54 protein-coding genes and 1 pseudogene (2 of these 55 cut by a window edge) are annotated in these 57,671 nt (G+C 37.8%); 43 read left to right on the forward strand and 12 right to left on the reverse strand.

Features of this window, described 5'->3' with window-relative positions:
- The 10 genes from L1999_RS07370 to L1999_RS07415 form a co-directional block, all read left to right on the forward strand.
- Nucleotides 1-1,164: the final stretch of a family 78 glycoside hydrolase catalytic domain gene (locus tag L1999_RS07370; RefSeq protein WP_235742958.1), read on the forward strand. Its footprint begins 1,671 nt before the window's first position; the window shows 1,164 of its 2,835 coding nt (coding positions 1,672-2,835); the start codon falls outside the window, past its left edge; it ends in the stop codon at nucleotides 1,162-1,164.
- Between the two features lie 249 nt (nucleotides 1,165-1,413).
- Nucleotides 1,414-2,247: a rhamnulose-1-phosphate aldolase gene (rhaD, locus tag L1999_RS07375; RefSeq protein WP_235742959.1), complete on the forward strand. Its 834-nt coding sequence runs from the start codon at nucleotides 1,414-1,416 to the stop codon at nucleotides 2,245-2,247.
- Nucleotides 2,248-2,332: 85 nt separating this feature from the next.
- A complete protein-coding gene (locus L1999_RS07380; RefSeq protein ID WP_275677434.1) occupies nucleotides 2,333-3,478 on the forward strand; it encodes an iron-containing alcohol dehydrogenase in 1,146 nt (381 codons plus the stop codon).
- 241 nt (nucleotides 3,479-3,719) lie between these two features.
- Nucleotides 3,720-4,649, forward strand: a complete 930-nt coding sequence (locus L1999_RS07385) for an autoinducer 2 ABC transporter substrate-binding protein (RefSeq protein ID WP_235742960.1) — start codon at nucleotides 3,720-3,722, stop codon at nucleotides 4,647-4,649.
- Complete coding sequence (locus tag L1999_RS07390; protein ID WP_235742961.1) at nucleotides 4,639-6,480, forward strand: cache domain-containing sensor histidine kinase; 1,842 nt, start codon at nucleotides 4,639-4,641, stop codon at nucleotides 6,478-6,480. Before L1999_RS07385 ends, L1999_RS07390 begins: the two co-directional genes overlap by 11 nt.
- A complete protein-coding gene (locus tag L1999_RS07395; protein WP_235742962.1) occupies nucleotides 6,477-8,126 on the forward strand; it encodes a response regulator transcription factor in 1,650 nt (549 codons plus the stop codon). Before L1999_RS07390 ends, L1999_RS07395 begins: the two co-directional genes overlap by 4 nt.
- Nucleotides 8,127-8,350: 224 nt before the next feature.
- Entirely contained in the window at nucleotides 8,351-8,665 is a 315-nt protein-coding gene (gene rhaM, locus L1999_RS07400; protein WP_235742963.1) for an L-rhamnose mutarotase, read from the forward strand.
- Nucleotides 8,666-8,754: 89 nt separating this feature from the next.
- Entirely contained in the window at nucleotides 8,755-10,056 is a 1,302-nt protein-coding gene (locus tag L1999_RS07405; RefSeq protein WP_235742964.1) for an MFS transporter, read from the forward strand.
- A 152-nt stretch (nucleotides 10,057-10,208) separates the two neighbouring features.
- Nucleotides 10,209-11,183, forward strand: a complete 975-nt coding sequence (locus L1999_RS07410) for an AraC family transcriptional regulator (protein WP_235742965.1) — start codon at nucleotides 10,209-10,211, stop codon at nucleotides 11,181-11,183.
- An 83-nt stretch (nucleotides 11,184-11,266) separates the two neighbouring features.
- Complete coding sequence (locus L1999_RS07415; protein WP_235742966.1) at nucleotides 11,267-12,187, forward strand: aldo/keto reductase; 921 nt, start codon at nucleotides 11,267-11,269, stop codon at nucleotides 12,185-12,187.
- Nucleotides 12,188-12,248: 61 nt separating this feature from the next.
- Here L1999_RS07415 and L1999_RS07420 read toward each other — a convergent pair whose 3' ends face one another.
- Nucleotides 12,249-13,580, reverse strand: a complete 1,332-nt coding sequence (locus tag L1999_RS07420; protein ID WP_235742967.1) for a hemolysin family protein — start codon at nucleotides 13,578-13,580, stop codon at nucleotides 12,249-12,251.
- Between the two features lie 616 nt (nucleotides 13,581-14,196).
- Here L1999_RS07420 and L1999_RS07425 point away from each other — a divergent pair.
- Genes L1999_RS07425 through L1999_RS07450 form a run of 6 tightly spaced genes read left to right on the forward strand, consistent with a single transcriptional unit; the run spans nucleotide 14,197 to nucleotide 19,408 of the window.
- Nucleotides 14,197-15,822, forward strand: a complete 1,626-nt coding sequence (locus L1999_RS07425; protein WP_235742968.1) for a long-chain-fatty-acid--CoA ligase — start codon at nucleotides 14,197-14,199, stop codon at nucleotides 15,820-15,822.
- 24 nt (nucleotides 15,823-15,846) lie between these two features.
- The gene (locus tag L1999_RS07430; RefSeq protein WP_235742969.1) at nucleotides 15,847-16,626 is read left to right on the forward strand and encodes an SDR family oxidoreductase; all 780 of its coding nucleotides are present in this window, start codon (nucleotides 15,847-15,849) and stop codon (nucleotides 16,624-16,626) included.
- Nucleotides 16,627-16,660: 34 nt separating this feature from the next.
- A complete protein-coding gene (locus L1999_RS07435; protein ID WP_235742970.1) occupies nucleotides 16,661-17,110 on the forward strand; it encodes a hypothetical protein in 450 nt (149 codons plus the stop codon).
- A 14-nt stretch (nucleotides 17,111-17,124) separates the two neighbouring features.
- Complete coding sequence (locus L1999_RS07440) at nucleotides 17,125-17,721, forward strand: hypothetical protein (protein WP_235742971.1); 597 nt, start codon at nucleotides 17,125-17,127, stop codon at nucleotides 17,719-17,721.
- 34 nt (nucleotides 17,722-17,755) lie between these two features.
- The gene (locus L1999_RS07445; protein WP_235742972.1) at nucleotides 17,756-18,319 is read left to right on the forward strand and encodes a polyhydroxyalkanoate biosynthesis repressor PhaR; all 564 of its coding nucleotides are present in this window, start codon (nucleotides 17,756-17,758) and stop codon (nucleotides 18,317-18,319) included.
- A 21-nt stretch (nucleotides 18,320-18,340) separates the two neighbouring features.
- Entirely contained in the window at nucleotides 18,341-19,408 is a 1,068-nt protein-coding gene (locus L1999_RS07450) for an alpha/beta fold hydrolase (RefSeq protein WP_235742973.1), read from the forward strand.
- Between the two features lie 77 nt (nucleotides 19,409-19,485).
- Here L1999_RS07450 and L1999_RS07455 read toward each other — a convergent pair whose 3' ends face one another.
- On the reverse strand, nucleotides 19,486-20,265 hold the full coding sequence (locus L1999_RS07455; RefSeq protein WP_235742974.1) for an alpha/beta fold hydrolase: 780 nt from the start codon (nucleotides 20,263-20,265) through the stop codon (nucleotides 19,486-19,488).
- A 254-nt stretch (nucleotides 20,266-20,519) separates the two neighbouring features.
- Here L1999_RS07455 and L1999_RS07460 point away from each other — a divergent pair, with 254 nt between their 5' ends.
- Both L1999_RS07460 and L1999_RS07465 read left to right on the forward strand, forming a co-directional pair.
- Nucleotides 20,520-21,656 (forward strand): sensor histidine kinase, encoded by a 1,137-nt coding sequence (locus tag L1999_RS07460; protein WP_235742975.1) that lies wholly within the window; start codon nucleotides 20,520-20,522, stop codon nucleotides 21,654-21,656.
- Nucleotides 21,653-22,252, forward strand: coding sequence for a response regulator transcription factor (locus L1999_RS07465; RefSeq protein ID WP_235742976.1), 600 nt, complete (start codon nucleotides 21,653-21,655; stop codon nucleotides 22,250-22,252). The genes L1999_RS07460 and L1999_RS07465 overlap by 4 nt, the downstream gene beginning before the upstream one ends.
- A gap of 44 nt (nucleotides 22,253-22,296) precedes the next feature.
- Here L1999_RS07465 and L1999_RS07470 read toward each other — a convergent pair whose 3' ends face one another.
- Nucleotides 22,297-23,142 (reverse strand): alpha/beta fold hydrolase, encoded by an 846-nt coding sequence (locus L1999_RS07470; protein ID WP_235742977.1) that lies wholly within the window; start codon nucleotides 23,140-23,142, stop codon nucleotides 22,297-22,299.
- Between the two features lie 258 nt (nucleotides 23,143-23,400).
- Here L1999_RS07470 and L1999_RS07475 point away from each other — a divergent pair, with 258 nt between their 5' ends.
- The 3 genes from L1999_RS07475 (at nucleotide 23,401) to L1999_RS07485 (ending at nucleotide 25,249) form a co-directional block, all read left to right on the forward strand.
- Nucleotides 23,401-23,595, forward strand: a complete 195-nt coding sequence (locus L1999_RS07475) for an IDEAL domain-containing protein (RefSeq protein ID WP_235742978.1) — start codon at nucleotides 23,401-23,403, stop codon at nucleotides 23,593-23,595.
- Nucleotides 23,596-23,779: 184 nt separating this feature from the next.
- The gene (locus L1999_RS07480) at nucleotides 23,780-24,433 is read left to right on the forward strand and encodes a histidine phosphatase family protein (RefSeq protein WP_235742979.1); all 654 of its coding nucleotides are present in this window, start codon (nucleotides 23,780-23,782) and stop codon (nucleotides 24,431-24,433) included.
- 45 nt (nucleotides 24,434-24,478) lie between these two features.
- A complete protein-coding gene (locus L1999_RS07485; RefSeq protein ID WP_235742980.1) occupies nucleotides 24,479-25,249 on the forward strand; it encodes a nucleotidyltransferase domain-containing protein in 771 nt (256 codons plus the stop codon).
- A gap of 36 nt (nucleotides 25,250-25,285) precedes the next feature.
- Here L1999_RS07485 and L1999_RS07490 read toward each other — a convergent pair whose 3' ends face one another.
- Nucleotides 25,286-25,942 carry a YczE/YyaS/YitT family protein gene (locus L1999_RS07490; RefSeq protein ID WP_235742981.1) on the reverse strand — a complete coding sequence of 219 codons (657 nt, stop codon included), beginning with the start codon at nucleotides 25,940-25,942 and terminating at the stop codon, nucleotides 25,286-25,288.
- Between the two features lie 185 nt (nucleotides 25,943-26,127).
- Here L1999_RS07490 and L1999_RS07495 point away from each other — a divergent pair, with 185 nt between their 5' ends.
- The 8 genes from L1999_RS07495 to L1999_RS07530 all read left to right on the forward strand — a co-directional run bounded on the left by L1999_RS07495 (nucleotide 26,128) and on the right by L1999_RS07530 (nucleotide 37,533).
- Nucleotides 26,128-27,309: an LL-diaminopimelate aminotransferase gene (locus tag L1999_RS07495; protein WP_235742982.1), complete on the forward strand. Its 1,182-nt coding sequence runs from the start codon at nucleotides 26,128-26,130 to the stop codon at nucleotides 27,307-27,309.
- Between the two features lie 125 nt (nucleotides 27,310-27,434).
- Nucleotides 27,435-27,884, forward strand: coding sequence for an SRPBCC family protein (locus tag L1999_RS07500; protein WP_235742983.1), 450 nt, complete (start codon nucleotides 27,435-27,437; stop codon nucleotides 27,882-27,884).
- 180 nt (nucleotides 27,885-28,064) lie between these two features.
- Nucleotides 28,065-29,276, forward strand: a complete 1,212-nt coding sequence (locus L1999_RS07505) for a cadherin-like beta sandwich domain-containing protein (RefSeq protein WP_235742984.1) — start codon at nucleotides 28,065-28,067, stop codon at nucleotides 29,274-29,276.
- A 171-nt stretch (nucleotides 29,277-29,447) separates the two neighbouring features.
- Nucleotides 29,448-32,207: a phosphoenolpyruvate carboxylase gene (ppc, locus tag L1999_RS07510; RefSeq protein WP_235742985.1), complete on the forward strand. Its 2,760-nt coding sequence runs from the start codon at nucleotides 29,448-29,450 to the stop codon at nucleotides 32,205-32,207.
- Between the two features lie 248 nt (nucleotides 32,208-32,455).
- On the forward strand, nucleotides 32,456-35,059 hold the full coding sequence (adhE, locus tag L1999_RS07515; protein WP_235742986.1) for a bifunctional acetaldehyde-CoA/alcohol dehydrogenase: 2,604 nt from the start codon (nucleotides 32,456-32,458) through the stop codon (nucleotides 35,057-35,059).
- A 110-nt stretch (nucleotides 35,060-35,169) separates the two neighbouring features.
- Nucleotides 35,170-35,844: a hypothetical protein gene (locus L1999_RS07520; RefSeq protein ID WP_235742987.1), complete on the forward strand. Its 675-nt coding sequence runs from the start codon at nucleotides 35,170-35,172 to the stop codon at nucleotides 35,842-35,844.
- A gap of 21 nt (nucleotides 35,845-35,865) precedes the next feature.
- Complete coding sequence (locus L1999_RS07525; RefSeq protein WP_235742988.1) at nucleotides 35,866-36,435, forward strand: polyhydroxyalkanoate biosynthesis repressor PhaR; 570 nt, start codon at nucleotides 35,866-35,868, stop codon at nucleotides 36,433-36,435.
- A gap of 18 nt (nucleotides 36,436-36,453) precedes the next feature.
- Nucleotides 36,454-37,533 (forward strand): alpha/beta fold hydrolase, encoded by a 1,080-nt coding sequence (locus L1999_RS07530; RefSeq protein ID WP_235742989.1) that lies wholly within the window; start codon nucleotides 36,454-36,456, stop codon nucleotides 37,531-37,533.
- A gap of 63 nt (nucleotides 37,534-37,596) precedes the next feature.
- Here the strand turns inward: L1999_RS07530 and L1999_RS07535 are convergent, their stop codons facing one another.
- A complete protein-coding gene (locus L1999_RS07535; protein ID WP_235742990.1) occupies nucleotides 37,597-38,379 on the reverse strand; it encodes an alpha/beta fold hydrolase in 783 nt (260 codons plus the stop codon).
- Nucleotides 38,380-38,525: 146 nt separating this feature from the next.
- On the opposite strand from L1999_RS07535, the gene phaQ reads away from it, so the two are divergent.
- The 3 genes from phaQ (at nucleotide 38,526) to L1999_RS07550 (ending at nucleotide 41,285) form a co-directional block, all read left to right on the forward strand.
- Entirely contained in the window at nucleotides 38,526-38,960 is a 435-nt protein-coding gene (gene phaQ / locus L1999_RS07540) for a poly-beta-hydroxybutyrate-responsive repressor (protein ID WP_235742991.1), read from the forward strand.
- Nucleotides 38,941-39,516: a hypothetical protein gene (locus tag L1999_RS07545; RefSeq protein WP_235742992.1), complete on the forward strand. Its 576-nt coding sequence runs from the start codon at nucleotides 38,941-38,943 to the stop codon at nucleotides 39,514-39,516. Before phaQ ends, L1999_RS07545 begins: the two co-directional genes overlap by 20 nt.
- Before the next feature lie 575 nt (nucleotides 39,517-40,091).
- Nucleotides 40,092-41,285 (forward strand): coiled-coil domain-containing protein, encoded by a 1,194-nt coding sequence (locus L1999_RS07550; protein WP_235742993.1) that lies wholly within the window; start codon nucleotides 40,092-40,094, stop codon nucleotides 41,283-41,285.
- Between the two features lie 307 nt (nucleotides 41,286-41,592).
- Here the strand turns inward: L1999_RS07550 and L1999_RS07555 are convergent, their stop codons facing one another.
- Nucleotides 41,593-42,408, reverse strand: a complete 816-nt coding sequence (locus L1999_RS07555) for a glycerophosphodiester phosphodiesterase (protein ID WP_235742994.1) — start codon at nucleotides 42,406-42,408, stop codon at nucleotides 41,593-41,595.
- A gap of 244 nt (nucleotides 42,409-42,652) precedes the next feature.
- Between L1999_RS07555 and L1999_RS07560 the strand changes: the two genes are divergently transcribed.
- Both L1999_RS07560 and L1999_RS29830 read left to right on the forward strand, forming a co-directional pair.
- Nucleotides 42,653-42,757: a YjcZ family sporulation protein gene (locus L1999_RS07560; protein ID WP_144562660.1), complete on the forward strand. Its 105-nt coding sequence runs from the start codon at nucleotides 42,653-42,655 to the stop codon at nucleotides 42,755-42,757.
- Nucleotides 42,758-42,831: 74 nt separating this feature from the next.
- A pseudogene (locus L1999_RS29830) lies at nucleotides 42,832-42,921 on the forward strand (YjcZ family sporulation protein); the annotation flags it as partial.
- A 51-nt stretch (nucleotides 42,922-42,972) separates the two neighbouring features.
- On the opposite strand, the gene L1999_RS07570 reads toward L1999_RS29830, so the two are convergent.
- The 3 genes from L1999_RS07570 to L1999_RS07580 all read right to left on the reverse strand — a co-directional run bounded on the left by L1999_RS07570 (nucleotide 42,973) and on the right by L1999_RS07580 (nucleotide 45,645).
- On the reverse strand, nucleotides 42,973-43,395 hold the full coding sequence (locus tag L1999_RS07570) for a YkvA family protein (protein ID WP_235742995.1): 423 nt from the start codon (nucleotides 43,393-43,395) through the stop codon (nucleotides 42,973-42,975).
- Nucleotides 43,396-43,512: 117 nt separating this feature from the next.
- Nucleotides 43,513-45,240, reverse strand: coding sequence for an AAA family ATPase (locus L1999_RS07575; RefSeq protein ID WP_235742996.1), 1,728 nt, complete (start codon nucleotides 45,238-45,240; stop codon nucleotides 43,513-43,515).
- Between the two features lie 144 nt (nucleotides 45,241-45,384).
- Nucleotides 45,385-45,645, reverse strand: a complete 261-nt coding sequence (locus L1999_RS07580; protein ID WP_235742997.1) for a hypothetical protein — start codon at nucleotides 45,643-45,645, stop codon at nucleotides 45,385-45,387.
- Nucleotides 45,646-45,910: 265 nt separating this feature from the next.
- Between L1999_RS07580 and L1999_RS07585 the strand changes: the two genes are divergently transcribed.
- From L1999_RS07585 to L1999_RS07600, 4 genes are all read left to right on the forward strand, one after another.
- Nucleotides 45,911-47,491, forward strand: a complete 1,581-nt coding sequence (locus L1999_RS07585) for a peptide chain release factor 3 (protein ID WP_215040570.1) — start codon at nucleotides 45,911-45,913, stop codon at nucleotides 47,489-47,491.
- A gap of 180 nt (nucleotides 47,492-47,671) precedes the next feature.
- Nucleotides 47,672-48,160, forward strand: a complete 489-nt coding sequence (locus tag L1999_RS07590) for a hypothetical protein (protein ID WP_235742998.1) — start codon at nucleotides 47,672-47,674, stop codon at nucleotides 48,158-48,160.
- Nucleotides 48,161-48,524: 364 nt separating this feature from the next.
- The gene (gene sigI, locus L1999_RS07595; RefSeq protein WP_235742999.1) at nucleotides 48,525-49,271 is read left to right on the forward strand and encodes an RNA polymerase sigma factor SigI; all 747 of its coding nucleotides are present in this window, start codon (nucleotides 48,525-48,527) and stop codon (nucleotides 49,269-49,271) included.
- The gene (locus L1999_RS07600) at nucleotides 49,268-50,350 is read left to right on the forward strand and encodes an anti-sigma factor domain-containing protein (protein WP_235743000.1); all 1,083 of its coding nucleotides are present in this window, start codon (nucleotides 49,268-49,270) and stop codon (nucleotides 50,348-50,350) included. The genes sigI and L1999_RS07600 overlap by 4 nt, the downstream gene beginning before the upstream one ends.
- Before the next feature lie 41 nt (nucleotides 50,351-50,391).
- Here the strand turns inward: L1999_RS07600 and L1999_RS07605 are convergent, their stop codons facing one another.
- Nucleotides 50,392-50,595, reverse strand: a complete 204-nt coding sequence (locus tag L1999_RS07605; RefSeq protein WP_215040574.1) for an alpha/beta-type small acid-soluble spore protein — start codon at nucleotides 50,593-50,595, stop codon at nucleotides 50,392-50,394.
- Nucleotides 50,596-50,784: 189 nt separating this feature from the next.
- On the reverse strand, nucleotides 50,785-51,138 hold the full coding sequence (locus tag L1999_RS07610; protein ID WP_215040575.1) for a DUF3905 domain-containing protein: 354 nt from the start codon (nucleotides 51,136-51,138) through the stop codon (nucleotides 50,785-50,787).
- A 132-nt stretch (nucleotides 51,139-51,270) separates the two neighbouring features.
- Between L1999_RS07610 and L1999_RS07615 the strand changes: the two genes are divergently transcribed.
- Nucleotides 51,271-51,432, forward strand: a complete 162-nt coding sequence (locus tag L1999_RS07615) for a hypothetical protein (protein ID WP_215040576.1) — start codon at nucleotides 51,271-51,273, stop codon at nucleotides 51,430-51,432.
- Nucleotides 51,432-51,560, forward strand: coding sequence for a hypothetical protein (locus L1999_RS29545; protein WP_275677438.1), 129 nt, complete (start codon nucleotides 51,432-51,434; stop codon nucleotides 51,558-51,560). The genes L1999_RS07615 and L1999_RS29545 overlap by 1 nt, the downstream gene beginning before the upstream one ends.
- Nucleotides 51,561-51,588: 28 nt before the next feature.
- Here L1999_RS29545 and L1999_RS07620 read toward each other — a convergent pair whose 3' ends face one another.
- Nucleotides 51,589-53,325, reverse strand: a complete 1,737-nt coding sequence (locus L1999_RS07620) for a B12-binding domain-containing radical SAM protein (RefSeq protein ID WP_235743001.1) — start codon at nucleotides 53,323-53,325, stop codon at nucleotides 51,589-51,591.
- Nucleotides 53,326-53,672: 347 nt separating this feature from the next.
- Here L1999_RS07620 and L1999_RS07625 point away from each other — a divergent pair, with 347 nt between their 5' ends.
- From L1999_RS07625 to L1999_RS07635, 3 genes are all read left to right on the forward strand, one after another.
- Entirely contained in the window at nucleotides 53,673-54,686 is a 1,014-nt protein-coding gene (locus L1999_RS07625) for a 2-oxoacid:acceptor oxidoreductase family protein (RefSeq protein WP_235743002.1), read from the forward strand.
- Entirely contained in the window at nucleotides 54,686-56,980 is a 2,295-nt protein-coding gene (locus L1999_RS07630) for a thiamine pyrophosphate-dependent enzyme (protein ID WP_235743003.1), read from the forward strand. Before L1999_RS07625 ends, L1999_RS07630 begins: the two co-directional genes overlap by 1 nt.
- Before the next feature lie 177 nt (nucleotides 56,981-57,157).
- Nucleotides 57,158-57,671: the 5' portion of a PAS domain-containing sensor histidine kinase gene (locus L1999_RS07635; RefSeq protein WP_235743004.1), read on the forward strand. It continues 614 nt past the right edge of the window; 514 of the gene's 1,128 nt are visible here — the first part of the coding sequence; it begins with the start codon at nucleotides 57,158-57,160; the stop codon falls past the right edge of the window.

Below are 57,671 nucleotides of genomic sequence, written 5' to 3' on the forward strand. Positions count from 1 at the left end.
TGTGCACAAGACACCATCATCGATTGTCCTGCCTACGAACAGGCCCTTTGGACGGGAGATTCGTATAATATTTCCTTAATGAATTATTATACATTTGGAAACTATGACTTAGTAAAACGATGTTTAAGGTTAATTTCTAAATCAGTTTATCGCTCGCCGCTGCCAGAATCCCATGTGCCTAGTGGATGGCAGAATGTCCTAACGGCTTGGTCAATTTTATGGATGAAGGCATGCCGAGAATATTATCGATTTACGGGTGATGTTGAATTTATAAAAGAAGTTTATCCTGAACTAAAGCTTACCGTTCAACGTTTTCAAGAATTTATCAATCAAGATGGATTATTAGAAATTTCTGCTTGGAATATGTTAGATTGGGCACCGATGGATACAGCGCATAATATTGTCACGCATCAAAATGCACTCCTCGTTGATGCACTAAGGCAAACCGCTTATTTAGCGTCCATTATTGGGGAGAATGATGATGAAGTTACCTTCTTAACTTTATCAGATCAATTGAAACGAGCAATTAACAAATACTTATGGGATGAAGAAGAAAAAGTATTTATTGATAGTATTCATGAGGACGGGACACGGTCAAAAATTCATAGTGTTCAAACAAACTTAATTGCCTATCTTACAAATTGTGTGGAAGGGAACCGCAGAAATATTATTGAACAATATATAGTAAATCCGACAGAGGAGTTTGTCCAAATAAAAAGTCCCTTTGTTCTATTTTTCTATTATCAAACATTAATGGAATTAGGGAAAAATGATCTAGTACTCGATAATATTAAAAATGTATATGGTTATATGTTGGAAAATGATGCAACAACATGTTGGGAAGGCTGGGAATTAATTGAGGGAGACTTTAGCCGCAGCCATTGCCATGCCTGGTCAGCAGCACCTACCTATGTGTTTGGAGTTCTCTTCTTTGGCGTAAAACCATTGGAACCTGGTTTTACAAGAGTATCAATTGCACCAAATTTAAATGGACTTAAGTGGATAAAAGGCTCCGTTCCCATTCCACAAGGGAGAATTGATATCTATTGTAAAGATTTAGGTGATTATATTGATATGCAAATCACTCTCCCTGAAGATGTTAAAGCAGAAATATCATCCTCTAAGAATACAAGATTGCTAGTAAATGGTAAGAAAATATCATAAACAAAACAAGCGAAGATTATGATTGATTTTAAATTTGAGCATAAAACCAAAAGAAAACAGACCTTAAAGGTCTGTTTTCTTTTGGTTAATAAGATGATCTGTGACAATAATGTTAATAAAACAAAAATAAACAAAAATATTTTCTTTATTTATGTTGATTTGTGTTTGAATTGGGGTTACTATAAACACATAAAGAAGATAACTAAAGTAATCAAACATAAATCATTATTTTAAAGGGAGAGATTGTACATGAGTTTGAATGTGAGAAATTTAATATATAGAGCACCATTTATCCAGGAAATGATGGAAGCCACCTCTAATTTGTATCGGTTGGGTTGGGATGAACGTAATGGAGGAAATATTAGTTATTTACTAAATGAATTTGAGGTATTACCTTATCTGGATATAGATAGTGTAGTTAGAACAGTACCTATGAATTTTGATGCTTCAGCACTTGCAGGTAGATACTTTGCCGTTACGGGCTCTGGCAAATACTTTAAAAATGTAAAAGACGATCCATCCTCTAACCTGGGAGTTATCCGTATTGGTGAAGATGGAAAAAGCTACGAGATTCTTTGGGGCCTTGAAGATGGCGGAGTGGCAACTAGTGAACTTCCCACACATCTAATGAATCATATGAAACGGTTAGAAGCAGACAAAAACCACCGTGTGATTATGCATTGCCACGCAACTAATTTGATTGCGATGACATTTTCACATAGCTTGAAGGAAGAAGACTTTACCAAAACCCTCTGGGAAATGTGTACGGAATGTATTGTTGTTTTCCCTGATGGTGTAGGTGTCATTCCTTGGATTATTCCAGGAACAAATGAAATTGGCGAAGCAACTGCAGAAAAAATGGAACATACACGCCTTGTCATCTGGCCGCACCATGGTATCTTCGGAGCAGGAACAACAATGGATGAAACTTTTGGCCTAATTGAAACAGCTGAAAAAGCAGCCCAGGTTTATACCTTTGTATGTGCTCAAGGCGGAAAAAAACAAACGATTACGGACCAACAGCTTCAAGACCTTGCTGACGCATTCCATGTTGTACCTAGAACAGGAATCTTAAATTTATAAAATGGATTTACGATTAGGGGGCATAACGTCCCTTAATTTTAAAAATAAATATGTGAAATAGTGAACATAAAAAGGAGGAAGAATTGTGAGTGTTTATTACGTACCTAGTACAAACCTAATGGGCAGAGGATGTTTAAAGGAGTTAGCGCCGCTTGTAATAGATCTTGGATTTAAAAAGGCAATGGTTGTTACGGATAAATTTTTAAATCAAAGCGGAGTGGCTGGTAAAGTTCTAGCAGAATTAGAATCAATTAATCTTGAATATATAGTATATGATGAAGTAAAGCCAAACCCAACCATTGAAAACGTCTATACTGGTGTAGATGTGTTTAAAACAAGCGAATGTGATGTACTCATTTCCGTGGGCGGCGGTTCCCCACAAGATACAGCAAAAGCGGTCGGTCTTTACGTAACCAATGGTGGAGACATCCGAGATTATGAGGGAGTAAACAAAACAAAAAATAAATCTATCCCAATCATTGCCGTCAATACGACTGCAGGTACATCAAGCGAATTTACAATCAACTATGTGATTACCGATAAAGAACGTGAAGTTAAAATGGTTATGGTTGATAAAAACAGCCTGGTGACCATATCTGTTAATGACCCTGAATTAATGCTCGATAAGCCAGCAGCCTTAACAGCCGCAACTGGTATGGATGCTCTAACACATGCAATCGAGGCAATTGTTACTCCAGGTGCATATGCAGTAACGGATGCGACTGCTCTTGCAGCGGTTGAAATTATCTTTAATTATTTACCTCGTGCTGTTAAGAACGGTCATGATATTGAAGCCCGTGAACAGATGACGTACGTTATGTTCCTAGGCGGAATTGCTTTCAATAATGCCGGTCTTGGTTTTGTGCATGCGATGGCCCACCAGCTTGGCGGCGTTTATGATTTACCGCATGGTGTTTGTAACGCAATGCTTCTTCCTATCGTGGAAAGAGAAAATGCTAAACGAGACCCAAGGAAATTCCGTGTGATTGCAAAGGCCGCCGGGCTTGAAGTAGCTGGTAAAACGGATGTGCAATGTGCAGAAGAGGTAATTGCAGCGATCAAGGCTCTATCAAAAGAAGTTGGAATTCCAAGTAAGCTAGCAGAACTAGGTGTGGATGAAGTGGATTTAGACAAACTTGCTGTTAACTCTTTAAAAGATGCTTGTGCACCAGGAAATCCATTTCAGCCTACAAAAGATGAAGTCATTGCCATGTTTGAGGAAATACTATAGTTTAGAGGTATAATCAGAGATAAGAACTATAGTAATATATGATATAATGTTAAGAGGCCAAGCTAATTATAATGGCCTCTTCTTTCTATTTCTTATTTGTTTTATATGTGAGGTGCTGAACATAAATACGTACTTAAGGTTATTAGGTTTTTTTTTATTAGTTATTTTTGTAAGCGGTTGCGTTTTTGATTCTTCAACTACAGGAAAATATCAAATTATTTATAACGGTGATCAAAAGAAAGTGCAAAAACAAAAAATAAGTAGAAAAGAAGATTACACAATTGCCATTGTTCCGAAAGTAAGTGGGATTCCTTATTTTAATGCGGTAAAAGAGGGGGCTATTGAAGCTGGGGCGGACTTAAACCTAAATGTTCTTTTTGAAGGTCCACCTATTGCCGATTGGAAGCAACAGCGAAATATTATTGAAGATTTTATTCAAAGAGATGTTGACCTTATTGCAGTTTCAGCCAATGACCCAGAAAGATTAGGGCCTATCTTACAAAAGGCAAGAGAAAAAGGAATAAAAGTCATTACCTGGGATTCGGATACAGACCCCAAATACCGAGAACTATTCATTAATATGGTGGACCCGGAAAATCTTGGCCGGCATTTAATGGATAATTTAGCTTCCCAGATGGGGGAAAAAGGTGAGTATGCAATTTTGACAGGTTCACATGCTGCCGCTAATTTATCAGAGTGGATGAACTATATAATTGAGCAGCAAGAAGAAGTCTATCCCAAAATGACATTAGTAGAAGTAGTTGAGACGGAAGATAATCCCCAAAAATCATACTTGGATGCTGAAAAGCTATTAAAAACATATCCAGACTTGAAAGGGATATTAGGCAGTTCATCTGTAGGTCCACCTGCAGCTGCACAGGCAGTTCAGGATGTGGGAAAGGCAGGGAGGGTCACAATTACAGGACTCTCCACACCTAATTTAATGCGGACGTATTTAAAAAATGGTTCATCTCAAATGATCACATTATGGAGTCCTAAAAAGCTAGGTTATTTAACTGTTAGTTTAGCCAAAGAACTACTTAATGGTGATAAGCTTAAGGATGGTCAGCATATCGCAAAAGTCGGCAACATTAAAATTAAAGGTGACTCTGTGATTATGGGACTGCCAATTGATTTTACAAGGGAGAATATTGACCAATATGATTTTTAAGCTTATTGAAAAAATAAAATTAAGAAACTCCCGGCTATCAACGAAACTAATGATTACCTATATTTTGTTAACAGCAATTCCGATGGCGCTATTAGGTGTTCTTGCTTATTATGAATATACAAAATCAATTGAAGAAAAAGTGGGGGAATATATCCCAAAACTTTTAAAGCAAGCAAATAATAATATTGAAAACAATCTCGGTGAGTTAGAGCGACTCCCGGAATTAATCAATAGTTCAAGTGACGTTATGTCGATTCTAAGAGATAGCAGCTTTAAGAATCAATCCAAATTACATCAGGACCAATTTGTTGTAGAAAGTTTCTTAACAAGCACTTATCTTGATAATAGTTCAGAAATCTTGGGGGCGTTCCTTTTATCTAAAAATCGGTCATTTGTGAGCACGCGCTTACCTTATGAGGGATTTAATCTTGAAAATCTAACTCTACCGTATGGGGAAGAACACGCGTTAGGGGAGAAAGTGGAACTCATCCTGCCTAAACAAGCAAGTTTAGAGTTTGAAGGGAATCCCCCCTACATATTACTAATGAAACAGGTTACAGATTTTGATAACAGAAAATCGCTCGGTACCCTCTTTTTAGCCGTTAAATTATCTTTTATTAAAGATGTTTTAGCAGATTTAGAGGGAGAAAAAAATGCTGCCATGTGGGTCATGGATGATAATGGACAGGTTATTTTTCATACCGATCCCTCAAAAATTGGCTCTGTTTTCAGTGAACTAAAGGACTATCCGTTGATTAACGGAAGTTTTCAGACAGAGGCAGGTCAAGAAAAAACTCTCATTAGTGTAAATAAATCTGTTCGCCATAAATGGATTTTAGTTCATAGTATTCCATTAAGATATCTAACGATGGGTACGGATATGGTCCGAAATGTAATCGTTTTAGCTTTTTTTACTCTTGTCATTATTACGAGCCTCATATCGGTTTTTCTTGCCTGGACAGTCACCAAACCGATTAAAAAGCTGGGAAATTTAATGCAAGAGGTGAAAGAGGGCAACCTTAGTGTTTCGATTCCGATTACTTCAAAAGATGAGGTCGGTACCCTGGCACAGAGTTTTGATTCGATGCTCACAGAAATTAGGGAATTAATTCAAAAAAATTATTCGATTGAAATTCGTCAAAAAAACGCCGAACTATACGCACTGCAATCGCAAATTAACCCACATTTTATGTACAATACGCTGCAGACGATTAGTATGGCAGTAGAGGATGGTGAATCTGAAACGGTCGTTGAAATGGTCACTCTCTTAGGAAGAATGCTTCGTTATTCTTTAAGTAATAAAGAACGACTTGTACCGATTTCCCAGGAAGTCGATCATATTCAGGACTTTTTAAAAATTCAAAAATACCGTTTTGAAGAAAGAATTACTTACGGAATTCATACAGAGTTAGATTCAAGCGCCTATTTTACACCCAAATTTATTTTACAGCCTATCGTGGAGAATTCTATCAAGTATGGATTGGAGAAAAGGAAAGGGCTTAATATTCAAATTCTAGTAAGAGAAATTATAAATGATCAAGGAAAAATAGATATTTTATTTTCGCTTCGAGATAATGGTCCAGGCATTAATGAGGAAAAGTTAATAGAATTAAATCACAAATTGCAATCAGATCCCATGGGGAAACGAGAGTCCGGTTTTGGTATTTTGAATGTCCATGCCCGGGTGATGATGATGTTCGGAGACCAATATGAATTGAAAGTAAATAGTTCCATTGATAAAGGGACAGAGATTACAATAAAAATTCCAGCCATTTTTAAAAGTGAGATTTCAAACTATTTAGGGGCTCAAGAGGATGGTGATGAAAAATGACAAAAATCAAAACGGTTATTGTTGATGATGAGGGAAGAATCCGCCGGGGGATTGAACGAATGGTTCGCTCGTTAGGTGAAGAATGGGAAATCGTCGGTACATTTTCGGATGGATTAGAAGTTTATGAAGCGGTTTTAAATCATTCAATTTCATTTGACCTGCTTATTTCTGACATTAGGATGCCTGAAATGGATGGATTAACCTTAAATAAAAAACTTAAAAGTTATCTTTCATTTCTAACCATTTTTATAAGTGGCTATGATGATTTTGAATATTTGCAAACTGCTCTCCGGGATGGAGCCGTTAATTATATCCTGAAGCCGATTGACAAAGAGCAATTTCAAATACAAATGGATGAAGTGAAACAAAAGATTGAGAAGGATTATGAGGAAAAGCAGGAATGGCTTAGCATCCAAGAAAAAGCATCCCAACTGGAGTATACTAAGCAGCTTCAGCTATTAAGCGAAATGACCTGGAAGGAGGAAAAGGATATTGCTTATCTTGATTGGATACGGAAGTTTCCAAACGGTTGTTTTCAATTAATTTATATTAGTGTTGACCAGATCTTTTCGCAAACAAGAGAATTCTCACCTGAGGATTGGAAAACATGGTCGAAAGCAGTCGAAGCTATTTTAGTAGAAAAAGTTGCTGCTTTTACTCAAGTTCAAAAGATTAATAGCTGGTGGTGGCGGGGCAGTAAGTTCAGTTATTGGTTATTAATATCCCGGGAAGACAACGAGGATAATCAAGTGTTTTTATCGTTATCCAGCCGATTTGCTGAAGAGCTTAGAGTTTCCATTCACCAATGTACCCCTTTTACAGCATCTATTGCTTTAGGGGATGAATTTAATGATCTAGCTTTATTTTGTATTATGAAAAACCAACTCCTTGCCTTGCTTCAGTTTCGAATTATTCAAGGAGGGAATCAAGTCTTTCAAGCTGATTTGTTTGAGGGACTCAAGGCTCAAAAATCAAAGGGAATCTCTTCCTCTATCCTAAAGTATACAGAACAAGTGACCAACTCTTTTACTCAAGGGAGAAAGGATGCCTTACTTCAATCATTACAGGGGTTTTTTCGTGAGATAGAAACGATATCATCACCTGTTATGATCAATGAAGCGGTTCATTACCTATTAATCGGGATCGCTAATCATTGGATTGAAAACGATGGTTATAGTGAGGAACCAGACTTACTATCAGATGCCTTAACTATCACGAATCACGCAGCAAACTTTGTCCAGCTTAAAGATAATGTAAAACTATGGATTTTACATGTCATGGAGAAAATGGCTGATTTGAAAAAAGAACGGCAAAATCCTATTCAAGTTGCGAAAGAGTGGATTAGAAATAATCTGGGAGAAAATATTACAATAAAAAAAATCGCACAGCAAGTCTATATGAATCCCAACTACTTTTGTGATTATTTTAAAATCCAAACGGGAGAAACGATTTTAGATTATGTCACAACCGCCAGGCTTGAAAAAGCAAAGGAATTACTAGAAAAGACAGATTTAAAAATTTATGATATATCCTTATCTGTCGGCTATCAAGATACGAAATATTTTAGTCGTTTATTTAAACAATGGTTAGGTCAAACACCTTCACAATTCAGGGATCAGTCCATTAAATTGGCAGCAAACAAATAAAAGGTTTGTGATAGTCAAGGAGTATTATTCTCCTTGGCTTTTTTTTAAACAGATTAAAAAGTATAAATTGATTAAGATATGTCCAGCTCCAGCGCTTTCTTATTTTGTAATCCCTTTCAAATATCTGAATAATATCACCCCAAACTGAATTTTGTCTCCTACAAGTAAGCGTTTTATATAGGTATAGTTTAACTATAAAAGAAATTATGGAAAGGAAAAATAATATGATCAGAAAAGCGAGTATCATGTTTGTCCATCGTGATTGTTATGATGAATACAAGCGCCGTCATGATGAAATATGGCCAGAGATGGTAGCAGAATTAAAGGTTCATGGTGCACATAATTATTCCATTTTCCTTGATAAAGAGACTAGTAGATTATTTGCTTATCTAGAACTCGAGGATGAAGAGAAATGGCTGCAAATGTCTGAAACAACGATCTGTAAAAAATGGTGGGCTTATATGGAGCCACTAATGGAAACAAATGCCGATAATAGCCCTGTTTCTATTAATTTAGAAGAAGTCTTTTATTTAGAATAATTGCCTTCGTACTTTCAATTCGAGAATTAATGGCAAAAATGAAACCGCGTGCTTATTTGGAGTAAAAATAATTATTAGGAGGTAGTACAATGGCTAAAATTGGTGCTAAAAAAACCACTGGCTGGAAAGCCACCATATCTGTTGCGATGGCAAACTATATTGAAGCTGGTTCCATTATTGCGGCAGCAAGTAGTTTAACAATGTGGCAGGCATACCTGCATTTAGATAATATAGCAGTGGGTCTGTTAAGTGCATTAAGTGCGAATGCATTTGGGGCTGCGGTGGGAGCATTGTTTGGTGGTTATTTATGTGACAAATATGGTCGGAAATTTATTTATACCTATGACCTTCTGGCTTATATGCTTGGAGTTTTATTAATAGCCGTTTCCGTTAACTTTCCAATGCTATTAGTAGGAACCATTATAACAGGGATTGCAGTAGGTGCAGGGGTACCAGCCTCATGGACATACATTGCAGAGGAAGCGCCTGCTGATAAAAGAGCTGCACATGTGGGTACTGCACAGTTAGCATGGTCGACTGGTCCAGCGATTACCTTTTTACTAGCAGTCTTGCTTGCTCCACTAGGGTTATTAGGAAGCCGAATTATTTTTATCCACTTATTAATCATTGCATTTATTACATGGTACATCCGACAAGGCTTATCCGAATCAGCGCTCTGGAAAGAGGGTAAAGAACGAGAAGCTAAAGAAGGAATCAGCGATAATAAAGGGATCCTAAAACAATTACTCAGTTTAAGACCAAATCGCGAAGCATTATTTCTTTTAATCGGAATTTATTTATTCTGGAATTTAACAGCTGGCGCGATGGGCTATTTCATGCCATATATTTACCAAAATGTTGGTGGATTAACAGGTACACAAGCGAATTTACTTCAGGTACTTCTCTGGAGTCTAACCGTTGCAACTACTTATTTTGTATTTATGAAATTAGGAGACAAATTTAGCAGACGTGCATTGTTTGGAATAGGAGCTGTGATGGGCATTGCTGCATGGTTAATTCTAACCTTTACGGGAATGAACTGGTTTTCACTCTTTGCTTTTGTTCTACTTTGGGGAAGTGCTGCCGGTTTCGGTGCCCAAGCGTTCTACGGTTTGTGGGCTAGCGAATTATTTCCAACGAAATACCGTGCTGGTGCTCAAGGTATCATGTACTTCTTAGTAAGACTTGGCATTGCCATCTGGTCATTTATTTTACCAACAGTTATGGATAAATTAGGATTTAAAACAGCTGGTATTGTAATGCTTGTTTTCTTAGCAATTCATTGTGTCATTGGTATTCTTCTTGCTCCGAATACGAATGGAAAATCATTAAAACAAATTGAAGAAGAGAGGTTTGGAAAACCAAAAGCAATTAAAGGCAAAGCTATATAATTGAATAATGTTAACTTAACCTGGGTTCAACTTTTCGTTGGTCCAGGTTTTTAAATTTAAAGTTCCTGCATTTATTTTTCAGGTAGTTCCCCCTAATATGATATGATTTGGCTTAAATAAGAAAAATTGTATTTAGAAAAAGGTGAGTCAAATTGAACCAGGACCTTTTAGACGAGCTTCTCGAGGAAACGGATGAAGAAAAACTCATTCTCGATCAGCGCAAGAATGTAAGTAAAGAACTTTACACAAGTAAGACAAACTTTATTATAGAGAGTGAAAAATTCCTTAGTAAAGACAAAATGATCATGGTGCGAAAGCACACCCGTTTTGTGGATTTCCCTTTGCATAAGCACGACTATATTGAGATTAATTATGTCTATAATGGTGAACTGAAGCAAACGGCCGGAGGCAGACCCATTACCTTGAAAAAAGGGGAATTGTTATTACTAAATCAGCATATTGAACATGAAATTAAAGCATGTGCCAAAGAGGATATCGTTATAAACTTTATCATTCGTCCTGCCTTTTTTGATTTTATTTTTTCGTTCCTAAATTCAGGTAACATTGTGAGTGATTTTCTAATCAGCGGTCTCTATAACAACACGCAAAATGGACAATTCCTGTATTTTAAAGTGGCTGATGTTGAGCCTATCCAGGATTTGATTGGGAAAATTATTTATGAAATCATGCATCCTTCTGCTTTTTCTGAATCCACCATTAAGCTTTATATGGGTCTATTGATGATTGAGCTGATAAAGAATACGGACCTGGTGGAAAGAAAAGAAGATGCATCGATGAATCACTATTTAGTGGTCGAGTCGCTTCAATACATTGAAGAACATTACAAAAATGCCTCTTTATATGAGTTGGCTGGTAAACTAAATCAATCTCACTATGGGCTAAGTAAAACAATAAAAAAAGCAACCTCTCATACCTTCAAAGAATTTCTACAGGAAAGACGGTTAGGAAAAGCAAAAGAATTATTAGAGACTACTGATATGTCCATTTCTTCAGTTGTAGAAGAGGTCGGCTATGATAATATCAGCTATTTTTATCGTATTTTCAAAGGAAGGTATGGCCAGACACCAAAAGAATTCAGAGAACAGGCAGGAAAAGAGAAAACATAACGGGCATTAATGAAAGTTTGAATAAATGGTACACGCTTTCATTGTGGGGTATAATGAAGGGAAAGTAGAAGGGAGGATTTTAGTTGAAATACATAAGCATTGCAAATACAGATCTTCAAGCATCAAACATTATTATGGGGAATATGCGCTTGCCACAACTTTCTATTGCTGAAGCAGAGACCTTAATACGTTCTGCCATGGAAGAGGGAATTAATTTCTTTGATCACGCTGATATCTATGGGAAGGGTAAATCGGAGGAGATTTTTTCTGAAGCAATTCAAATGAATTCTTCCATTCGCGAAAAGATGATTTTACAGAGTAAATGCGGCATTCGTAATGGCTACTTTGATTTTTCAAAAGAGCATATTATTGAATCAGTGGATGGAATCTTAGAGAGGTTAAATACCGAATATCTTGATATTCTCCTCCTTCATCGTCCTGATCCATTAATGGAACCTGCTGAGGTAGCAGAAGCATTTGAAGAACTCCACACGAGCGGGAAGGTTAGATATTTTGGAGTTTCCAATCATAATCCTGCTCAGGTAGAACTATTGCAAAAGTACACTTCACATAAGTTAGTTGTGAATCAACTACAGTTGAGTATTGCCCATACACCAATAATTGATTCAGGGGTTACCCTTAACATGAAGGTGGACCAAGCGATTAACCGCGACATGAGTGTTTTGGAGTATTGCCGTTTAAACGACATTACCATCCAGGCCTGGTCGCCTTACCAGCATGGCTTCTTTGGCGGGTCTTTTTTAGGTGATTTAGAGCACTATCCGGAGCTGAACGAGGTAGTCGACAGTATCGCCGCAAAATATGGTGTGACCAATACAGCCATTGCGACGGCATGGATCACACGGCACCCGGCTAACATTCAGGTGGTGCTTGGAACAACTAAAATTGAACGCCTCAAAGACGCGTGTCAAGGCTCTGATATTCGATTAACAAGAGAAGAATGGTATCAGATATATAAAGCTGCAGGCAATATGATCCCATAAGTTATAGGAACAGAAAACGGGCTGAATCATTTCAGCCCGTTTTGAATGGAATCATCTTTTTCTAAGAAACCGATTTTTGGTGGAGTGGGGATGCTAGTTGAACTAGCTTTTTAATCTCAATGAATAAAATATGATGTTCTTCCATTTCCTTAATTTTAAATAAGTAGCCGTCATATTCTATGAAGTCATCCATTGTAGCATCAAATTTCTCTGACAAGAACCAGCCGCCAATCGTATCTAAATCTTTATTTGAGATGGAAGTGCCTAAAATATCGTTTACTGTTTCAATTAGTACTTTACCACTGACAATATAGTGCTCATTGGCTAATTTACGTACATCAGGAACCTCGTCACTATCAAATTCATCTCGAATATCACCGACAATCTCTTCGACAATATCTTCTACTGTCACCAGGCCAGATGTACCTCCAAACTCATCAATAAGGATCGCCATATGGGTCCTATCCTTTTGCATTTTTAATAATAAGTGTTGAATAGGAATGGTTTCAATAACAGAGATGACCGGTTTAATGAAATAGGATAGAGGTTTTTTCTCTGCCCAGTTCGTATCCAATTTAGTAGTTAAAATATCCTTGATATTAATTATCCCAATTATATTATCTTTATCCCCATTCATGACAGGGTAGCGTGTATATTTTTGTTCCTTAATTAACGAGAGAATGTCATCACGATGATCATCGACAGATATACTAACCATTTCTGTTCTAGGTACCATAATTTCTTTGGCAATCCGATTATTAAAATCAAATACATTCGTAACATAGGTTAATTCCGATTCATTAATTTCTCCGCTTTGATAACTTTCTGAAAGAATAATTCTCAATTCTTCCTCTGTGTGTGCTAACTCATTTTCAGACACAGGTTTTAAACCGAATAAGCCAACCAATAATCTAGACGAAGTATTTAATATCCAAATGAACGGATAAAATATTTTATAAAACCAGATCAACGGATTAGCAAAGAGAAGCGTAATGGTTTCTGATTTTTGAATGGCAAAAGATTTCGGAGCTAATTCGCCCACGACTACATTGATAAAGGTAACAAGAATAAATGCTAACACGATAGATAAGAGATGTGTTACAGCACTATTTATGTGTAGTAAGGTAAGGAGTGGATGTAACAACTTAGAAACGGTTGGCTCTCCTAGCCATCCAAGTCCCAGTGCTGTGACCGTTATTCCGAGCTGACAAGCAGATAGATATTCATCTAAATGGGTAACGACTTGTTTAGCAGCTCTGGCTCCTTTTTTTCCTTCATTTAAAAGTTGATCAATACGTGTGCCTCGTACTTTAACAATTGCAAACTCTACAGCCACAAAGAAGGCTGTAAGGGCAATAAAAATGGCGATGATGATCAGGTTAACTATTTCCAAATGTATAGCCTTAAGAGTAAGGCCTACACCTCCAGTCTAAATCTATTAAACATAAAAAATGAACATTAGTTCAATTATGACATATTGTCATCTTGTTTGTCAACAAAACATGAACAGTGGTTCATGTTTTGTGCCCAGTGTAATAGAAAACCTTTAAACGGGTTAGTCTCGTAATTTTTTAAATTCCGGGCAGATTTAAACTCACAATCCCTTATTTTTGGTAAAAATCTTATAGAAGAATATTAATTTTCAAATTTTTAATTCATCATTTGACAAAAAGGATTTAGAACAGTGAACGATGATTATTGTCGAAAACTCAAGTAGAAAATAAAATATTTCGACAAATTTCATCAGGATATGGAAGCTGGCAAAACCTTCTCATTTAAAAAGATCTTATATCTAAAGGTTTGTTTATCACGAATAGTAATGGGGGACTGGAAAAATTAGAAAAACGAAGAAAAATGTCGATAAGGAAGGGTTTACAAAATAGTATTTTCCTACAATAATCGTAGTTATATCAATATTCTATTAATAAGTTGATTACTTCTAAGGCTTACGGCGTTATTAAAAGGAATAATTGCTAGGTTACTATAATTTCTTAGGAGGTATCTTTATTATGGTTTATCAGCAAAAGCCGTGGTTAAAAATCTATGATTCAAGGATCGATGAGCATGTGTTAATTGAACACCCATCCCTCTATGATTTTTTACAAGGATCCGTTACTCAATATCATGATAAACCAGCCTTCACCTTTTACGGAAAGGTTTGGAGTTTTACTGACACCAAGGTGGTTACAGACCAATTTGCTGCAGGCCTATATAAGGAAGGCTTTCAAAAAGGTGATCGCGTAGCCATTATGCTTCCAAATTCCCCACACTATATTTTTAGCTTATTTGGGATTTTTCGACTGGGCGGAATAGCAGTTCAGTTAAATCCTATGTACGTAGAAAGAGAAATCGAACATGTTTTAACTGATTCAGGTGCACAGTATATCGTTGTTCTAGATACTCTATACAATAAAGTTAAAAAAGTCCAACCAAAAACAAGTTTGAAAAAAATGATTGTGGTCAGCCTTGGGTGCGAGAGAGTAGATCTTGCTGAGGGGGACCAATACTTCGACGAATTCCTCCATGAATATATAAACATCCCTGAAGTACATATTGAACGTGAAAATGATGTTGCATTGCTCCAATATACTGGCGGCACAACTGGCCCTTCTAAGGGAGTCATGCTTACTCATCTTAATCTACTAGCCAACTTTAATCAGGTTTGTGATTTTGCTTATAAAACCTGTAAGAAGCCGGATGACTTTAAAATGATTACGGTTCTTCCTATGTTTCATGTTTATGGACTGTCCAGTACGGCCCTTTGCGGGATACGAGAAGGGGCCAACCAGATTATATTGCCGCGGTTTGATCCTAAGGAAGTAATGGAAACAGTAAAACGTGAAAAACCTTTTCAAATGTCTGGAGTTCCAACGATGTATTTTGCTTTAAACAGCCAGCCGGGTTTGGAAGAATGTGGTTTTGATCAATTGTATTATATAAGCTGCGGAGGGGCGCCGCTGCCTGTGGAAGCAGCTAAATTATTTGAAAAGAGAACTGGGGTAAAATTGCTGGATGGGTACGGTCTTTCTGAATCGGCACCAACGGCTATTTTCAGTCCACCGTTTGTTCCTAGAAAATACGGAAGCGTTGGAATTCCTGTCCAAAGTACAATTGCTAAGATCGTTATTCAACAGGACGGAAAATATGTTGATGCACCTGTAGGAGTTGAGGGGGAACTAGTCATCAAAGGCCCTCAGGTGATGAAGGGTTATTGGAACCGTCCACAAGATACTGAGGAGACAATAAAGGAGGGCTGGTTGTATACTGGTGACATCGCCATGATGGATGAGGAAGGCTATTTTTATATTATTGACCGTAAAAAGGATATGATTATTGCGAGCGGATACAATGTATATCCTAGTGAAATTGAAGACGTCCTTTATCAGCATGAGGCTGTTGAAGAGGCCCTCGTAATTGGAGTTCCAGACACATACCGTGGTGAAACTGTAAAGGCTTATGTAAAGCTAAAAGGAGGATTTTCTGCAACGGAAGAGGAAATTAAACAATTTGGAAGGGAAAATCTCGCGCCCTACAAAGCACCAAAAGAAGTGGAAATCCGTTCGGACCTGCCGAAATCTTCCGTCGGAAAACTCCTTAGAAGAGTTTTACGGGAACAAGAACTATTAAAAGTATAAGAATACTAGAGAGAAGGGGACCTGATGAATATTCAAGAGCTTTTTAGTTTAAAAGGAAAAACAGCAATTGTAACCGGCGGCGGAAGAGGACTGGGCCAGCAAATTGCCACGGCATACGCAGAAGCAGGAGCAAATATCGTTATTTGTTCTAGAAATTTAGATGCCTGCAAACAATTTACCGAAGCACTAAAGGAAAAGGGAGTTCAAGCCTTAGCCTTCAAATGTGATGTCTCTGACCCTGGAGATATTCATCATGTCGTGGACGAGACTCTTAAGGAATTTGGACAAATTGATATTTTAGTTAATAACAGTGGGACGAGCTGGGGGGCACCGGCATTAGAAATGCCTGAAGATAAATGGGATAAGGTGATGGATATTAACCTTAAGGGTGTTTTCTTATTTTCTCAAGCTGTAGGAAAAATTATGGTCAAGCAAAAGTCCGGGAAAATTATTAATATTGCATCCATTGCTGGTGTAGGCGGGCAAGACCCATTGGTGATGGATGCGATTGGCTATTCTGCAAGTAAGGGTGCGGTTATCACCTTGACTAAGGACCTAGCGGTAAAACTTGCGCCTTATAATGTCCATGTAAATGCCATTGCCCCAGGTTTCTTTCCAACTAAAATGGCAAAGGCTATCCTTGATTATTCTGGACAGAAAATACTCGAGCGGACTCCTGCAGGACGTTTTGGTTCAGATGACGACATGAAGGGTCCGGCATTGTTTTTAGCCTCAGATGCGTCTAATTATGTATATGGTCATATTTTAGTCGTGGATGGGGGAACCACTGCAGCTGTCCAATAATTTTTCCAATAGGCAGGAATAGAAGAGGTCAAACATGAATTCTAAACAGCAAGATACCATTCAATTTTATAAACAAATCGAAGCAGAGATAAATAAAAGAATTCATGCTCGTACCAATTCCCGAGCCTTTACAAAAGCAGTTGGCAAGGCATTGGATTCACATCTTCGAGAAGTAAGGATCTATAAGCGATTAACTACCAGATGGCTAAATCGTAGGAATCTTGCCACTAAAGATGAATTTGCTGCCCTTGCAAATAGAAAGATAGAGGTAGTGGAGGAGATTGATTCTTTGGATGAATCTATTTATCAGATTATTAACCTGCAAAAGGCAAACCAACAAAAACTGACAATGGTTCGAGAATCACTGGAAGAATGGTCCACTTTTTTAAATAGTGATGTAACCGATCAACGCAGCCATCCTGTTAAAACATTAGAAAATGAACTACAGGAATTAAAGAAACTATTTGAAATGGATATTTATTAAGGAGGAAATATATTATGAGCGAAACTAATCAAAAAGTACTGGAAAATCAAGGAACAGAGGAATTAGAAAAGGAGCTTTCGAGTCTTGACTTATTATGGAAACTTGGTTTTGATGAATTAGACGAATGGGCTGAAAAGTTTAATAAACAAGATGAGCGTTTCTTAGAGGCAGTAAGGAACTACGTTGAAAAGGCTAAGAAAAATCAGGAAAATGTAATAACTGTTGCGGCCCAATTTGGTTTGGAGTTAAAGGAATGGGAACAGTCAACACGTGAAGAACTCTTAATGACTACTACAACGCTGCAAAGTTTCTTCCCTGTTAAATCTTATGAGGAAATCAATCAAGTAGTGGAAGATATTCAGAACAAATCAGCTCAACTATTAATTACCCCTGTCCAAAAATTAACAACTGGCCAGATTCAGGCACTTGATAAGCTTTTAGAAACAGTAGAACAGTATATCTCAATGAGGAAAAAGGGACGCGAAAAATATCTCGAGAGTGTAAAGAAAACAACGAATGTCCTTTATGAAAATCAAAAATTATTTGTTGACGTCTTTACGAAACAGGTTAAATCAGCCATATTACCTTTTCAAAAATATTTGAAAAAGTAAAAGAATAGACAAAAATAATTAGAGGTGAAGGTAGATGTCTGATAAAAAAAACTACGATCCATATGAATCCCTTCATAAATTTAGTTTATTGTGGGAAAAACAGATTAACGATTTTATCTTTCTATTAACCAATAATAAAGACTTTGTAAAAATGTCGCACAGAGGGACTGACTTGCATTCGCGCTATCTTGAAACATTTAAAAAGAATCAAGAAGCATTAGCGAGTGTCCTTAATTTACCAACAAAAAATGATGTTACCAATGTGGCTAACCTAACCCTTCAAGCGGAAGAAAAAATGGAAGCCTTAGAGGAGCAAATTTGGGATTTACAGGATTCTGTAAAGTCACAAAATAAAGAGATTGAGAGTGTTGTCGAAGTATCCAAAGAAATCATTAAACTCACCAAGCAATTAAAGACGGAATTAGTTAAGACGAAAAAAGAACTGGCAGATACAAAGGGCCTGCATGCCGAACTGCAGGAATTGAAATTTGAATTATTAAAACTGAATGATTTTAAACAGGAATTCGAGACGATTAAAGAGTTGATAAAAGATAAGTCTACCGAACCTGTGTTAACAGGTACAGCTTCAGGAAACTAACAGAAGGGGGAGAAAACTACATTGGCAGCAGAATCACCTTTGACAGAGTTCATGCCTGACTTGGATTATGAAAAGGAAAGGCAGCGCTGGGCTAACGTCTTTAAGATTCTAAGTGAACCCGAGCCCAAAATTGGCCATACTCCTAGGAACGAAGTGTGGAGAAAAAATAAATCAGTATTATGGCATTATCCAGCACAACAAAAAAAATATGAAATTCCCTTATTTTTCGTTTATTCCTTGTTTAATAAACCATACATTTTAGATATCGCCCCTAAAGCTAGTGTCATTGAGGGACTTACGAAAATGGGCTATGAAGTGTATTTATTAGATTGGGGTTCCCCAGGGTATGAAGACAAGCAGATGGGGATTGACACCTACATTGAGAAATATTTACGGACAGCGGTTAAGCGGGCAATTCGTCATTCAGGCGCTAAGCAAATTACGCTAATCGGCTATTGCTTAGGCGGGACAATTGCTTCCATTTATGCGTCAATTGCAGATGAGCCAATCAAGAATCTCATTGTAGCGACCGTTCCAATTGATTTTCAGCCATTTATGGGACCTGATAAGTGGGCAGAAGGGCTTAGAGACGGGGATATTAATATCGAACGCTTTATTGATACTTATGGGAATATTCCTCCTAAATTAGTGGAAGGTATGTTCCGCGCAATCGGTGCACCGATTTATTTTACTAATTATACAACGCTGCTGCATCGAGCACATGATTCCAAATATGTTGATAAGTGGCGCAGGATGAATAAATGGACACTTGATCAAGTTCCATTTGCGGGCGAAGCGTACCGTCAATTGGCAACTGACCTCTTTAAAGAGAATAAGCTCATTAACGGAGGAATGATGGTTGGCAATAAAGTTGTAGACTTAAAAAATATAAAGGCTAATCTGTTCGTCGTTTCCGGTTCACGGGATAATTTAATTCTTGAAGAGCAAAGTAAGCCGATCATGGATTTAGCCTCTAGTAAGGATAAATCCTATATCACGGTTGAAGCTGGTCATGTCAGCTTGGCTTTATCGGGTTTGTTTGCAAAAATAGTCCATCAATGGGCTTCAAGCCGTTCAAATCCGCTTTAAAAATTAGTCATAATTTCGGGTACAAGTAAATATATAAAAGGTATAGGCAAGGGGAGGAGGATGTATTTCCCCCTCCTTCAACTTGCAGTTTTGTGCTTGTTTAAAAAGCTTCTAAGTGTTTTATTAAAGCTTTCTTTCGCCTCGAGCTTAGCAATGTGCCCGGTATTTCTGAAGATCACAAATTCAGAGTGAGGAATTTGTTTATGCATCAGCAGCTGTACCCAGACAGGAATGACGGAATCATATTGTCCGCCAATGATTAAGGTTGGAACCTTAATCTTAGGAAGTAAAGTTAAATTATTTACTTCTAGGCATGCTTCCATCGATTTAAAATAATATTCTCTATTCGGGCGGTAAAATTGATTGAATTTCTCGAAATTATCTTTGTTCCATGAATAGAGGCAAATTTTTGCGGCCGTTTCTCTTAGTACATCCGGTGATTTATTTGCTGCATGTGCTTTCCGATATTTTAAAAAGAGTTTACCGAGTGTTTCAGGCGCATAGTGAAAAGTACTAACCAGCATTAAGGAACGGCACATTTCAGGGGCTTGGCGGTAGATTTCTTGGGCTACCATTCCACCCATTGACAGGCCACAGATGTGTGCGCTTTTAATCCTGAGACCGTTTAATAGGCTAATGATATCCTCGGCAAAGTGTTTTATTGAAATCTCACCAGGATTTTGATATTCACCATGACCACGTAAATCAGGTATGATTAAATCATACTGATCGGCAAATTCAAACTGGTTTGACCAGCCCTCTTTTACTTCTCCAAGGCCATGAATAAAGACTAGTGGTTCACCCTCCCCAAATCGCAAATAAGGAATTTTGGAGCCGCCAATAAAAAGTTCTCCCAATGTTGTTCCTCCTAAGTGTTTTTATAAACATATGTTGCCAATATTTGTAATGTGTAAACGTTTATAAAATTCTGACTATTTAATTATATAGGGGTAGAAGTTTATTTATTACCAATATATGTAATTTACATATATAAAGAATTCAGTAATGCAGGTGCAATTTGTTTTAAGATCGGTGAATATCAGCTAAAATGAATTATTAAGATCATAAAAATCAGCGAGGCAGGATGTATGAAGCTAATGAGGAATTACGAATGATTAAAAAGTATTTAACGTTTGAAAAGAATAATGGTATTGCACCCTATATTTGGACCATACTTGGTATCCTTCCTTTTTACTTTATATTCCAGTCTACTTCGACAATCGGGATTGTTCTAGGTGTTTTACTGACCTTAGTATTCTTTATTCTCTATCGGATTGCGTTTATTTCCAAGGGTTGGCCTGTCTATTTATGGACTTTAATTTTAATTGGCATATCAATAACAGCGTCGAGTCTCTATAGCTATGTTTATTTTGCTTTCTTTCTTGCTTATTTTATCGGAAATATTAAGGACCGGATTGCTTTTTTAACATTATATTTTATTCATCTCATAAGTACGTCAGCATCGATCAACTATAATATTGTCATGCAAGAAAAATTGTTTCTTCAGCAGCTTCCGTTTGTCATCATTATTTGGATTAGTGTGATCCTTCTACCTTTTAGTATCCATAATCGGAAAGAGCGCGGACAGCTGGAGGAAAAGCTCGAGGACGCTAATAAGCGAATTTCAGAACTTGTGAAACTGGAAGAACGAAACCGGATAGCTCGTGATCTGCATGACACACTTGGGCAAAAACTTTCTTTGATTGGCTTAAAGTCAGACTTAGCTCGGAAGTTAATTTTAAAGGACCCTGAGCAGGCACGAGATGAATTAAAGGATGTACAGCAGACTGCTAGGACTGCCTTAAGTGAAGTAAGAAAGATGGTTTCTTCTATGCGGGGGATTCGGTTAAAAGATGAGATTTTAAGGGTTAAACAAATGATAAAAGCTGCCCAAATTAATTTTGAATGTAAGGGAGAGTTTGCCCTTCAACATGTTTCGCTGCTTACCGAAAACATTTTAAGTATGTGTTTAAAAGAGGCGGTAAACAATGTGGTGAAGCATAGTGGGGCAAAGACTTGTTCTATTTCTATCGCACAATTATGGAAGGAAACGGTCATGACGATTCACGATGATGGTGTTTTTAAGGGCGATACAGATGAGCTGGCAGAGGGACATGGCTTAATCGGGATGAAGGAACGTTTGGAATTTATTAATGGCAGTTTAGAGCTCTTGACAGAGGACGGCACTACTTTAATTGTAACCGTCCCGAATGACGTAAAGCCAATGGATAAGGAGGATGGCAGATGATTAAAATCGTAATTGCTGAAGACCAGCAAATGCTGCTAGGAGCATTTGGTTCCCTGCTTAGTTTGGAGGATGATATGGAAGTGGTCGGAAAAGCTTCAAATGGTGAAGAGGCGGTATCACTTGTAAAGAAATATAAGCCTGATGTTTGTATCATGGACATTGAAATGCCTGGAAAAAGCGGACTTGAAGCTGCAGAGGAACTAAAGGGTCTCGGGTGTAAAGTCATCATTCTAACGACCTTTGCGCGGACCGGATATTTCCAGAGGGCTTTAAAGGCAGGGGTATGCGGTTATTTGTTAAAGGATAGCCCGAGTGAGGAGCTAGCAAGTTCCATCCGAAATGTGATGGCGGGACGGCGTATTTATGCACCCGAATTGATGGATGATGTATATGGGGAAGAAAATCCATTAACGGACAGGGAAAAAGAAGTGCTCGAGCTTGTGGCGGATGGGAAAAACACCAAAGAAATTGCGGAGACCCTTAGTATTAAAACAGGTACTGTCCGTAACTACATTTCGATTATCTTAGACAAACTGGAAGTTAAAAACAGGATTGAAGCTATCACTCATTCAAAAGAAAAGGGCTGGTTTAAATGAGGTGTATTCCGAGGAATACACCTTTTTTGCGGGGTTTTAGCTTCTTACTCAATGGCTGTTTGATATCTGTCTAAAAAGTTTTTGATATACTCGAATACTTCAAATGGACGTTCCTCTGGTACAGCATGTCCGGTTTCTTTTAATATGATTAGTTCGGAATTGGCTAAATCTTTATGTAGCTGCTCTCCTACCTTAAGGGGCATGGATTTATCATGATCACCCCAAATTAATAAACATGGTGTTTTGATTTGCTGAAGAACTTCAACTGGAAGATCGCCTTCCCGATCTCTTATCATTCTGGTCAGAGCTCTGAATATTTCATCCTGTAAAAAAGGCTGAAGATAGCCGTTGATCATTTCCTCATTAATGATGGAATGATTATATAAGGCATCCTGTAGATTCTTCTTCACTCCCGTACGCGCGAAGTAATATTTAACAAAACGATGAAAATAAGGTAAATAGCTAGTCAAGATTAAAGGTAATTTAAATCGCTTTAAATAGGCTGAGCTGCAAAGGAGAATCGCTTTATCCGCAATATTCGGCATCATATGAAGGATATTGAGAACAATTTGGCCCCCCATTGAATGGCCGATAAAGGTCATTTTATTAAGACCTAAGGATTCTGTTAATTGGATGACGGTTTGCGCAAGGTTTTTATAGGAATACACATACTGATTGCATTTTTCGCTTTTACCAAACGGAGGGAGATCGATAGATAAAACCTGAAAATCTTTTTTTAACAATGAAATTAAATGGCGAAAGGTAAAGGTGGAAGAAAGAAATCCATGTAATAAAACAAACGTTTTATTCGCTGTTTGATGGGGGTAAAATTCATAATAAACATTAATATTATTTACCGTCTGATAACCGGTAAAAGCTGCCTGCTCCATACATCATTCCTCCTGCTCCACATAAAATAGTTGCCTTTAATTTTCCCCACACCTTAAAAGAAATACTACTAGATACATGAAGAAATATTAGGAAAACAAATTGAAAGAATGAAAAAACAGTTGTCCACACCATATATACAAATGTCTTTTGATGGTGCCTGACACCAAAAATAAATTTTTTCGAAAAAGTGAAATAAAGTGTTTGAATTTTTAGAAAACTAAATGTATAATGAAAAAAAGCTCAAGGAGTTGATTTCCATGGAAAAGAAATTATTAAATTCACCACAACATTCGGATGAGAATCAAGATGCTGTTATTGCTGAGATGTTTCTAAACAATGCCCTGCTTGAATTTAAAAAGGAGAATATCCGAAAGGAAATCGACCAAACATTACAAAATGGGGATAAAGAATTGTTCCTTAAGTTAACAGAAGAGCTAAAGTTGATTTCTTAATTCATTACTAATGTAATCAAATATCACAAAGGGCAGCCCTATCCTTTAATTGGATAAGGGCTTCTTTCTGGTTTCTGATTAATATGGTATCGTTTTAAAATGGGTTAATGGGGATTAACTACTGAAAAAATCTTTTCCTTTGTGTTAATTTACAAAACCAATAAAAATAGAGCTGGGGGATACAATGGAAACTAATTTCAATTTGTATTTAATAAGACATGGTGAAACATATTTAAATCGATATAAGAAAATGCAAGGCTGGGCTGACAGTCCACTAACTGAAGAAGGGAAAGCTGTTGCTGCCGAAACGGGTCAGCGATTAGCCGCTGTTCCTTTCGACCGGGTATATACAAGTGATTCAGGGAGAACAGTTGAAACTGCTGAATTAATTCTTCAACAAAATAATTACCAGAATCAATTGGTGATAAATAGGAGAAAAGCCTTTCGAGAGAGTTTTTTTGGAAGTTTTGAGGGAGAATATTCAGAGGTTGTTTTTCGAAAAATTGCCGAAGAAAATAACTGTTCAAGCACGAAAGAATTGTTTCAAAACCATAATCTAGAAGATGTAATGAATTTTTTTAAAAAATCAGACCCATTTCATCATGCTGAAGATTACAAAGAACTGTGGGAACGGATTGAAAACGGCTTAAATGAGATTGTCTCTAGTAGTAAAAGTCATAATGAAAACATTTTACTCGTAACACATGGCGTTATCATAAGAAATATCATGAGTAAATTTTCTAATGAATTTGATAAGGGAATGGATATTAAAAATTCGAGTGTTTCTATATTAAAGTATACACGTAACGTATTCGAAGTTGTTTCCTTTAATCAATAGTAGATTAAACAAAATCGAAAGAGAATGAACTATGGAGAAAGTATCGTGAAAGAAAGGATCATTGAGGAATTAAAAAGAATTGAGCAGGAATTTGAAGTGAAAATATGCTATGCCGTTGAGGCAGGAAGCCGGGCATGGGGCACTTCTTCACAGCATAGTGATTATGATATTCGGTTCATCTATGTTCATAAAAAAGATTGGTATTTAACAATTGATCAAAAACGTGATGTCATTGAGGAGCCGATAAATGACCAACTTGATTTAAATGGATGGGATTTGCGGAAAGCTCTCCAGTTATTTAAAAAGTCTAATCCCTCCTTGTTGGAATGGCTTCATTCTGATATCGTTTACTATCAAGGTTTTTCACTACTTGAAAAAATGAAGAAACTAGAAAATGAAATATTCCAGCCCAAGGCATCCCTATTTCATTATTTAAATATGGCAAAAGGGAATTATCGGAATGGTCCTCAAACTGAAACGATAAGCAGTAAGCGCTATCTAACTATAATACGCCCCATCTTGTCCAGCATGTGGATAAAAAAATATAACAACTTCCCTCCAAATGAGCTTCCACAATTAATAGAGGAATTGATTAAGGAGAAAGAAGTAAAGAGGAAGATTCATAAACTGATCAAAAACAAGATAAATCATGATGACCCCTATATTAACCTTGATTTCCCTATTATTCATGACTTCATTGATAAAGAAATGAACCATCTGGAGGAATATGCCAGAAAATTGGTGGTACCAAAAAGGGACTATACCAATGAATTAAATGTGTTGTTTAGAGAAATGCTGGAGGAAGTATGGTCCTAATCCTAGTCGGATTTTTAGAAGTCCTCCCAATGAATGTCATAACTTAAGTCCATCATTTGATGGCTTTTTTTTGAAGGAAATTACATTTTGTGTGCTTACCCTTTCCTTTACTCCTTTAAAAATCTTAAGGGAACGCTGGAAAATAGGGCTTTGAATAAAGGTATAAATAAAAGTAGCCATAAAAACAGGACCTCCTAGAAAAAGACCGATCACTAACACAAAACTTTCAACAATGACCCTGGCCTTGCTGACAGATAACCCGGTTTTGTCCGATAACGATAGCATAAAGCCATCACGTGGACCGGCACCAATTCCCGCAGCAACATACATTCCTCCGCCTATTCCAGTTATGATGATACCAGATAGTAGAATTAGATAATCAATCCAAGTATTGGTTGCCTTTGGCAGGATGTCGAGCCAAAGGAAGAAGTCCATAATGGGTCCAATACACAAGGCATTTAAGATCGTCCCAATGCTAATATAACTTCTGGCAATAAATAAGGAGATGAAGATTAACACCAAACCACAAATGACACCCCAAGTACCAATTGTTAAACCAAAATGCTGATAAAGGGCGACATTTAATACTTCCCACGGATGTAATCCAATATATTTTACTTTTACGGCAATAGCGTTGCCTAAGCCAAAAAAGGTTAATCCTAAAAAGAATAGACAGTATTGAAATAATTTCAATTCCCCAGACCTCCAGTAAATAACAATTCTGAATATTAAAAACCCACTCTAAAAATCTTAATTTATCTACCGAATTTAATCAATGGTTAATTTGTTTTAAAGAGTAATTTAAAATGATTACTATAATCAGAAATATGTTAAAATAATTAAAATTATAAAAAGTAAACAATTAGAGGGGAATGTCTATGAATCTCATCGGTTCGAAAAAACTTCAAAAAATGTCAGCTAGTATCTTTCAGGAAGTGGCTGATCGGAAAATGGCGGCAATGAAAAAGGGCAAAGAAGTCATTGATCTTAGTGTCGGGAGTCCGGACCTTCCTCCACCGCCCTATGTCGTCAATGCATTAGTTGAATCTGTTCAAGATACCAGTAAATATGGCTATACATTGAAGGGAATAGCGGAATTCAATGAGGCGGTATGTTATTTTTATAAGCAGCGTTATGGTGTTGAGTTAGACCATGTTAAAGAAGTGCTTCAGTTGATGGGTTCACAAGATGGTTTAGCCCATTTGGCCACTGCGATTATTAACCCTGGGGACTATGTTTTAGTACCTGATCCCGGATATCCAATTTACGAGGCGAGTGTCAATTTGGCGGGAGGAGTCATCTACCCAATGCCCTTGCTGGCAGAAAATCGATTTTTACCAAACTTACATGATATCCCTCTAGAAGTAGTACAGAAAACTAAAATGATGATTATAAGTTATCCTGGAAATCCAGTAACCGCCTTGGCGGATAAGGGATTTTTTGAAGATGTTATCTCGTTTGCAAGGACTCATAATATTTTAGTAGTTCATGATTTTGCCTATTCAGAATTGATTTTTGACCATCATCCACAGATTAGTTTTATGGCCGTTCCTGGAGCCAAAGAAGTAGGAATCGAGTTTAACTCGCTTTCGAAAACATTTAATATGGCTGGCTGCCGGATTGGGTATGTGGTAGGAAATGAGGAAGTTATCAATTTATTAGCAACCTTTAAATCGAATATTGATTACGGAGTTTTTTATCCCATTCAACAAGCGGCAGTGAAAGCTTTAACTTCTGATTTCTCCTATTTACATGAACAGGTAAAGGAATATGAGCTTCGCAGGGAAGCACTGGTTGAAGGACTTAAGAAAAGCGGCTGGCAGGTCGCAAAGTCTCCAGCAACGATGTTTGTATGGGCAAAGATACCGGAGGGTTGGACGTCCCGTCAATTTGTTTTTGAATTAATTGATCAAGCTGGTGTAGCTGTGATCCCGGGTGATGCTTTCGGTTCACAAGGAGAAGGCTATGTCCGCATTGCCCTTGTTCAGCCGTCCGAGATGCTTTCTAGAGCTGCTGAACGGATTGAACAATTTTTAGCGGATCGTTTAATTGAAAAATAAGGAAAGTAATCGTAACTATAAAAACTAAATTTCTTCTATAAACATCAAAGTAAACATATATTTTTAAAAAAAGACCTTCAGCCATTGAAGGTCTTTTACTTTGATAATGAAAGAGGGATACCGCCATGCCAAGTGAAATACAACATGTAGAATTAGCTATCCCAATTGAGGTCATATGGGACTTTATTCGAGATGAAAACAATTGGGCACCACTTGTCCCGGGTTATATTCAACATCAAAAAGTGAATGACCGGCAAATAAGCTGGGTATTTAAAAGCGACCTTGGGATTGTCAAAAAAAAGGTCACTTTGCTAATTGATATTAAGGAGTGGAACGAACCAAGTAAGGTGAGCTTTGAATTAAGGCGAAAAAACGAAAAGTACCTGGGAGAAGGATACTTTGAAGCAAAAGCCCTCAACAGAAATAAAACCCTCCTGACAGGTTTTCTTGATATAAATGCAACAGGACCAATGGGTACATTGGCAAATACCCTCTTTAATAAAGCTGTTAATCTATCGGATGAAGAGGTAGCAGCCGCTATTTCTTCTAAACTTGAAGAATTTAGTAATAAGTAGATGCTAAAGCCTCGATCCCTCTAATGGGGTTGTGGCTTTTTTGTTAAAAGTAAGTTTTATTTACCGCTGAATGGGTAATTACTTAAAGGATGAACATCTCTCTTAAAAATTAAGATATTCTTAAGTATCCCATGGTAAAGTTAGTCCAAAATCACTTAGTTAAAAGTGGGAGGATTAACAATGCTTACAAAGATACCAAAACAAGGCCGTAACGCGGTCTTAATTGTTTCATTACTTGGTCTGGGAACTGGATACAATCTGCCAACAGCCGTCTATGCTGAAGGGGTAACTCAAGTAACCGAAACAACAAATACCCTCGCCAAATTAGAAATCGAAGGAGTCAAGCTAGACAAAGATTTCTCAGCAGATAATAATCAATATTCAGCTGCAGTAGACAACGAAACAGACTCGATTCATCTACTTGTTGAAGGCAGCAATGACAGTTCAATCATTAGTATAAATGGCAAAACCATTACTAGCGGCACCTTTGAGCAATACTCACTTCAAACCGGGCAAAATTTCTTTCTTGTCACTGTTAAGGATCCTAGCAGCAATCTAACAAATACGTATACGTTAATGGTTACTAGAAAGCAAAATAACCAGAATCAGCTTAAAGATATTAAACTGTCAACAGGGAAGCTTTCACCTGCTTTTTCACCTACAGTGACTGATTATTCTGTTCAACTCCCGAATGCTGCCTCGTCGATTACGATGCTGCCAACTGCAGCTGTAAATTTAGCTGAAATTGAAGTGAATGGGGAGGAAGTGACACAAAAAGGAGTATTAGTAAATGTTCCGGTGGGCAAATCAGATATCCGTATCGTAGTAACAGCTGAGAATGGAGCAAAGCTAAGATATACGATTCATGTCGAACGCCAAGATACATCCACAGGAAATGGCACCGTTCCAGCCCAAACTGGAAGCAATGGATCAGCTCAAACTGGAAGTAATGGATCAGGACCAAATGGAAGTAACAGTTCAACTCAGACTGGCAGAAGACTTTCGACTCAGACTGGCAGCTCCTTTCCGACAACAACTGCCGGAACAAACTCGAATTCTTCTCAGCTTGCCTCTACCCAGCAGAGTGCAACAGGAACCGCTCAAAAAACAACCATGGCTACCCTTTCAAAACTAACCGTATCTGAAGGAACCTGGGACAGTTCATTTACTTCAAGCGAGTATACTTATCATGTGGCTGTTGCAAGTGATACCAAAACCGTTACGATTAATCCAACGGCAAGTTATAGCAGTTCCGAAATTTCCATCGAAGGAGGCACTAGCAAAACCATCCAGTTAGATGACGACAATAAAACTGTTATATCAGTAGTGGTAACCTATAATAATACCGACCGGAAAACCTATGTATTAGTTTTTGATAGAGCAGAGAATTAATGGGAAACCTATTCCATGAATGGGAATAAACCTGAAAAAACTCCAGTCAGGTTTATTTTTTTTAGAAAAAATAGAAAAGCGAGAAAAAATATTTAACATGATTCGAAAAGATATGTTATATTTATATATAAAAAATTTAGTGAATCTTTTGAATAAGGGGAAGGTGATAGAATGACAACAGAATTGAAAGTAAATGACAGCAGTCTTCCATTGCGTCGTGATGTGAAATTACTGGGGAAAATGCTTGGTGATATTCTTGTCGATTATGGCGGGCCCGAGCTTTTTGATAAAGTTGAAAAAATAAGACTCATGTGCAAAACACTTCGGGAACATTACGACGAAGGAATTTACGAGGAATTAAAAGAGGAGATATCCAGCCTAAACTCACCAATGCGTAAACAAGTCATCCGGGCATTTTCTATGTATTTCCATTTGATTAATGCAGCGGAGCAAAACCACCGAATTCGCAGACGAAGACAGTATCAGTTGAAAGATGATAAAATCGTCCAGCCTGCTTCGATTGAGAGTGCCATTCTAAAGTTCAAAGAACACGATATTAGTGAAGAGATTATCCAAAAATCCCTCAACACATTATCACTCGAACTAATTATTACAGCACATCCGACAGAAGCAACAAAACGCTCCATTCTTGAAATACAGCAGCGAATTGCTGCCATTTTAAAGAATCTCGATCATCCACTTTTATCTGATCGTGAGCAAAAAAAGCTAGAAGACAGTTTATTCAATGAAGTAGCGATTCTATGGCAAACAGATGAATTGCGTGACCATAAGCCAACTGTGTTAGATGAAGTGCGTAACGGACTATATTACTTTGATCAGACCCTTTTTGAAGTCCTTCCTGAAATACATCAGGAGGTAGCGGACTGCCTTGAAAAATATTATCCAAGCACAACTTGGAATGTTCCAAACTTCCTTCGTTTTGGCTCATGGATTGGCGGGGATCGTGATGGCAATCCCAACGTAACAAGTGATGTCACGTGGGAAACATTACAAAAACAGCGCAGACTTGTGTTAAGGAAATATAAAAATGTTTTGATTGACATCATGAAACGATACAGCCACTCGACAACAAGGGTAAATGTTAGTGAAGAAATTCTATTATTCCTAACGGAAAAAGAAGACTTATACCTAACAGATGATAAAAAGTGGCCAAACAAAACAGAGGCTTATCGACGTGTATTAGCCATTATAATTGAACGCGTAAGACAAGTGGGGAAATCCGAAATTGGATACAAAACTTCCGATGAATTATTAGAGGATTTAAAGATGATTAACCGTAGTTTGAAAAAACATCATCCTAGTGATCATGAATTAAAGACGATCCAAAAGTTAATCAGACAAGTGCAATTATTCGGTTTCCATTTGGCTACACTTGATATCCGAAACCATAGCGGAGAACATGAGGCGGCTATGACAGAAATACTTCGGAAAGTCCAAATGACAGATAACTATGCGGCTCTTTCTGAGCAGGAAAAATTACAGTTGTTACAAAATATCTTAATGGATCCACGTCCACTACTATTGTTAAATGAGGACTACTCTGCTGAAACGCAAGAAATAATAAAAGTGTTCCAAATGATTAAATCGGCTCATGAGGAGTTCGGCAAGCGTGCCATCACGGTTTATCTTGTCAGTATGACGAGATCAGCAAGTGACTTATTAGAGGTACTTGTGTTAGCAAAAGAAGCAGGTATATACCGTCTGCATGCGGATGGAACGCTAGAAAGCCACTTAAACGTTGCACCGCTTCTTGAAACGATTGATGACTTGACTGCAGGTCCGAAAATTATGGAAACTCTTTTTGAAATGCCAATCTACCGTAACCATCTTACTATTTTAGGGGATCAACAAGAAATCATGCTTGGCTACTCTGATGGTAGTAAGGATGGTGGAACATTAACAGCAAACTGGAAGCTATATAAGGCCCAAATCGAAATCCACGAAATGGCCAGCAGATACAAAATCGGTCTTAAGTTTTTCCATGGCCGCGGCGGGTCATTAGGACGTGGCGGCGGTCCATTAAATAAGAGTATCCTGTCCCAGCCAGCAGAAACAATTGGGGATGGGGTAAAAATCACTGAGCAAGGTGAAGTATTATCTTCAAGATATCTGCTTGAGGATATTGCATATCGGAGCTTGGAACAGGCAACATCCACTCTTCTACTTTCAGCTGCACACGTTTCTCAAAAAGAGCAGGGAACGTTACGTGAGGATGTTTGGGAAGAGTCGATTGAGGAGATTTCTAGTTTTGCCTTATCAAAATACCAATCATTAGTATTTGATGACCCTGATTTCCTTACTTACTTTAATGAAGCCACTCCATTAAAAGAAATTGGTGACTTAAATATTGGTTCAAGACCAATGAGTCGGAAGAATCGTGGAAGATTTGAGGACTTAAGGGCGATACCATGGGTGTTTGCCTGGACGCAGAGCCGCCAGCTAATTCCGGCTTGGTATGCTGCTGGAACAGGTTTAGACAGCTTCGCATCAAAAAGCGCTCAAAATCTGCAGCTTCTGCAGCAGATGTATGCAAAATGGCCATTCTTCCAATCCACAATAGATAATTTAAATATGGCATTGATGAAGGCAGACATCACAACTGCTAAAGAATATTTAACGCTTGTTGAAGATAAGACTATTGCCGACAGAATATTTTCGAATATTCTTGAGGAATATGAAAAAACAAAAGCGATTCTCCTTAAAATAACAGGAGATAGCGAATTACTCGACCATACACCAAACATTAAGGAATCAGTGTACCGACGGAATCCTTATGTGGATCCATTAAACTTTTTACAAGTTGAATTGATTAAAGAATTACGGAAACAAGATGAGCTGGATGAAGAAATATTAACCGAAGTCCTGCTTACTATTAGTGGAATATCCGCAGGACTCCGTAATACAGGCTGATCAAATTGAAGAAGGTCTTAAACTCTTTTGCAACAGAGTTTAGGACCTTTTTTTATGCAGTCACAGTTATCTTTGAACATTTTGTGAATTATTTTAAAGTGAATGGCTATTCATTCATTTTTGCGCGAATTTCGACAAACTTCGAGAATCGCGCATGATATATTTTAGCCAGAAGAAGCAAAGGTCCTAAACCCATTGGCAGTCTGTCTTGGGCAGGCAGAAAATTGACAAATATGAGGTGAACATAAATGGCTGTAGAAGAGAAAGTAGTTCAAGAAAAGCAAATGGTTACAGCAGCAATTGATCAGTTAGCTAATAATGCAGAAAAAGCATTGAGAGAATTTCGTGGCTATACACAGGAAATGGTCGATAAAATCGTAAAGGAAATGGCTTTAGCGGCACTAGAAAATCATAAAAAACTCGCGAAGTTAGCGGTAACAGAAACGAGACGCGGGGTTTATGAAGACAAGGTTTTTAAAAATATGTTTGCAACAGAATTTATCTACAATAACATTCGGGATATGAAAACTGTAGGGGTAATTCGTGAGGATGAAAATGAAGGGATGGTTGAAATTGCAGAGCCAGTGGGGGTTATTGCTGGTGTTATCCCAATTACAAATCCAACATCTACCGTTATCTTTAAATCTTTAATTTCACACAAAACAAGAAATCCAATTATTTTTGCATTTCCGCAATATGGTCAACAATGCTGTACTGAAACAGCCAAAATACTTTTGGATGCGGCGATTAGAGCAGGAGCTCCCGATAATTGCATTCAGTGGATTGAATCTCCTTCGCATGAAGCTTTTCAAACCTTAATGAGACAGCCAAAGATTTCACTTATATTAGCAACAGGAGGACCAAACCTGGTAAAGGCTGCGTATAGCTCAGGGAAACCGGCAATTGGTGTGGGGGCTGGTAATGTACCTTGTTATATCGAAAAAACAGCCAATATCAAACGTGCTGTCAATGATGTGATTTTATCTAAAACCTTCGATAACGGAATGATTTGTGCTTCAGAACAAGCCTTAATTATTGATCAAGAAATATACAATGAAGTAAAACAAGAAATGATAGAAAATAATTGTTATTTTCTAAGTGAAGATGAACGAAAAATGGTCGAAAAGGCAGTAATTTTTGAAAAAACAGGTTCCATTAATAATCTAATTGTGGGGCTGTCTGCATCTATGATTGCTAAGTTTGCTGGAATCAAGGTACCTGCTAATACAAAAATATTAATCGCAGAACAAGAAGGAGTAGGTCCGAATGAGCCTTTATCCTGCGAAAAATTAAGCCCGATTTTAGCCTGCTACAAGGTTAATAGTTTTGCAGAAGGCTTGAAAGTTGCTGAGGAGACATTAGAATACGGCGGGTTAGGACACTCCGCAGCGATTCATACCTCAAACCAAGACTTGGTAGATATTTTTTCACTACAGTTAAAGGCGGGCCGAATTATGGTTAATACGCCATCAACTCATGGGGCCATCGGAGATATTTATAATACATCGCTGCCATCCTTAACAATTGGATGTGGAACATATGGAGGGAATTCTGTGTCACAGAATGTCGGAGCCCAAAATCTGCTTAATATTAAAAAGGTTGCGAAAAGAAGGACATTCACGCAATGGTTTAAAGTACCATCACAAGTTTTCTTTGAGAGAAATTCAGTGCAAACTCTCGCAGCCATTCCGGGTATTACAAAAGCTTTTATCATTACCAGCGGTAGTCCTTTGAAAAATGGCTATGTCGATAAGGTTCTCTATTATTTAAAAAAGAATCAAAACAGCATTCAATTTGAAACCTATTCAACTATTGAGCCAGAGCCAACGATTGAAACGGTTATGGATGGAGCAGATAGAATGCGCAAGTTCCAGCCGGATTGCATTATTGCCTTAGGCGGCGGGTCGGTAATGGATGCGGCAAAAGCAATGTGGCTTTTCTACGAACATCCCGATACAGATTTCCGGAGCTTAACGCAAAAATTCTTTGATCCGACAAAGCGTGTCGTAAAGTTTCCGGAAATGCGGACAAAAGCTAAATTTGTGGCGATTCCGACTACTTCCGGAACAGGTTCAGAAGTTACGGCATTCTCCGTGATAACAGATAAAAAAGCAAATATTAAGTATCCGCTTGCTGATTTTCAGCTTACACCTGATGTGGCAATCGTGGATCCACAGTTTGTAATGACCGTTCCTAATCATGTAACGGCAGATACGGGAATGGACGTCTTAACACATGCCATTGAGGCGTATGTGTCTGTATTAGCCAATGATTTTACAGATGGACTTGCTTTAAAAGCGATTCAGCTTGTCTTTCAATATTTACCTAGGGTATATCGAGATGGGGGTGATGAACTGGCCCGTGAAAAAATGCACAATGCCTCCACGATTGCAGGGATGGCCTTTGCTAACTCGTTCTTAGGAATCAATCATAGCCTTGCCCACGTGCTAGGAGCTGAGTTTAAAATTTCGCACGGACGTGCCAATGCCATTCTATTACCGCATGTTATCCGTTATAACGCTGCAAAACCAAATAAATTTATGACCTATCCTAAATATGAACATTTTATTGCGGATGAGCGCTATGCAGAAATTGCTAGAATGCTCGGTCTTCCTGCCAGTACTACCCAGGAAGGAATTGATAGTTTAATAAAGGCAGTTATATCCCTTGCACAAGAACTGGATATTCCAATGAGTATTCAAGCGAATGGTGTAAATAAGGAAGAATTTGAAAGTAAGGCAGCGGAACTCGCGGAACTTGCCTTTGATGATCAAGATACGATCGCAAATCCAAAACAGCCATTTATCAGTGAACTAGCTGAAATTTATCAACAGGCCTTCAAAGGAATTTAGAACGAGCTTTTCTATATTACTTTTTTAAAACAATAATTTAAGAGATTACAACCTCTTCCATATAAAATTATAGGAATCAGGTTTAAAAAACTTTGAAAGGGTGAGTAAGGATGGATGACAGAAAAGAATCAGAAAAAGATTTATCCGAGCAAGTGGAAAATAAGATTGAAGATCAAGAAGCGACGAAACAACCAATAGGAGAAGAGACTGTTAAAAAGGATGAAAGCGAAGAACCGTTTTCAAGCTTAGACCTGCTATGGCACCATGCCTTTGGTGAACTAGACGAATGGGCGAAACGTGCCAATCAGCGAGATGGGTTATTCATTAAAGCAGCAAAGCAATTTGCTGAAGGTGTTAAGCGTAATCAAGGAAATCTTATTGAACTTGCTTCTCAATTTTATCAAGAATTCTCTTCATGGGAAAAAACTGCCAGAGAAGAATTTTTAATGTCTACTACCAGCCTGCAGCATTTCTTCCCGCTAAGATCTTATGAAGATATTAATGCACAAATTGACCAGGTCCAAGAAAAAACGCTAACTATTTTAGCGGCTCCATGCGAGCGGTTTGCCAGCACCCTGTCAATGGATAAATATCTTGAGATGATAGAGAAATATATTGCGCTAAGAAAGAGAGGAAGAGAGCAGTATATAAAAACAGTCAAACAAGCCGGGAACTTAATTTATGAAAATCAAAAGAGCTTTGTAAATCTTTTTGCCAGGCAGATTAAAACATTACTGTTTCCGTTAAGCAAGTATTTGGAAAAACCAGATGAGTTTATTAAATAATAAAACCGAGGAGTGATTTGAGTGACAAATGATAAAACATATCAACCATTTGAGGGAATCAAACGAATGAGTGAAATGTGGGAAAGACAAATAAACGGACTGTTATACATGATGAGTGATAACAATGAATTCGTCAAACTTTTAAAGGCGGGCACAGAGGGTCATGCTCGTTATTTGGAACTGCTTAGAAAAAGACAAGAACTAGTGGCCGGTGTGATGAATCTTCCAACCAAAAAAGATGTAGCGAACGTTGCTAAGTTATCTATCCAAGCCGAAGAAAAACTCGATACCCTCGAAGAGCAAATATGGAATCTCCAAGATAGCCTTGGTACGGTAAATAAAGGGTATCTAGAGATGTTCCAAGAAATGGTGAATGTTGTTAAACAAATGAAAGAAGACTTTCAACAAATAGAATTAAATCATGCGAACGAACTATCAGCTGTTCAGGATGAATTAAAAGAATTAAAGGAAAACTTAAGCCAATTAACTGATATCAAGACTGAACTTGAACAGATGAAGAATCTTTTTCAAGAGGAGAAACTCAAAAACAAAGATTTAGTGCTCGCTGTTGCTGGTACAACCGAGTCCTAATGGAAGGAGAAAACGCCGATGAGTGCAACAGTATCGCTTAAAAACTTAATCCCAATAGTAGATTTAGAGAAGGAAAAAGTTAGGTGGAACCAAATCAATAAAGTCTTAACCGAGCCTAAACCGGATATAGTACCTACACCGAGGGAGATTATTTGGAAGAAAAATAAATCTACTTTATATTATCACCCCGCAAAGGAAAAAAAATATCAGATTCCATTGTTTTTAGTCTATTCACTGCTAAATAAATCATATATTTTAGACATCGGGGAAGGGAGCAGTGTTGTAGGCGGTCTTACAGAGCGTGGATATGATGTTTACTTTTTCGATTGGGGCTCCCCAGGCTATGAGGATCGTGAAATTACCCTCGATAATTACATTATCGATTATTTGGAAAATGCCGTAAAACGGGCTTTACGCCACTCGGGAACAGAGGAGATTTCAATGGTCGGCTATTGCTTAGGTGGGACTATTTCAGCGATTTTTACATCTATCACAAAATTACCAATTAAGAATCTCGTTCTTGCAACCGTTCCAATTGATTTTAGTGTCGGGATTGTCCCTGACAAATGGTTAAAAGGGCTCCAAAATGGTCAAATCGACTTTGATCGATTTTCTGATGTATATGGTGTCATTCCATCCGAATATTTATATCTTATGTTTCGAGGGCTTTCACCGGTTTATGTTAGTCCATGGGTCAATTTAATCACGCGTGCCCATGATGAGAAGTATGTCGAGAAGTGGCGTCGAATGGACAAATGGACAAGAGATACCGCCTCTTTTGCCGGCGCCGCTTTTAAACAGATGTTCAATGATCTATATAAGGATAACAAACTATTAAAGGGCGAACTTATAATCGGGGGCAGAAAAGTAGATTTTAAAAATATTAAATGCTCTGTATTTGTTTTCTCAACATCAAGAGACACACTCGTTCTAGAGAAACAAAGCCTGCCAGTTATGGACATGATTTCGAGTGAAGATAAAACCTATGAGGTATTCGAGGGCGGTCATGTTTCACTTGCATTAACCGGAAAATTTGCAGTGTTTGCTGACAATTGGCTTAAGTCTAGGTCCAATCAACTTGAGGAAGTGCCTGTATAATCCCCTGAAAAAGGAAGTAACGGGAAGAAGGGCGGGAGGGCCCTTTCTCCCTGTTACTATCATTTACACAGCAATTTTTTGTTGATTGAGGAACCTGCGCAGCACTTGGTTAAACCGGTCTTTTGCTTCAAGCTTGGCAAGGTGACCGGTATTCCTCAAAATAATAAATTCCGAATGGGGAATCAGTTTATGCATAGAAGCTTGAATCCAAACCGGTAATACAGAATCATACTGTCCTCCGATAATTAGAGTTGGTACCTTAATTTCGGGCAATAAAGATCGATTATTTACCTCAAGGCACATTTTTAATGATTCGAGAAAAATAAAGTGTTTTGGGCGGAAATAATGGCTAAAGGTATCCATTAAGGTTTTATTCCAGGAGTAAAGCGCCATATGCGCGAGGAATTCCGTTTGTTTTCCTGCTTTGGTAACATCCTCAAATTTTTCTTTGCGATTATTAAATAAAAGTCTCTTTAATTTTTGGGGGAAGTAATGGAAAGTGCTAACGAGCATCAGTGACCGACAGAGGTCGGGGGCTTGGCGGTACATTTCTTGAGCAACCGCTCCACCCATTGACAGACCAAGAATGTGAGCGTTCTCAATACCAAGTTCCTTTAATAAACCTATTAAGTCCCTGGCAAAGTTGGGGATCGAAATCCCAACTGTTCTTGAACAATCCCCGTGTCCACGTAAATCTGGTATAATCAACTCGAATTGATCAGCTAACTCATACTGGTTACTCCAGCCTTCTTTGACTTCTCCTAAACCATGAATGAGCACGAGTGGTTCCCCTTCTCCAAAATGTAAGTAGGGTACACCCAATTCACTAATTCTAGCATTTACCATTTTACACCACCTTTTCCATTTTTATCAGTTTATATCCAACATAAGTGAGTTGTAAATATCCTAATTGATTTTAATATATATTTATTTTAATGATTGCCAAATATAACCTATAGGTGTAAAATACATATAGGTGAGGTGATAAAGATATGGTGAACCAAGATAACCAATCAGTCAATCCATCCAAAAATTTTGTGCTGCCATTTATTTTATTGCTTCTTAGTAAAGTATCTCTTCATGGTTATGAACTTAGCCAAAAGCTGGAGGCATTCGGTTTTAAAACTCTTGATCAAGGCAACTTATACAGGATGCTAAGACAGCTTGAAAAGGATGAACTAGTTTCATCTGAATGGGATACAACAGGCAGCGGGCCGGCTAAAAGAAGATATTCAATCACAAAAGCTGGGATTACATACTTAAAAGGATATGCAAATCAACTTGAGACGTATCAATCCATCCTAGATCAATTCTTCAAGATGTATTCTAGTTTACTTGAGCTCTATATTCCTTCCTTTCAGAAGAAGGATCCAATAGAGAAAGTTAATAATACTAAGAGGAGGAAGAATGATGGTACAGAAAAATAATGAAACGGTTCCTACGGAAGATTTAGTAGAATCGATACCTGTAGGTTCTTTTGTTGCTACTTTTTGGGATCAGTTTGAACAATCGGGTGAACGTGCACGACAGTTAAGGGAAAATCGAGAAGATGCTTATTTTAATGCGGTAAGAGAGGTTATTAAATTCAATAAGCAATACCGAAATTCCCTTACAGCATTATATGAGCAAGCAAGAAAGACAAATAAAGAAGTGGTTTCTGACGTGATGCAACAAATTAACGCGGGCAAAGAGAATGAGCAGGTAACTTCAGAGGACCATGAAGAGCTAAAGAACCAGTTTAAAGAAGTTACCGGACAAATGGAAAAATTAGCGTTAACACCAGTTCGGTCCATATTCCATATTATTGATCAGTTTGAGGATAATTTTGAGAAGAATGCAGAAGCTGGTATTGCTTATAACCGTGAACGTCGAAATGCATGGGATGAAGTCCGCAAAGAATATGTTAAAAAAGCACGCAGTACACATTTAGATTTTATAGATCGAAGTAAAAATAGCTTGAAAGAGCTTGTAAAAACTCGTTAAATGGATGTAACACAAAGGGGAAATAACACCAGTGTTGTCAATCCTTATATCAATGTTAGACCACATTCTCTTCTGAAGGAAATAGAGAGTGTGGTTTTTTATCGTTTAGGAAATTATAAAATTTTCGCTTGTGGATAACTGTTAATATAAGGACTATCGACGTCTAGCTCCAGCGCCTAGCCCCTCGATGGTCTACAGCCACTCTGAGAATGAAGGCAAAGAACCCTTCATTCCCAGAGCGTCTTATGCTTGTTGGGGCTGTTCAAGGCGCTTGCGCTTTTGTTCTTTTCTAACTAGGAATTTGAACGTTCTGTTACTAAAAACCATATTTTCCCTTTTGAAATATAAATGTCATATATTCATAACTTATTTGACGAAATTAAATGATATACTTCTAATTGAGATCGGATAGGATGAAATAGGGAAATGTTGATGATCGTGCCTTTACATATGAAATGAATAAAAAGTAAACATAAATTTTTTTAGTTCTGAAAATACAGATTTATTACTAGTCTTCGATGCGGCATTTCTATTACTATAGGTAATTTGAAAAATGATGAAGGCAGGAAAAGAAAATGAAAAAGATAATTACAGTGCTTTCTACCTCGATTATATTAGGGATTGGCAGTATCTCTTTCCTTCCAGCTGCCCAAGCAGAGGAAACAGGCCTTAAAGGTATCCAGGAGGAGCGAACGGGAATCCAGACAGAGATAATGAAAACAGATCAGGAAATTTTTCAAGTCCAAGATGAATTGGCTAAATTATCAGAGCAAATAAAAAGAGCTAATCAAGCCATTATTGATAATAACAACATGATTACCCAGACGGAAGTAAAGGTTCAGGCTTCCGAAAAAGAAGTATACGGACTAGAACAAGAAATAACCCTTATTAGGGATAGAATCGATAAACGCAATCAACTACTGAAAAAACGTGCCTTAGCCTTACAAGAAAATGGAGGGAATGTAAAATATATTAATGTTATTTTAGGTTCTGACAGTTTTGGAGACTTCGTCGGGCGTCTTCATGCTGTTGCTTCCATCGTTCAGGCTGATCAAGATCTTGTTAAACAGTATGAAGAAGACCAGAAAGAAGTTGTAAACAAACAAGCTAAAGTTGAAAAAAAGCTAAGTGATTTAAAAGCAATGAAAATAGAGCTTGAAGGGATGCAGGCACAAATTTTAGAACAAAAGGAAGAAAATGATGTCTTGCAAGAAGAATGGAAGCAAAAAGAGCAAGAAAAACTCTCTCAAAAAGAGAAGTTGCAACAACTAGATCAGTCGCTTGCATTAAAAGAAGGAGAGATTGGGGCTGAAAACACAAATTCTCTTACGCCGAATTCAACTCCTATTAATGCCGCAATTCCATCAACCACTAATGAAGCAATCAATATTGTTATTCATGCTGGTGAAAAATATATCGGAAATTCAGTGTATGTTTTCGGCGGAGGAAGGAATGCCTATGATGTTTCACAAGGAAGATTTGACTGCTCTGGGTTTGTAGCATGGGCATTTGCCCAAGCCAGGATTAAAGTAGGGGCCCATACAGATATCTTGAAAAACTTGGGCAAACGGGTATCATTTAGTGAAGCACGGCCTGGTGATTTGGTTTTCTTTGATACTTATAAAATTGACGGACATGTTGGAATTTATTTAGGCAACGGGAAGTTTATTGGATCGCAAAGCAGAACTGGAATTGCGATTGCGGATATGACGAATGGATATTACCTGAAAAAATTTAACGGACGAGTAATAAGAATTATCAATAACTAATAAATAAAAAGAAGCGATGTTATTCGCTTCTTTTTATGGTTTTATAGTATTTAGAATCTGTTCCAATAAGGCTTTTGTTTGTATTAATTCTTGCTCATTTTTTGGCTCCATCTCCACCACACTATTACTTCTGAAATTCACATTAAGTTTGAGTAAATTTGAACTGTCTGTTGTAACATTATGAGCTAAGAGTTTTACATTTTATGAAAAGACTTAATGCCCAAAATAGAACTGAAGTGGCAGTCAAAGCCATTCGGATGGGGATTATCGATTAAACAGGGGCTTCTCTCATTAGGGAGATGCCCTTTTAGTGATTCAAAAAATCAGGGTAGTCACTAATGACCCCTTCAATATGAAAATGCATCAAAAAATTTACTTCATTTTTTTTTCTTATTGTCCATACCAGCGTTTTAAAGCCATGCTGGTGAATCCTTCTAATCAGCCGTTTGTTTACCATGGTGATTTTCGGATTGACATAGGCAGCAAAGCTTAAAAAGGAGACCAATTCTTGATTCGAGATTCCTTTACCGCTGAACCTTTTTAGTAAGACTCCAAGTTGGATGGAAGGGATTAGTTGGTGGAATCTCTTTAGTGAGTTTTGATCAAAGGATTGAACGATCACTTGAGGCCCTTCGGCGCTTGTAAGTCCTCTGTGTAAAAGCTCATCCGCAATTTTTTTCTCAATACCAGGGTAAAGAGATGGATTTTTAATCTCCAGCAATATACCAACTTTTCCTCCAAACTCGTCTAGAAATTCATAGAATGAAGGGATCTTTTCACCACTGAATTTAGAATCAAACCAGCTGCCTGCATCCAGTGCTTGAATTTCTTTTAAAGTAAAATCCCTTACCTTTCCTTTGCCGTTTGTGGTTCGATTAACCGTTGGATCATGAATGACCACCAACTGTCCATCTTTTGTCATCTGAACATCCATTTCAATGTAATCCACACCCAGTTGCATTGCTTTATGAAAAGAAGCAAATGTATTTTCAGGGCAGTATCCGGCTGCTCCTCTATGGCCAATTTTTAAAGGAGAACGAGATTCAGAAGCACTTTTAATTCTCATTCTTTTTCGAGTTAACAATAAATAGACCCATCTCCAAATGGCTGTAGTAAATTTCATAAAGATTTACCTCCATCGCCTTATTGTGAACATGGTAAGAAAAACAAAACAATTTGTCAACTGGATATCTGCCTACGTGTTTGCGGTTAAGTTATTGAACAAATATAGGTTAAGATCCTCAGGATATGAGCAAAGAATGGGCTTATTCTTTTTTTTGAGAAAAGCCTAATATGGATATGTGTCTATCGCACATTGATATCTAGGTGAATAGGATATATGGAAATCGATAAAGGAGGTAATGTAAATGTCTGGTGCAGTAGGTGGCTATGGCGGCGGATTTGCCCTGCTAGTCGTATTATTCATTTTATTAATTATAATTGGAGCTTCTTGGGGTTGCGGTTTCTATTAAGTTAGAAGGGAGGAAATAAAATGTTTGGATACGGTGGATTCGGCTATGGCGGAGGCTGTGGCTGTGGGTACGGCGGTGGATATGGTTTTGGCGGCGGCTTTGCATTAATCGTCGTTTTATTTATCTTATTAATTATTGTAGGTGCTGCTTGCTTTAGATGGTAGTAAAAAATTAAAGCGTCCTACTTAAAATATCTAACTAGTCAACCCGCTTGGTTATTCAAGCGGGTCTTCTAGTGGAATTGTATTAGTGCTTTTCCATTGCTCAAATTGATCCAGTTCTTTCGCTAATTTTTTTAGTGTAAAACCAATAACAGCAGCGTCATCAAAGAGGCCGAGGCCAATAATAAAATCAGGAACTAAATCAATTGGGGAAATAAAATAGAGCAGAGCACCAATTATCGTCACGATGGTACTTGGTTGAACATTCTTATATTCACCTTTAGAGTAGGCTTTTACTAAATCAACAAATAACTGTAGTTTATCCCAAGCATCCCCTAGATAGCCTTTTCTATCCGTTGCTTTTTCAATCACCTTATGAAGTAAATCTTTTATCTTTTGGGGATTTCCAATAAATTCTTTAGCATTGTGAATGTATTTATGGTGTTCTTTTTCAATTAATTCATCATCGCTGTACATAGGGTTCACTTCCTTTAACGGAATTCAAACTTAGTTTACCACTAAAAATAAAATTCATTAGATATTTACCCCATAATAAAAAAACAAAACCAGGTGCAGAATGTGCACCTGGTACTTTTATGCAATAACAGCATCGTTTGTTAGGCCTGTCACGATGGTTTCTACTTCCGTTCCTTCTAATGTTTCTTTTTTTAATAATGCTTCGACTAATTGTTGATACTGTGGTTGATGGTTCCTAATCAAGGTTTCTGCTTTTTTTAAACCTTTTGCAAATAATTCCTGCATTTTGAGTTCCTTATCTTGCTTGTTAAACGTTAATGTAAACCCATCTTCAAGCATTCCAATGTCGACCATTTGTTCAATCAGATGTTTTGCCTGCTGAACGTCACCACTTACACCGATGCTATGTTCACCAAGTAACATTCTCTCAGCCACACCACCTGCTAAGACCATTGCCACACGGTCAAGCAAGTCACTAGTTGTTGATAAATGCAATTCTTTTGGAATCGGTGCTACATAACCAAGGGCCTCACCTCGAGGTATAATCGTTGCCTTTCGAACGGAACCAGGTTTTGTTAAGGAAGCTACAATTGCATGTCCCGCTTCATGGATGGCCACTCTGCGTTTTGTGTCAAGATCCTGTAAGGATCGAGAAGTACTGCCTAATATCGTCCGGTCAAGAGCGTAATCCAGGTCCTGTTTAGCTATTACCTCATGGCCGTTTCTAACCGCACGTCTTGAGGCTGTTTCAAAAAGAGACTGCAGCTCAGCACCGGAGAATCCAGAGGTACTTTCTGCTAAATCATCAAGGGATGCAAACACATCTTTTGCAAGCGCCTTTCCTTTCGTATGAATCTCGATAATTTCTCTTCTTCCTTTTGTATCTGGTAGAGATACATGGAAGGAGAAATCAATACGTCCAGGACGAAGGAAGGCTTCATCCAGCATATCTTTTCTATTGGTAGCTGCTATAAATAAAATACCATCGTTAGAATGGCCGCCATCAAGCTGAACAAGCAGTTCAGTTAAGGTTTTTTCTGCTTCTTCGCCTCCATGAGCCTTACGTTTGCCAGCAAGTGCGTCTACTTCATCAATAAAGATTACTGCGGGTGCTTGTTTACGGGCTGCTTGAAAAAGAGAGCGAACCCGGCTTGCGCCAACGCCAACAAAAAGTTCATTGAATGCTGACCCGCTTGCAGAGAAGAAGGCTGCATCTATTTCCCGTGCCATGGCTTGAGCTAATAGTGTTTTACCGGTCCCAGGGGGTCCATATAAAAGAATTCCTTTCGGGGGCTTTATTCCCAGTTTAAGCGCTCGTTCAGGTTCTTTTATAGTGGATAAAGTCTGAAAAATTTCCTCTTTCATTTCAGCTCCAATTCCTCCAACATCGTCTAAACTGATAGAAGGAAGAGGGCGTGACTTGGCGACACTATTTTTCATCGAGTTACCTAGGCCAAAGCCGCCCTTTGTTTTTTGCAGAGCAACAGCAGCACCGGCAAGTAAAACAATTACTCCGCCCAGCATCCACTTACCGTATCGGCTGCCGGTCGTATAGGTGTAATTAATATTGTACTTTTCAACAAGTTTCTCGATCACTTGACTGTTTGGAGGTATATGGGATACATATTCGTTACCGCCTGCTTTTATATACAGGCTTCCGTCCGCTTGTTCAGTGAGCGTAACGGCCTTACCATTTTGCGCTTGAATCGTTTTCTCCACAGAAGAGAAAGGAATCGCGATTTCCTTATGAGTTGTTTGAATGTACCAAATCAAACCTGAAATGACTATAATGAACGCTGTAATCAGCGGAATAAACTTTGAAACTATCTTTTTACTTTTATTCAACTCTCTTCATCTCCTCTAATAGAGTAATATAATTATTATAAAGCTATTTCCAGAAAAATGGATGTGGGAATCGGTGGAAGAAAGAAAAGCGTTAATAGCTATAAAAAACACACCAGCCTAAAAAAATGGATTGTGTAAATATCATTAGGATAGTAAGCGGAGTTGTGGAATGATGGGCGTAAGCACGGTTTGGGCCAAAGTGCCAATACTCATTCCGACAGTTGCTGCCTTGCTCCATTTAAAAATATGAACCTTTTCTTCTTTTGTCTCATACAAAAATAATAATTGATCCCCTTCTTCGGCAATGCCAATTTTATGATAGGAGATATTATTTTGTTGAAGTACGATTTCGAAAGCTTTGTGTAATAAGCTTAAGGTTTTCTGATCAACTGGCTGATTTTGCATAGTTCCTCCTGAGGAAAATAAATATTTTTCATTATCTCCATTATATTCCTTTCGCCTCTATCATAAAAGAAAAATCTTAAGTAAACCATCTGAAATATTGCAAAGTTGGCCTTTGCGAGATAAGATTGAAGTTATGGATAAAAATTTCACGCTAAAAATGGTACGCATGGCCGAAATTAGCGAAATCGGTTCCTTCCCCGCAGGTTTGAAGGGGCCTTATTTAAAGGAAGTATGATGACTTCTTTGTTAAAGAGAGGAAGACAAGATGGGTAACAATTTTAAAGAAGAAGTATTGTCACGCCGGACATTTGCGATTATATCCCACCCGGATGCCGGTAAAACAACATTAACAGAAAAATTACTTTTATTTGGTGGGGCTATTAGAGACGCTGGTACTGTTAAAGCAAAAAAAACAGGAAAGTTTGCTACAAGTGACTGGATGGAAATCGAGAAACAGCGTGGAATTTCCGTTACCTCCAGTGTAATGCAATTTGATTATGATGGATTCAGGGTTAACATTCTTGATACACCTGGACATCAAGATTTCAGTGAAGATACGTACAGAACTTTAATGGCTGTTGATAGTGCAGTAATGATCATTGACTCAGCAAAAGGGATTGAAGAACAAACCCTAAAACTTTTTAAAGTATGCCGTATGCGCGGTATTCCAATATTTACGTTTATGAATAAGCTTGACCGCCAAGGGAAAGCGCCGCTTGAACTTCTTGCCGAACTAGAAGAAGTTCTTGGAATTGAATCTTATCCAATGAATTGGCCAATCGGAATGGGAAAGGAATTCCTAGGCATTTATGACCGTTTCCATAAGCGGGTTGAACAATTCCGTGTAAGTGATGAGGAGAGGTTTATTCCGCTTAATGACGAAGGGGAAATTGTTGGAGAGCATCCGATAAAAGATTCCGGTCTATATGATCAAACGCTAGAGGAAATTCTACTGCTTAATGAAGCTGGTAATGAGTTCTCAGCAGAAAGAATTGCGGAGGGGAATCTAATTCCTGTTTTCTTCGGAAGTGCCTTAACAAATTTCGGTGTTCAGACTTTCTTAGAGTCTTATCTGCAATTTGCACCGCCGCCCAAAGCGCGTAATTCATCCATAGGTGAAATTGATCCATTAGGAGATCAATTTTCGGGGTTTGTGTTTAAAATCCAAGCGAATATGAATCCTGCTCACCGCGACCGAATAGCCTTTGTGCGTGTTTGTTCAGGTAAGTTCGAACGTGGAATGACGGTTAATATACCACGCTTAGGAAAACAATTAAAGCTATCTCAGTCGACATCTTTTATGGCAGAAGAACGAAATACAGTCGAAGAAGCTGTTAGTGGAGATATTATCGGATTGTATGATACAGGGACTTATCAAATTGGCGATACCTTAACGACCGGCAAAAATGACTTTCAATACGAGCGGCTGCCACAGTTTACACCTGAATTATATGTCAGGGTTTCCGCTAAAAACGTCATGAAGCAAAAATCCTTCTATAAAGGTATTCAACAGCTTGTCCAGGAAGGGGCTATTCAGCTCTTTAAGACAGTTAGGATGGAAGAATATTTATTAGGTGCGGTTGGTCAGCTTCAGTTTGAAGTATTCGAACATAGGATGAGAAATGAATACAATGCCGAGGTATTAATGGAGCGCATGGGTTCAAAAATTGCCAGATGGGTTGAAAATGAAACGGTTGATGAAAACCTATCGAGTTCGAGAAGTTTGCTGGTAAAAGACAGATATGATCATTATGTCTTTTTATTTGAAAATGATTTTGCGTTAAGATGGTTCCAGGAAAAAAATCCAGATGTTAAACTTTATAACCCAATGGACCAAAACGAATAGTTCAGTTAGCAAAACAGCGGAGGCATCCGCTGTTTTTTAATATCTTTAAACAGTGTTCTTACATAAAATGGAATTTTTTTGGAAAATATTCAGTGTATCCTCGTTAATTTGGCATAGGAATGGTTAAGCTAAGTGGAGAAGTTTTTCTTCTTAAATGCCATAATGAAACGGGATAGAATAATGAAAAAAATGAGCAGATTGGAAGCAGTTCTCTGGAATATTGCCTTCCCTGGTTTCACCCAATTATTAACAGGGCAGTATATAAAAGGGGTCTTATTTGTTGTTTTAGAGTTTATTATGAATGTAAATAGTCATTTTAATCGGGCCATTATGCACAGCTTTTTAGGGGAAATAGAACAGGCTGAGATGTTGGTAAATTATCAATGGCTTATGTTTTATCCTTGTATTTACATGTTTTCGATGTGGGATGCCTACCGATTTGCAATGCCAGCGGAGGAAAAGTATTCTTATTTGCCTTTTGTTTTCGGGGCTTACTTTGTAACAGTTGGATTAATGGTCTCACCAAAGGTCACTTTTTTTGATATACATCCAGGACCTATTTTTTTACCAATGATATTCCTCATTCCAGGTTTACTGGTAGGCGGCGGGATAAAAAGAATTTTAAAAGTAAGGGATAAAAGTCCCGATAGAGCGAATGAAAAGCTTTAAATCACTTATTTGATTTAAAGTTTTTTATTTTTATATCTGGTTGATTTAGGTCCGGGTTGAACCTAAAAGTACTTAATGCACTCCCACGTACCATGATAGGTGGATATGTTTTTATGATTGGGAAAATTTTTTATTCTCCAACCCCCAGAAATAGTTCTTACAGAAACGTACCTATGTAGTAAAATGCGGACACAAAGTTCTTGAAAAAAGAAATGAAAATGAGAGGAGAACAGCACTAATAAAAAACTTAAACAATAACGTAAAAAGACTGCCATTTTGGGAGTTTTGTTTACCTGAATGCTTATTTCTACAAAGTCTTAAGTAACTATATATATGTTATAATGGGACGAATAGAGGTGAGCGCATGCTAAGTTTATTGTTTAAGACCAAGAAGAAAAAAAGAACTTTGGAAGAGACTGTTTTATTAGTCCAGAATGGTGACCAAGAGCTGCTGAATCATTTAATTGATTCCTATAAGCCCTTTATTGCTAAGACCGTTTCTTCCGTTTGCAGACGGTATATTTATGAATCTGATGATGAATTTAGCATTGGACTTATTGCATTTAATGAGGCAATCGAAAAATATTCTCCAGACCGGGGAAGCTCGTTATTGAGTTTTTCCGAAGTCATTATTAAGAGAAGAGTAATCGACTATATTCGTAAACAAACGAAAGATCAACATATTAGTATCGATATCACTAATCCATTACAAGAGGAAGAATCACCGGGAACGGTGATTGTCAACGAACTTTCCCTTGATGAATTTCATAAACAGAATGATGACCAATTACGGAAAGAAGAAATACTTCATTTCCAAAAAGTGCTGACCTCTTTTGGTTTAAGTTTTAGTGACTTAGTGGAAAATTCACCAAAGCATACGGATGCCCGAATAAGTGCTATTCAAACAGCGAAAGTGCTTGTTGCCAATCCAGAATTAAAAGAAATATTACTGGAAAAAAAACGTCTTCCTATCAAACAGTTAGAGTCAATGGTAAAGGTCAGCCGAAAAACGATTGAGCGGAATCGAAAATATATCATTGCCGTGGCACTTATTTTATCTAGTGATTATGTGTATATGAAGAATTATATAAAGGGGGTCCTGGATATATGAAAAAAGGAATTATCATGGAAATAGACGATGCTTTCTTAACACTTTTAACCCCCAATGGTGAGTTCCTAAGGACCAAAAAACAAGATCAACTTTATTCGATTGGGGAGGAAATCCATTTCTTTCCGATCACTACTTTACAAACAAGGGAATCATTTTTTTTATTAAAGAAAATGTTTAAAGCGAGAAGTGTATGGGCCGTAATGGCTGCCCTTTTAATCTTACTTGGTTCTTTCCTTCCGCTCCATCAAAATAATAAAGCATACGCTTATATGTCAATCGATGCAAACTCGAGTATTGAACTCGGTGTAAATAAGAAGATGCAAGTTGTAAAATTAACAGGTTTCAATAAAGAAGGTCAAGAGGTTATTTCAAAGCTGAACGATTGGAAGAAAAAGGATGTTTCGGAAATTACTCAATCTATTTTAGAAGAGATGAAACAAGCGGGTCAGTTAGAAAATAACCAAGAGGTAATTATTTCAACTGTTCGTGCGAGAGAGCAGGATGAGCAATCTGAAAAGGAACTTCAGAAGAATATAGATGAGATCAAAGCGTCGGCAGGTAAAGAAGAGCTAGAGTTGACCGTGTTAAACGCAACCCAGGAAGATCGGGATAAGGCCCACAATCTAGGGATTACCACCGGCAAATATCAAGAGAATAAAAATCAATCCAGTCACCGCCAAAAGGAAAAACAGAAGAAGAAGAATGAGAACCAGAAGCTTAACACAGTTCCCTTATCACCAAACGTTGTAATTCCACCGGGACAGCAAAAGAAGGTTAATAATGAGAATGCTGCGGCAGCAACTAAAGAGAAAAAGGCTATTAGTTCAAATGTATCAGTAGGAAAGACAGTCCCGCCAGGACAACTAAAAAAAGCAGAAAATCAATGGAAACAAGAACAGGGAAATAATAACCAACAGGCCAAACAGCAAATGAAACAGCAGCCAAAACAGCAGCCAAAACAGCAGCCGCATTCTTCCGCAAAAAATCAATCGAATGCCCATGGTAAAGCCGCCAATCCTAATAACCATGAAAAGAAGCCAAATCAAAAAGAGCCAAATAACCATAATCATCATAAATAAAAGTCCGGTCTTAAACCGGACTTTTTTCCATATTTATTCAGTTATTGGTTATTATTTTGCCCGGATAATTGAGCTTGTGCTTGTTGGACTAATCTTTTGGTGATTTCTCCACCCACAGAACCATTTGCTCTTGAAACGGTATCAGAGCCTAATTGAACTCCAAATTCTTGGGCAATTTCGTATTTTACCTGGTCCAAGTACTGCTCGATTCCAGGCACTAACAATTTATTACTGTTATTTGCCATCATTGACACTCCTTTGTCTTAGGAAAGTTGAGACTTTCCTTGATAACTTTTTAAGCCTCGTCGCCACCTTTGAGGTGTACACACTTGGTACAATTAGGATACAGAGGAGGTTTGTCCTCTGTATTCATAGTATCTATACCCTTTTAAATTTCTATAAGTGGTAATGTTTTTCGGATTTGGATAATTTCATTAATCAGACCCTTTACTAACATCCTTTGTCGGATGCATAAAAGGATAAGCTTGTGGTTTTCTTTTGCTGTCAAGCAGTTCACGATTTTCAGATGTATTCCAGCCGATGTCATTTGTCGGATGAACCCACTCGTCTCCAGACATTATTGCGGGGTCTGTTTCCTCAGACCAATTTTCTAAAGGAGAGTTCTCTGAAGCGTATAAACTGTCACCAATGGTTACTCCAAATTCATTTACAAAGGGGACCTCCATTTTAATGCCTGTCCCTTCGAAACTTGGGGCATTTATTTGATGAGGCATGGTTTCATCAATCGTTACTTTTTCGGAGGACTGTTTATGATTTGATTTTTTCATGTTCTGTTCACTCCTTTTTCTTTTATTTTCTGTTTGAACATCAATTTTATTTAAGAAAAATAAGGAAAGGAATGAACCTTGGCACTTTGCTCAAACTAAAGATGTACTATCATATCTTTGGGAGGATGTTAAATGGCGAAACGTAAAGCGGAATTTAATGCAGTGGAAAAATATTCGAAAACCCCTCATAAAAATGTTCAGGAAAGTGAATTTTCCGCAGAGTTTACAGATAACAATAATGCCATTCGGTTCCAAAATCGTAATTCGAAACAAGGTAAAAAAGGTAGAAGCTAATGGTTAAGGAGAATCACAATCTAAGCCCCAAACCTATGGAAGAATTCAGTGTTGAAATAGGTGAGGTAAATGGGGTTAAGCTTTATGAAACGAAAAAGCATTTGAAGAAAATTGAAAAAAATAAATAAGCCGGGGGCTCCCGGCTTATTTTAGAAATTAAAAGGGAAATGTTAGGGTTTGGTCATTGCTTGGATCGAAGAATACTAATAGGTAGCCTTCTTTACGTTTCAAGTGCCCGGTTGTTAAATACTCACCTAAATCAAAGGTTAATCCCTCAAGCAGCGTATGCTTATATAAATCCTTTTCATCAAGCTGCAGTTGATTGAAATGATCCCCCAGCATGGTTGGATTGTCCATTATTTGTTTATAAAGCTGGGACCGTTCACCTTTATCCAAGGAGGCCTCCCACCAAGGCTTTCTAGGCTTGTATTTGTGATTTCTTAAGTAATCGTACTTCATTAATCCTGCAATAATTTCCAGGTTTTCTACGGAGCGCTCCTTTAAAAATGAGTATAATCTCCTAAATAAGTCCTCTAGTTGATGACCGATTCGCGACCATCCTTTATTGTCCCAGTAGGAACCAAACTCTTGAAAAAAGTCAAAAGGGGAGGGAAATACATGGTTGACAAGATATTCAACCGTATAATCCATTCGATGGTCATTCCAATATTTCTCCAATACGTCCTCGACCTGTTTAATTCTAACAATATCATCAAACGATAGGACATTATTACTTAATATTTCATATGGTGAATGGTCCATATATACATAGTGATGTTCGTCAGCGCGGAGACGAACCCCAGTCCCCCTCAGCATTTTTAAAAACCCCAATTGTAATTCTTCCGGTCTCATTTCGAATACATCATTGAATGTTTTTCGGAAGGATGAATAATCTTCTTCAGGAAGTCCGGCAATCAAATCAAGATGTTGGTCAATTTTGCGTCCTTCTTTGACCATTGTGACGGTTCTGGTTAGCTTTTCAAAATTTTGTTTTCGTCTTACCAGCTCATTCGTGTAGTCATTGGTAGACTGAACGCCAATTTCAAATCTAAAAAGTCCTTTTGGGGCTTCTTGATTTAAAAATTCAATAACCTCCGGACGCATAATATCTGCCGTTATTTCAAATTGAAATACTGTTCCAGGCAGATGTTCATCAATAAGGAAACGGAACATTTCTAATGCGTAGCTTCTGCTGATATTGAAAGTACGGTCCACAAACTTAATGGTTTTAGCGCCATGGTCCATAAGATAGCGAATATCGGCTTTTATTTTTTCACGATCAAAATATCTAACTCCGACTTCGATGGAAGAGAGGCAGAATTGGCAGCTAAATGGGCAGCCTCTGCTTGTCTCGACATAAGTGACACGCTTTCCTAGTTCGGCGATATCCTCAGGAAAACGATAAGGTGATGGTAATTCTTTAAGATCTAGTTTATTCATTTGAGGGGTTATTTTTACTTCTCCATTTCCCCTATAAGCAATACCATGGACATTTCGATAATCTTGGGCGCCACTGATTTCATGGAGAAGCTGTTTAAAGGTTTGTTCTCCTTCCCCGATTACAATAAAATCAACATCAGAGTATTTTCCCATCCATTCGACTGTATCGTAGGTTACCTCTGGTCCCCCTAAAACAATTAAAATCGAAGGATCAACCTTTTTTAGCATATTAACTACTTTGAGTGTTTCCTCTATGTTCCAAATATAGCAGCTAAAACCGATGACGTCCGGTTTTGCTTGGTAAAGGTCCGATACAATATTTAGGACCGGATCCTTAATAGTATATTCTTTTAACGTAATGGGAAATTCTGGGGCAGCATAGGCCTTTAAATAACGAATGGCAAGATTGGTATGGATAAACTTAGCATTCAGTGTAGAACAAATAACATTCATATGATTGCTCCTTTATAAATTATGACCAAATAATCATTATAGCCTATTTTTGACCAAAAGAGTATTAGCCAAACTTTAAATCATCCAACTAGTAATATCTCTAGGGATGGTATCGGAGTGATGTTTACTGTTATATCACAGAAATAAATCTGTTATATAATTAAGCAAGCGTTTTAAAGTCTGATCTAATAATGTTTTTTTAAAAATAAATAAAGTGTTCCAAAAAAAATTGGCAGATGTTTGACTTTTATCACAGCTTAAACTTCCTAATTGTCCTACAATAACGAAAGGGAAAAGTGATTAATAGATTATTTCGTAATTTTTGGAACGAAATGGGGAGGGACATTATGTCGATTTTACCGAAAAAGAATGAACTTGGATTTTTTGAAATCCGATTAGAATCAATTGGCGGCCTGGGAGCAAACCTGGCAGGGAAAATGTTAGCCGAGGCAGGGGTCTTAAGTCTTGGGTTAAGAGGCTCGAATTTTTCATCCTATGGGTCGGAAAAGAAGGGTTCACCCGTAAAAAGCTTTATTCGTTTTTGTGATCCTGATGTTGAGATTCGGGACCATAGTCCAATTGAGCAGCCGCATATTGTAGGAGTTTTCCATGAAGCATTATATAAAACAGTAAATGTGGTAAGCGGCTTGGCTGCGGATGGTATAGTTTTAGTTAATACTGCAAGAGAATTTGATGACGTAAAAAAGGATTTGCATTTAGAGTATGGCTCACTTGCGATAGTCGATGCCTTAACGATCGCATTAGAGGAGAAAACGAAGGTAAATACAGCCATGCTTGGCGCTTTATATCGAATTTGTGATTTCTTAAATCCCGAATCAATGAGAGATGTGATCCGGAAAACTTTTACGAAAAAATATCCACACCTTGTTGAACCGAATATCAGGACATTTGACCGCGGCTATAATGAAGTTCAATTTAAAACCTACGAAGTGCCAGAAGGTGCTGAAGGAAAATCCTTTACACGTTCACTTCCACCACTCGGGTTTTTAACACAAGAACTGGGCGGAGTGATGGTTTCACAGGCAAATAGTATTTTAAAAGATTTAAGTGGTTCACGGCAAGGCTTCCTGCCTGAATTCAAACAGGACAAATGCATAAACTGTGCAGCATGTGATAATGTTTGTCCAGATTTTTGTTTTGTTTGGGAAGAAGGGGAAGATAAACGCGGCAGAAAACAAATGTTTCTTAAAGGGATTGATTATCAATATTGTAAGGGCTGCTTAAAGTGTGTGGAAGCATGTCCAACCGACGCATTAGGCGATCTTCGTGAAATTTTGGGGTATGCGGATGAAAACCGTGTGAAGCAAAACTTTCCTTATATTACAGGAGGGGTACAATAATGGCGATTTTAGAAGAAAAATTAATCAAGCAGGGTGTGGCAGAGCAAGTCTCTACCTTTGAATCAGGAAATGAAATGGCGGCTACGGCTGCAGCCCAAATTAATTATCATATCATGGGATATTTCCCAATTACACCTTCTACAGAGGTTGCCCAATTTTTAGATCAAATGAAAACACGCGGCCAGCATGATATAAAATTGATTCCAGCGGATGGGGAGCATGGATCAGCAGGTATATGCTACGGAGCCGCTGCGACAGGTGCACGTGTCATTAATGCGACTAGTGCGAATGGTTTCCTCTATATGCTTGAACAAATGCCTGTCCAATCAGGTACTCGCTACCCAATGGTTATGAATCTTGTCACTCGAGCTGTCAGTGGACCGCTAGATATTCGTGGGGATCACTCAGACCTTTATTATGCCTTAAATACGGGCTGGGTTATTTTGACTGCAAAAACACCTCAAGCGGTTTATGATATGAATATTATGGCACTTAAAATTGCCGAACATTCAAAAGTCCGCTTACCTGTTATTGTGGCCTATGATGGTTTCTTCACATCTCATCAAAAGCGCAGGGTAGAATACTTTAAGGACCGAATAGTTGTCCAGCAATTTGTTGGCGAATGTCCAACAGATTATAACTTTGTCCGGGATTTGAGCAAGCCTGTTACCATTGGTGCTCATATGAGTGGTGATGATTTTATAAATAACCACTACCAACAATCGGAAGCTATTTACAATGCAGGTGAAGTATTCAAAGAAGTGGCTGCTGACTATGCGAAACTATCTGGCAGAGATTATCAAGTACTCGATCTATATAGAATGGAAGATGCAGAGGTTGCATTATTTCTATTAAATTCTGCTGCTGAGTCAGCAAAAGATGTTGTTGATCAGCTTCGTAATAAGGGAATTAAAGCTGGAGTCATCAGCCCTAATATTATCCGTCCATTCCCGGCAAAAGAAATTCGTGAAGCTCTGAAAAATGTTAAAGCCCTATTAGTTGGGGAGCGCGCAGATTCATATGGTGCCAACGGGCCGAACCTTACACATGAAGTGAAATCTGCTCTACAAGATGACAAGGAAAACAAAACCATTGTGTTAAGCCGTGTATTTGGTCTTGGCGGGAAGGACTTCTATGCGGATGATGCTAAAGATTTCTTTAATATGGCCATTGAGGCAATGGAAAAGGGCTATGCTGAAAAACCTTTTGATTATTATGGTCATATTCCAGGTAACCCGGAAAACATTCTTAAGCCTGTCATTTTGCCTCAGCATGGTGATGTATACAAAACAGGTTTAATTGATGTGAAAATGGATGAAGAAACGAATAAATTAAAGGTTAAAATTCCTCCACTTCGTGCTCTTACAGGTAAGCCTAAACGCATTGCATCAGGACATGGTGCATGTCCTGGCTGTGGTATTTTTGCCGGTCTGGAGTTATTCTTTAAGGGGATTGAGGGAGATATTGTAACTTTATTCCAAACGGGCTGTGCATACGTAACAACGACTGGGTATCCAAGTACTTCCCATAAACAAACGATGATTCATAATTTGTTCCAAAACGGTGCAGCTACACTGTCTGGTACGGTTGAAGCATTTATGGAATTAAAACGCCGCGGTGAAATAAATGTGTCTGATGAGGCAACTTTTGTCATGATTACTGGTGACGGAGGTATGGACATAGGAATGGGCTCTGCAATTGGTACGGCTCTTCGTGGGCATAAACTTATTATGATTGAGTATGATAATGAAGGTTATATGAATACGGGATCGCAAATGTCGTACTCTACACCAATTGGACATATGACAAGTACATCCGGGGTTGGAAAAGTACAGCGCGGAAAAGCATTCCACCATAAGGATACAGCTCAAATCATGGCAGCAACTAATATTCCGTATGTATTTACAGGTTCTGAAGCATTCCCGCAGGACTTAGTAAAAAAAGGTGCAAAAGCACAATGGTATGCACAGAATGTTGGACCGGTCTATGGAAAACTGCTCATCGCCTGCCCATTAAACTGGAAATCAGATGACCGCTATGGTACAAAAATTGTCGAAGAGGCTGTGAATTCCTGTTTCTTCCCGCTCTATGAGATTGAACAAGGTGTAACCACCATTACGTACAATCCAGAAGAAAAGAACAAACGGGTTCCACTTTCTGATTGGTTAAAATATATGGGAAAAGCAAAACATCTTTTAAAAGAAGAAAATCTTCCAATTTTAGAAGAGTTTGAAGCAGAAGTTGAAAAAAGATGGCTGCGTCTCAAAGCAAAACACGAAAATCCACTTCTATAAAATTAAAAGAACGCAAAGTAGTAAAGTGCTTTGCGTTCTTTTTATGTCGAAAAAGTCTGTTGATCTGTTTGTAGTAGGAAAATTTGCTTGTCGACTAAAAAGGATTTTACTCGATATATGTAGAATATATGGTTTAATATAGTAGAGAGTGAAAAAGGATTTCGCGGGGTGTCTAACGTGGAGAAGAAGGACATAAACGATACTTTACCTATTGGTAATAGTGATAAACAGAATAAAACAGTCAATTTTCAGGAGAGCGAACAAAGATATAGACGTATTTTTGAAGATTCAATCGATGGTCTCCTCCTTTGGGATAACGATCACCGTATTATTGATGTGAATCGTTTTGGTGAAAAAATGATAGGTCTACCAAAAGAACGTTTGATAGGTAACCGGATCTATGAGCCGCACACCATTTTTAAAGATGGTAAGCAAGAGATCTTGAGGCATATTGAACAAGTGTTCGAAAAAGGACAAACATGTACCACGATGATTTTCACGGATGAAGAAGGAAATACTAGATATTTTGACTGTTCATCAAAACTTGATATCCTGAGCGGGATTAATTTTACTGTATTTAAAGATATAACTGAAAAGATGGAAATAGAGGAGCAGCTCCGCAAATCAGATACGCTGAGCGTAATTGGTGAACTTGCTGCCGGAATTGCCCATGAAATTCGTAATCCTATGA

It is taken from the genome of Neobacillus drentensis, assembly GCF_021560175.1.
GTDB classification, from domain to species: domain Bacteria; phylum Bacillota; class Bacilli; order Bacillales; family Cytobacillaceae; genus Neobacillus; species Neobacillus drentensis_A.

Bases quoted from the DNA above. Each gene is read 5' to 3' on its own strand.
- rhaD (WP_235742959.1), top strand. From the start codon at position 1,414: ATGAGTTTGAATGTGAGAAATTTAATATATAGAGCACCATTTATCCAG.
- L1999_RS07390 (WP_235742961.1), top strand. From the start codon at position 4,639: ATGATTTTTAAGCTTATTGAAAAAATAAAATTAAGAAACTCCCGGCTA.
- L1999_RS07395 (WP_235742962.1), top strand. From the start codon at position 6,477: ATGACAAAAATCAAAACGGTTATTGTTGATGATGAGGGAAGAATCCGC.
- rhaM (WP_235742963.1), top strand. From the start codon at position 8,351: ATGATCAGAAAAGCGAGTATCATGTTTGTCCATCGTGATTGTTATGAT.
- L1999_RS07405 (WP_235742964.1), top strand. From the start codon at position 8,755: ATGGCTAAAATTGGTGCTAAAAAAACCACTGGCTGGAAAGCCACCATA.
- L1999_RS07425 (WP_235742968.1), top strand. From the start codon at position 14,197: ATGGTTTATCAGCAAAAGCCGTGGTTAAAAATCTATGATTCAAGGATC.
- L1999_RS07430 (WP_235742969.1), top strand. From the start codon at position 15,847: ATGAATATTCAAGAGCTTTTTAGTTTAAAAGGAAAAACAGCAATTGTA.
- L1999_RS07435 (WP_235742970.1), top strand. From the start codon at position 16,661: ATGAATTCTAAACAGCAAGATACCATTCAATTTTATAAACAAATCGAA.
- L1999_RS07440 (WP_235742971.1), top strand. From the start codon at position 17,125: ATGAGCGAAACTAATCAAAAAGTACTGGAAAATCAAGGAACAGAGGAA.
- L1999_RS07445 (WP_235742972.1), top strand. From the start codon at position 17,756: ATGTCTGATAAAAAAAACTACGATCCATATGAATCCCTTCATAAATTT.
- L1999_RS07460 (WP_235742975.1), top strand. From the start codon at position 20,520: ATGATTAAAAAGTATTTAACGTTTGAAAAGAATAATGGTATTGCACCC.
- L1999_RS07465 (WP_235742976.1), top strand. From the start codon at position 21,653: ATGATTAAAATCGTAATTGCTGAAGACCAGCAAATGCTGCTAGGAGCA.
- L1999_RS07470 (WP_235742977.1), bottom strand. From the start codon at position 23,142: ATGGAGCAGGCAGCTTTTACCGGTTATCAGACGGTAAATAATATTAAT.
- L1999_RS07475 (WP_235742978.1), top strand. From the start codon at position 23,401: ATGGAAAAGAAATTATTAAATTCACCACAACATTCGGATGAGAATCAA.
- L1999_RS07480 (WP_235742979.1), top strand. From the start codon at position 23,780: ATGGAAACTAATTTCAATTTGTATTTAATAAGACATGGTGAAACATAT.
- L1999_RS07495 (WP_235742982.1), top strand. From the start codon at position 26,128: ATGAATCTCATCGGTTCGAAAAAACTTCAAAAAATGTCAGCTAGTATC.
- L1999_RS07500 (WP_235742983.1), top strand. From the start codon at position 27,435: ATGCCAAGTGAAATACAACATGTAGAATTAGCTATCCCAATTGAGGTC.
- L1999_RS07505 (WP_235742984.1), top strand. From the start codon at position 28,065: ATGCTTACAAAGATACCAAAACAAGGCCGTAACGCGGTCTTAATTGTT.
- ppc (WP_235742985.1), top strand. From the start codon at position 29,448: ATGACAACAGAATTGAAAGTAAATGACAGCAGTCTTCCATTGCGTCGT.
- adhE (WP_235742986.1), top strand. From the start codon at position 32,456: ATGGCTGTAGAAGAGAAAGTAGTTCAAGAAAAGCAAATGGTTACAGCA.
- L1999_RS07520 (WP_235742987.1), top strand. From the start codon at position 35,170: ATGGATGACAGAAAAGAATCAGAAAAAGATTTATCCGAGCAAGTGGAA.
- L1999_RS07530 (WP_235742989.1), top strand. From the start codon at position 36,454: ATGAGTGCAACAGTATCGCTTAAAAACTTAATCCCAATAGTAGATTTA.
- L1999_RS07535 (WP_235742990.1), bottom strand. From the start codon at position 38,379: ATGGTAAATGCTAGAATTAGTGAATTGGGTGTACCCTACTTACATTTT.
- phaQ (WP_235742991.1), top strand. From the start codon at position 38,526: ATGGTGAACCAAGATAACCAATCAGTCAATCCATCCAAAAATTTTGTG.
- L1999_RS07545 (WP_235742992.1), top strand. From the start codon at position 38,941: ATGATGGTACAGAAAAATAATGAAACGGTTCCTACGGAAGATTTAGTA.
- L1999_RS07550 (WP_235742993.1), top strand. From the start codon at position 40,092: ATGAAAAAGATAATTACAGTGCTTTCTACCTCGATTATATTAGGGATT.
- L1999_RS07555 (WP_235742994.1), bottom strand. From the start codon at position 42,408: ATGAAATTTACTACAGCCATTTGGAGATGGGTCTATTTATTGTTAACT.
- L1999_RS07560 (WP_144562660.1), top strand. From the start codon at position 42,653: ATGTCTGGTGCAGTAGGTGGCTATGGCGGCGGATTTGCCCTGCTAGTC.
- L1999_RS07570 (WP_235742995.1), bottom strand. From the start codon at position 43,395: ATGTACAGCGATGATGAATTAATTGAAAAAGAACACCATAAATACATT.
- L1999_RS07580 (WP_235742997.1), bottom strand. From the start codon at position 45,645: ATGCAAAATCAGCCAGTTGATCAGAAAACCTTAAGCTTATTACACAAA.
- L1999_RS07585 (WP_215040570.1), top strand. From the start codon at position 45,911: ATGGGTAACAATTTTAAAGAAGAAGTATTGTCACGCCGGACATTTGCG.
- L1999_RS07590 (WP_235742998.1), top strand. From the start codon at position 47,672: ATGAAAAAAATGAGCAGATTGGAAGCAGTTCTCTGGAATATTGCCTTC.
- sigI (WP_235742999.1), top strand. From the start codon at position 48,525: ATGCTAAGTTTATTGTTTAAGACCAAGAAGAAAAAAAGAACTTTGGAA.
- L1999_RS07600 (WP_235743000.1), top strand. From the start codon at position 49,268: ATGAAAAAAGGAATTATCATGGAAATAGACGATGCTTTCTTAACACTT.
- L1999_RS07605 (WP_215040574.1), bottom strand. From the start codon at position 50,595: ATGGCAAATAACAGTAATAAATTGTTAGTGCCTGGAATCGAGCAGTAC.
- L1999_RS07610 (WP_215040575.1), bottom strand. From the start codon at position 51,138: ATGAAAAAATCAAATCATAAACAGTCCTCCGAAAAAGTAACGATTGAT.
- L1999_RS07615 (WP_215040576.1), top strand. From the start codon at position 51,271: ATGGCGAAACGTAAAGCGGAATTTAATGCAGTGGAAAAATATTCGAAA.
- L1999_RS29545 (WP_275677438.1), top strand. From the start codon at position 51,432: ATGGTTAAGGAGAATCACAATCTAAGCCCCAAACCTATGGAAGAATTC.
- L1999_RS07620 (WP_235743001.1), bottom strand. From the start codon at position 53,325: ATGAATGTTATTTGTTCTACACTGAATGCTAAGTTTATCCATACCAAT.
- L1999_RS07625 (WP_235743002.1), top strand. From the start codon at position 53,673: ATGTCGATTTTACCGAAAAAGAATGAACTTGGATTTTTTGAAATCCGA.
- L1999_RS07630 (WP_235743003.1), top strand. From the start codon at position 54,686: ATGGCGATTTTAGAAGAAAAATTAATCAAGCAGGGTGTGGCAGAGCAA.